Annotated in this window: 55 protein-coding genes (2 of these 55 cut by a window edge); 33 read left to right on the forward strand and 22 right to left on the reverse strand. The window is 64.8% G+C overall.

All coding sequences use genetic code 11. From position 1 onward, the window contains the following. Positions 1-925, reverse strand: partial view of an FGGY-family carbohydrate kinase gene (locus NKH59_RS06805; protein ID WP_353021385.1) — the 5' portion only. It extends 362 nt beyond the left edge of the window; 925 of the gene's 1,287 nt are visible here — the first part of the coding sequence; the start codon lies at positions 923-925; its stop codon lies beyond the left edge, outside the window. A 1-nt stretch (position 926) separates the two neighbouring features. After that, positions 927-1,970 (reverse strand): class II aldolase/adducin family protein, encoded by a 1,044-nt coding sequence (locus NKH59_RS06810; RefSeq protein WP_353021387.1) that lies wholly within the window; start codon positions 1,968-1,970, stop codon positions 927-929. 229 nt (positions 1,971-2,199) lie between these two features. On the opposite strand from NKH59_RS06810, the gene NKH59_RS06815 reads away from it, so the two are divergent. From NKH59_RS06815 to NKH59_RS06840, 6 genes are all read left to right on the forward strand, one after another. After that, positions 2,200-2,982: a DeoR/GlpR family DNA-binding transcription regulator gene (locus NKH59_RS06815; RefSeq protein WP_023680486.1), complete on the forward strand. Its 783-nt coding sequence runs from the start codon at positions 2,200-2,202 to the stop codon at positions 2,980-2,982. After that, positions 2,979-4,358: an FGGY-family carbohydrate kinase gene (locus NKH59_RS06820; RefSeq protein WP_353021389.1), complete on the forward strand. Its 1,380-nt coding sequence runs from the start codon at positions 2,979-2,981 to the stop codon at positions 4,356-4,358. The genes NKH59_RS06815 and NKH59_RS06820 overlap by 4 nt, the downstream gene beginning before the upstream one ends. Then, positions 4,355-5,899, forward strand: a complete 1,545-nt coding sequence (locus NKH59_RS06825; protein WP_352748469.1) for a sugar ABC transporter ATP-binding protein — start codon at positions 4,355-4,357, stop codon at positions 5,897-5,899. The genes NKH59_RS06820 and NKH59_RS06825 overlap by 4 nt, the downstream gene beginning before the upstream one ends. 20 nt (positions 5,900-5,919) lie before the next feature. Further along, positions 5,920-6,897 (forward strand): ABC transporter permease subunit, encoded by a 978-nt coding sequence (locus tag NKH59_RS06830; RefSeq protein WP_502894527.1) that lies wholly within the window; start codon positions 5,920-5,922, stop codon positions 6,895-6,897. Positions 6,898-6,983: 86 nt separating this feature from the next. Then, a complete protein-coding gene (locus tag NKH59_RS06835) occupies positions 6,984-7,922 on the forward strand; it encodes an ABC transporter substrate-binding protein (RefSeq protein WP_352470775.1) in 939 nt (312 codons plus the stop codon). Positions 7,923-8,032: 110 nt separating this feature from the next. Then, positions 8,033-8,926, forward strand: a complete 894-nt coding sequence (locus tag NKH59_RS06840) for a sugar phosphate isomerase/epimerase family protein (protein ID WP_353021390.1) — start codon at positions 8,033-8,035, stop codon at positions 8,924-8,926. 46 nt (positions 8,927-8,972) lie between these two features. Here NKH59_RS06840 and NKH59_RS06845 read toward each other — a convergent pair whose 3' ends face one another. Beyond that, entirely contained in the window at positions 8,973-9,428 is a 456-nt protein-coding gene (locus tag NKH59_RS06845) for a Crp/Fnr family transcriptional regulator (RefSeq protein WP_352470773.1), read from the reverse strand. Positions 9,429-9,553: 125 nt separating this feature from the next. Further along, on the reverse strand, positions 9,554-10,237 hold the full coding sequence (locus tag NKH59_RS06850; RefSeq protein WP_023680479.1) for a response regulator transcription factor: 684 nt from the start codon (positions 10,235-10,237) through the stop codon (positions 9,554-9,556). 144 nt (positions 10,238-10,381) lie between these two features. Between NKH59_RS06850 and NKH59_RS06855 the strand changes: the two genes are divergently transcribed. Next, on the forward strand, positions 10,382-10,918 hold the full coding sequence (locus NKH59_RS06855; RefSeq protein ID WP_245274862.1) for a L,D-transpeptidase family protein: 537 nt from the start codon (positions 10,382-10,384) through the stop codon (positions 10,916-10,918). A gap of 76 nt (positions 10,919-10,994) precedes the next feature. On the opposite strand, the gene NKH59_RS06860 is transcribed toward NKH59_RS06855, so the two are convergent. Beyond that, positions 10,995-11,240: a hypothetical protein gene (locus NKH59_RS06860; protein ID WP_352451326.1), complete on the reverse strand. Its 246-nt coding sequence runs from the start codon at positions 11,238-11,240 to the stop codon at positions 10,995-10,997. Positions 11,241-11,414: 174 nt separating this feature from the next. Here NKH59_RS06860 and gcvA point away from each other — a divergent pair, with 174 nt between their 5' ends. Further along, entirely contained in the window at positions 11,415-12,335 is a 921-nt protein-coding gene (gene gcvA, locus NKH59_RS06865) for a transcriptional regulator GcvA (protein WP_352767415.1), read from the forward strand. 3 nt (positions 12,336-12,338) lie between these two features. Here the strand turns inward: gcvA and NKH59_RS06870 are convergent, their stop codons facing one another. The 6 genes from NKH59_RS06870 to tsaD all read right to left on the reverse strand — a co-directional run bounded on the left by NKH59_RS06870 (position 12,339) and on the right by tsaD (position 16,479). After that, entirely contained in the window at positions 12,339-12,755 is a 417-nt protein-coding gene (locus NKH59_RS06870) for a DUF1761 domain-containing protein (protein ID WP_023680475.1), read from the reverse strand. 48 nt (positions 12,756-12,803) lie between these two features. Continuing rightward, positions 12,804-13,460 (reverse strand): class I SAM-dependent methyltransferase, encoded by a 657-nt coding sequence (locus tag NKH59_RS06875; RefSeq protein WP_352832432.1) that lies wholly within the window; start codon positions 13,458-13,460, stop codon positions 12,804-12,806. Beyond that, entirely contained in the window at positions 13,457-13,882 is a 426-nt protein-coding gene (locus NKH59_RS06880; RefSeq protein ID WP_023680473.1) for an EVE domain-containing protein, read from the reverse strand. The genes NKH59_RS06875 and NKH59_RS06880 overlap by 4 nt, the downstream gene beginning before the upstream one ends. A gap of 181 nt (positions 13,883-14,063) precedes the next feature. Continuing rightward, on the reverse strand, positions 14,064-14,360 hold the full coding sequence (locus tag NKH59_RS06885; RefSeq protein WP_352470768.1) for a YciI-like protein: 297 nt from the start codon (positions 14,358-14,360) through the stop codon (positions 14,064-14,066). A 26-nt stretch (positions 14,361-14,386) separates the two neighbouring features. Next, positions 14,387-15,397, reverse strand: coding sequence for an NAD(P)H-dependent glycerol-3-phosphate dehydrogenase (locus NKH59_RS06890; RefSeq protein ID WP_353021392.1), 1,011 nt, complete (start codon positions 15,395-15,397; stop codon positions 14,387-14,389). Next, the gene (gene tsaD, locus NKH59_RS06895) at positions 15,394-16,479 is read right to left on the reverse strand and encodes a tRNA (adenosine(37)-N6)-threonylcarbamoyltransferase complex transferase subunit TsaD (RefSeq protein WP_352540951.1); all 1,086 of its coding nucleotides are present in this window, start codon (positions 16,477-16,479) and stop codon (positions 15,394-15,396) included. The genes NKH59_RS06890 and tsaD overlap by 4 nt, the downstream gene beginning before the upstream one ends. A 94-nt stretch (positions 16,480-16,573) precedes the next feature. Between tsaD and hemC the strand changes: the two genes are divergently transcribed. The 6 genes from hemC to NKH59_RS06925 all read left to right on the forward strand — a co-directional run bounded on the left by hemC (position 16,574) and on the right by NKH59_RS06925 (position 22,900). Beyond that, the gene (gene hemC / locus NKH59_RS06900; RefSeq protein WP_352540855.1) at positions 16,574-17,500 is read left to right on the forward strand and encodes a hydroxymethylbilane synthase; all 927 of its coding nucleotides are present in this window, start codon (positions 16,574-16,576) and stop codon (positions 17,498-17,500) included. A gap of 1 nt (position 17,501) precedes the next feature. Then, positions 17,502-18,215 carry a uroporphyrinogen-III synthase gene (locus tag NKH59_RS06905; protein ID WP_352832414.1) on the forward strand — a complete coding sequence of 238 codons (714 nt, stop codon included), beginning with the start codon at positions 17,502-17,504 and terminating at the stop codon, positions 18,213-18,215. 324 nt (positions 18,216-18,539) lie between these two features. Further along, positions 18,540-20,030 carry a COG4223 family protein gene (locus tag NKH59_RS06910; RefSeq protein ID WP_352832417.1) on the forward strand — a complete coding sequence of 497 codons (1,491 nt, stop codon included), beginning with the start codon at positions 18,540-18,542 and terminating at the stop codon, positions 20,028-20,030. Positions 20,031-20,038: 8 nt separating this feature from the next. Next, positions 20,039-21,646, forward strand: a complete 1,608-nt coding sequence (locus tag NKH59_RS06915; protein WP_352683749.1) for a heme biosynthesis protein HemY — start codon at positions 20,039-20,041, stop codon at positions 21,644-21,646. A gap of 39 nt (positions 21,647-21,685) precedes the next feature. Continuing rightward, entirely contained in the window at positions 21,686-22,165 is a 480-nt protein-coding gene (locus NKH59_RS06920; RefSeq protein ID WP_352832420.1) for a tellurite resistance TerB family protein, read from the forward strand. A gap of 18 nt (positions 22,166-22,183) precedes the next feature. Further along, positions 22,184-22,900, forward strand: coding sequence for a glutamine amidotransferase (locus tag NKH59_RS06925; protein ID WP_352832422.1), 717 nt, complete (start codon positions 22,184-22,186; stop codon positions 22,898-22,900). Here NKH59_RS06925 and NKH59_RS06930 read toward each other — a convergent pair whose 3' ends face one another. The 6 genes from NKH59_RS06930 to NKH59_RS06955 form a co-directional block, all read right to left on the reverse strand. Further along, positions 22,901-24,142 carry an MFS transporter gene (locus tag NKH59_RS06930; protein WP_353021394.1) on the reverse strand — a complete coding sequence of 414 codons (1,242 nt, stop codon included), beginning with the start codon at positions 24,140-24,142 and terminating at the stop codon, positions 22,901-22,903. 457 nt (positions 24,143-24,599) lie between these two features. Continuing rightward, positions 24,600-25,067: a Ros/MucR family transcriptional regulator gene (locus NKH59_RS06935; protein ID WP_352613172.1), complete on the reverse strand. Its 468-nt coding sequence runs from the start codon at positions 25,065-25,067 to the stop codon at positions 24,600-24,602. Between the two features lie 164 nt (positions 25,068-25,231). Next, positions 25,232-25,936 carry an ROK family protein gene (locus tag NKH59_RS06940; RefSeq protein WP_352818354.1) on the reverse strand — a complete coding sequence of 235 codons (705 nt, stop codon included), beginning with the start codon at positions 25,934-25,936 and terminating at the stop codon, positions 25,232-25,234. Between the two features lie 19 nt (positions 25,937-25,955). Continuing rightward, entirely contained in the window at positions 25,956-27,332 is a 1,377-nt protein-coding gene (zwf, locus tag NKH59_RS06945; protein ID WP_353021395.1) for a glucose-6-phosphate dehydrogenase, read from the reverse strand. A 22-nt stretch (positions 27,333-27,354) separates the two neighbouring features. Continuing rightward, the gene (gene gnd, locus NKH59_RS06950; RefSeq protein WP_352767430.1) at positions 27,355-28,371 is read right to left on the reverse strand and encodes a phosphogluconate dehydrogenase (NAD(+)-dependent, decarboxylating); all 1,017 of its coding nucleotides are present in this window, start codon (positions 28,369-28,371) and stop codon (positions 27,355-27,357) included. Positions 28,372-28,471: 100 nt separating this feature from the next. Then, entirely contained in the window at positions 28,472-30,883 is a 2,412-nt protein-coding gene (locus NKH59_RS06955) for a glucan 1,4-alpha-glucosidase (protein ID WP_353021397.1), read from the reverse strand. Between the two features lie 217 nt (positions 30,884-31,100). Here NKH59_RS06955 and NKH59_RS06960 point away from each other — a divergent pair, with 217 nt between their 5' ends. The 5 genes from NKH59_RS06960 (at position 31,101) to NKH59_RS06980 (ending at position 37,799) form a co-directional block, all read left to right on the forward strand. Then, complete coding sequence (locus NKH59_RS06960; RefSeq protein WP_352481006.1) at positions 31,101-32,114, forward strand: ABC transporter substrate-binding protein; 1,014 nt, start codon at positions 31,101-31,103, stop codon at positions 32,112-32,114. A 47-nt stretch (positions 32,115-32,161) separates the two neighbouring features. Continuing rightward, positions 32,162-33,682, forward strand: coding sequence for a sugar ABC transporter ATP-binding protein (locus NKH59_RS06965; protein WP_353021398.1), 1,521 nt, complete (start codon positions 32,162-32,164; stop codon positions 33,680-33,682). A gap of 1 nt (position 33,683) precedes the next feature. Then, the gene (locus tag NKH59_RS06970) at positions 33,684-34,658 is read left to right on the forward strand and encodes an ABC transporter permease (protein WP_023678190.1); all 975 of its coding nucleotides are present in this window, start codon (positions 33,684-33,686) and stop codon (positions 34,656-34,658) included. Between the two features lie 2 nt (positions 34,659-34,660). Further along, positions 34,661-35,608: an ABC transporter permease gene (locus NKH59_RS06975; RefSeq protein WP_352540864.1), complete on the forward strand. Its 948-nt coding sequence runs from the start codon at positions 34,661-34,663 to the stop codon at positions 35,606-35,608. Positions 35,609-35,729: 121 nt separating this feature from the next. Next, the gene (locus NKH59_RS06980) at positions 35,730-37,799 is read left to right on the forward strand and encodes a 3-hydroxyacyl-CoA dehydrogenase NAD-binding domain-containing protein (RefSeq protein WP_353013879.1); all 2,070 of its coding nucleotides are present in this window, start codon (positions 35,730-35,732) and stop codon (positions 37,797-37,799) included. An 8-nt stretch (positions 37,800-37,807) separates the two neighbouring features. Here the strand turns inward: NKH59_RS06980 and NKH59_RS06985 are convergent, their stop codons facing one another. Next, positions 37,808-38,620 (reverse strand): response regulator transcription factor, encoded by an 813-nt coding sequence (locus NKH59_RS06985; protein WP_352470752.1) that lies wholly within the window; start codon positions 38,618-38,620, stop codon positions 37,808-37,810. A gap of 114 nt (positions 38,621-38,734) precedes the next feature. On the opposite strand from NKH59_RS06985, the gene NKH59_RS06990 reads away from it, so the two are divergent. From NKH59_RS06990 to NKH59_RS07035, 10 genes are all read left to right on the forward strand, one after another. Continuing rightward, a complete protein-coding gene (locus tag NKH59_RS06990; protein WP_352540866.1) occupies positions 38,735-39,865 on the forward strand; it encodes an ABC transporter ATP-binding protein in 1,131 nt (376 codons plus the stop codon). Next, positions 39,846-41,009, forward strand: coding sequence for an ABC transporter substrate-binding protein (locus NKH59_RS06995; protein ID WP_352470751.1), 1,164 nt, complete (start codon positions 39,846-39,848; stop codon positions 41,007-41,009). The genes NKH59_RS06990 and NKH59_RS06995 overlap by 20 nt, the downstream gene beginning before the upstream one ends. A 76-nt stretch (positions 41,010-41,085) precedes the next feature. Continuing rightward, positions 41,086-41,949 carry an ABC transporter permease gene (locus NKH59_RS07000; RefSeq protein ID WP_353021400.1) on the forward strand — a complete coding sequence of 288 codons (864 nt, stop codon included), beginning with the start codon at positions 41,086-41,088 and terminating at the stop codon, positions 41,947-41,949. Continuing rightward, the gene (locus tag NKH59_RS07005) at positions 41,949-42,761 is read left to right on the forward strand and encodes an ABC transporter permease (RefSeq protein ID WP_353013882.1); all 813 of its coding nucleotides are present in this window, start codon (positions 41,949-41,951) and stop codon (positions 42,759-42,761) included. The genes NKH59_RS07000 and NKH59_RS07005 overlap by 1 nt, the downstream gene beginning before the upstream one ends. 12 nt (positions 42,762-42,773) lie before the next feature. Further along, on the forward strand, positions 42,774-43,535 hold the full coding sequence (locus NKH59_RS07010) for an SDR family NAD(P)-dependent oxidoreductase (RefSeq protein ID WP_352540870.1): 762 nt from the start codon (positions 42,774-42,776) through the stop codon (positions 43,533-43,535). 142 nt (positions 43,536-43,677) lie between these two features. Next, positions 43,678-44,883: a 3-oxoadipyl-CoA thiolase gene (gene pcaF, locus NKH59_RS07015; RefSeq protein WP_353013884.1), complete on the forward strand. Its 1,206-nt coding sequence runs from the start codon at positions 43,678-43,680 to the stop codon at positions 44,881-44,883. Between the two features lie 152 nt (positions 44,884-45,035). After that, positions 45,036-46,067 carry a BMP family protein gene (locus tag NKH59_RS07020; RefSeq protein WP_353013887.1) on the forward strand — a complete coding sequence of 344 codons (1,032 nt, stop codon included), beginning with the start codon at positions 45,036-45,038 and terminating at the stop codon, positions 46,065-46,067. A gap of 273 nt (positions 46,068-46,340) precedes the next feature. Then, positions 46,341-47,831: an ABC transporter ATP-binding protein gene (locus NKH59_RS07025; RefSeq protein ID WP_502900019.1), complete on the forward strand. Its 1,491-nt coding sequence runs from the start codon at positions 46,341-46,343 to the stop codon at positions 47,829-47,831. After that, on the forward strand, positions 47,831-48,886 hold the full coding sequence (locus NKH59_RS07030; protein ID WP_352540873.1) for an ABC transporter permease: 1,056 nt from the start codon (positions 47,831-47,833) through the stop codon (positions 48,884-48,886). The genes NKH59_RS07025 and NKH59_RS07030 overlap by 1 nt, the downstream gene beginning before the upstream one ends. Further along, positions 48,883-49,827 carry an ABC transporter permease gene (locus tag NKH59_RS07035; protein WP_023678177.1) on the forward strand — a complete coding sequence of 315 codons (945 nt, stop codon included), beginning with the start codon at positions 48,883-48,885 and terminating at the stop codon, positions 49,825-49,827. The genes NKH59_RS07030 and NKH59_RS07035 overlap by 4 nt, the downstream gene beginning before the upstream one ends. A 14-nt stretch (positions 49,828-49,841) precedes the next feature. On the opposite strand, the gene NKH59_RS07040 is transcribed toward NKH59_RS07035, so the two are convergent. Continuing rightward, positions 49,842-50,609 carry an SDR family NAD(P)-dependent oxidoreductase gene (locus NKH59_RS07040; protein WP_353013889.1) on the reverse strand — a complete coding sequence of 256 codons (768 nt, stop codon included), beginning with the start codon at positions 50,607-50,609 and terminating at the stop codon, positions 49,842-49,844. A gap of 264 nt (positions 50,610-50,873) precedes the next feature. Between NKH59_RS07040 and NKH59_RS07045 the strand changes: the two genes are divergently transcribed. Next, positions 50,874-51,029, forward strand: coding sequence for a hypothetical protein (locus NKH59_RS07045; RefSeq protein ID WP_023678176.1), 156 nt, complete (start codon positions 50,874-50,876; stop codon positions 51,027-51,029). A 130-nt stretch (positions 51,030-51,159) separates the two neighbouring features. Further along, positions 51,160-52,107, forward strand: a complete 948-nt coding sequence (locus NKH59_RS07050; RefSeq protein WP_352681878.1) for an LLM class flavin-dependent oxidoreductase — start codon at positions 51,160-51,162, stop codon at positions 52,105-52,107. A gap of 28 nt (positions 52,108-52,135) precedes the next feature. Here NKH59_RS07050 and NKH59_RS07055 read toward each other — a convergent pair whose 3' ends face one another. From NKH59_RS07055 to NKH59_RS07065, 3 genes are read right to left on the reverse strand one after another with little or no spacing between them, the layout of a single operon-like run. Continuing rightward, complete coding sequence (locus NKH59_RS07055) at positions 52,136-53,086, reverse strand: dihydrodipicolinate synthase family protein (RefSeq protein ID WP_353013891.1); 951 nt, start codon at positions 53,084-53,086, stop codon at positions 52,136-52,138. After that, a complete protein-coding gene (locus NKH59_RS07060; protein WP_353013893.1) occupies positions 53,076-54,071 on the reverse strand; it encodes a Gfo/Idh/MocA family protein in 996 nt (331 codons plus the stop codon). The genes NKH59_RS07055 and NKH59_RS07060 overlap by 11 nt, the downstream gene beginning before the upstream one ends. Further along, positions 54,068-55,039 carry a Gfo/Idh/MocA family protein gene (locus NKH59_RS07065; RefSeq protein WP_352818321.1) on the reverse strand — a complete coding sequence of 324 codons (972 nt, stop codon included), beginning with the start codon at positions 55,037-55,039 and terminating at the stop codon, positions 54,068-54,070. Before NKH59_RS07065 ends, NKH59_RS07060 begins: the two co-directional genes overlap by 4 nt. Before the next feature lie 97 nt (positions 55,040-55,136). Between NKH59_RS07065 and NKH59_RS07070 the strand changes: the two genes are divergently transcribed. Next, a complete protein-coding gene (locus tag NKH59_RS07070) occupies positions 55,137-55,850 on the forward strand; it encodes a FadR/GntR family transcriptional regulator (protein ID WP_352470738.1) in 714 nt (237 codons plus the stop codon). A 32-nt stretch (positions 55,851-55,882) separates the two neighbouring features. Further along, positions 55,883-56,055: the 5' end (the start) of an ABC transporter substrate-binding protein gene (locus NKH59_RS07075; protein ID WP_023678170.1), read on the forward strand. It continues 1,408 nt past the right edge of the window; the window shows 173 of its 1,581 coding nt (coding positions 1-173); its start codon is at positions 55,883-55,885; its stop codon lies beyond the right edge, outside the window.

The following is a 56,055-nucleotide window of genomic DNA, read 5'->3' on the forward strand; positions in this document are numbered from 1 at the left end:
GGTCGATTTTTTTGCTGAGTTCGACAATGCGGGCGACGGGGAAATGCTGGGCCAGCACCTTGCCGCCGGAGTTCGAGGCGCCGCCCGCCAGGTAGGTGTCACCCAGCCGATGGCTGTAGATGCCGAATTGCGGCGCCGAGATCGGCCGGTCGGAGAGGATCTTGATGGTCAGCGACGAGCCGAGCGCGGTAACGCCGTCGCCCGCCGCCGTCGCGCCGGTTGCCAGGCACGACGCACAGCCATCGGTGGTGCCGGCGACCACGGCCACGTCACGCGGCAGGCCGAACATTTTCGCGGCGCTGGCGGTGAGCGTGCCCGTGACACCGCCCGGCCGCACGACGCAGGGCAGGAATTCCATGCGCATGCCGGTCGCCGCGATCCAGTCCGGCCAGCGCCGGGCCTCGACGTCGTAGCCGGTCTTCAGGGCGTTGTTCTCGTCGCTGACATCGAAGCGGCCGGAAAACTGTCCGGCGATCCAGTCTGCCTGGTGCAGCACAGTGGCGACGCCGGGCAGGTGCTGGAAAGACAGCGCCTTGGCGAGACCGGAGGTCGCCCCGAGTGCAGCGCTCGTTGCCGGTGCCGCGCCGGCTATTGCTGTCAGGAGAGTGTCGTCAGCGACCTTGTCGTTGTACATCAGCGGTTCGGCCAGCGGCCGCCCGGCGCCGTCGACCGGCAGCAGCGTGCCCGACGTACCGTCGACGGCGATCGAGCGCACTGCCGCGCGATCGATACATTTGAGCAGTTCCGCCAACGTCGCGCCGACCGCCTCCCACCATATTGCGGGGTCACGGCCGTTCGGCCCAAATCGCTCGAGGGCAATAGCGGAATGCGCGGCAATGGAAAAATCCGGACGCATGGCGACGGCGCGCGCGCCGGATGTGCCGATGTCGATGCCGATGGCAAGCGGACCAGACGAACGCGGCATGTCAGCTGCCTCCGGCATTGAGCTTCTGGCGATATTTTTCGGCGTCCCAGTTGATCAGTTCGTCATTCTCCGCCGCTGTCAGATAATTCAGCTTCGCCGCGACATCGATCCGCGCCGTCACGTCGGAAAGGCAGCGCTGCATGGCGTCGGCACCGGCGCCGGCGTCGCCGCGCATCAGCACGCCGAGTCCAGGAAACAGGATCGCCACGGGTGCGGCGCCGCAGCGCTCGATGACGCGCTTCACACCCTCGTCCGGTCTCGCCACGACCGAGCCTTCGCCGAGAAAGATGACGTGGTCGGGGTAGAGGCTGCCACCCGAAGCCATGCGGCAGCTTTCGGGGTCGATCGCCACCGCATGCGCCTCAACGTCCGCCGGCAATCTGTAGTCGCTGTCGCCGGCGCGCGCCGTCAATGCCGCGATGTCCGGTTCCGCCACCTGGCGCGGCGGCCGCGCCAACAGTCGTGTCACGCGCCGCAGCAGCATGTCGGCCGCGGCGACGGTCTCGGCTGCAACGACCAGGCCGTGATTGCCGAGGATCAGGATATCCACGCCTGGCCGAAGGCGCTCGGCGATACCCTGCGCGAGCGGCAGTCCCGGCCGGCGATAGGGAATATACGCCCATTGATGGCCGTTGAGCCGCCTGGCCGCCTCGGCCTCGCAGTCGGCCTGCACGGCCAGCGAAATGGTCTCGACGCAGTGAACATGCAGAACGATGCGCTGCGGCATCAGCGCATGCACGGTGGTCTCGATCGACGGGCGCAAGCCGCGCGCGTTGAGGGCGTCGACAGTGAAGGCCTGCGGCTGTTCGGCGGCCGGGTCGCGCCGTTTGATGGCGTCGAGCAATGGCGGGATGCCGACCGGCACCATGATGTCGGCGATGAGCGCGTCCTTCAGCCAGGTGCCGGAGGCCTTGATCCAGAGCGTGTCGCCGGCTTTCAGCGAGGTGTTGCCGCCGGCGGCCTGGGTCAGATGCGGGTCGCTGCCGATGGCGGCCGAAAGCGACCGCAGCGCTGCCAGTTCCTGCGCATCCGCACTGATCGTCATCGAAATTCCTCTACAATCCGGCCGCGTGGCCCACGGCTTTGGACGTCCCGGTGCCGGGACGAAGACCCATGCTGGTATCGCAGATGCGAGTAAGTTACGTCAACAGTGATGTTATCGCGTCAAATCAGGCTTGCAATCCGAGGGCCGTTGAGTAAGTTGCACCAATTGCCATGCAAAACGGCAATGCCGTGCAAAATGCTTGGGAGGCAAGCGCATTGGGAGGTAAGGGTTGAGCGACTCCGGCCGCCAGCGTCAGATTGTCGAGCTTTTGCGGGACCGGCCTTTCGCATCGGTGCGCGAGCTGCAGGAGCGGCTTGGCGTATCGGCGGCGACGGTGCGGCGCGACATCGACAAGATCGACGAGGCTGGCGAAGCGCGCAAGGTCTATGGCGGCATCTCGGCGCTCGATGGCGCTTCGCAAGCCGGCGTCGCCTATGCCAGGCCCTATGACGAGAACCGCGACCTCGCCGTCGAGGCCAAGCGGCAGATCGCCGCTCTCGCCGCCACCATGGTGCGCGACGGCGACGCGGTCATCGTGCATGGCGGTTCGACCTGCTTCCATCTCGGCGTCAAGCTCGCCGACCGCAACATCCGGCTCTACACCAACTCGATGCCGCTCGCGGCCTATCTCAGCGACCACGGCCATTGCAGCCTCACCGTCGCCGGCGGCGAACTGCACCGCGAGCCGGGCATCATCCATTCGCTGACGCAGACGGTGCCGTTCTACGCCTCGAAGTTCTTTCTCGGCGCGCAAGGCATCGGCCAGGAAGGCCTTCTGGAATCGCACCCGCTGCTGGTCCGCTCGATCGTCGAGCTCAGCCTCTGCGCCGACCAGATCGTCGTGCTGGCCGACAGCCGAAAACTGTCGATCCACGCGCGCAATGTGGCACTGCCGCTGTCGCGGATCGGCACGCTAGTCACCGATGACGGCCTGTCCGAGACAGATGCCCGCATGCTCGAAGATGCCGGCGTCATGGTGCGGATCGCGGCTTCCTCGGGAGGCGCCCAGTGAACATCGCCGTCCTCGATTTCGGCAAGACCAATTCGAAGCTGTTCGTCTTCGGCCAGGACGGACAGATCCTCGACGAGCGCCGCAGCCAGCCGAGCTGGATCCGCAAAGGCGGCTTCAGCGTGCTCGACGAGCCAGCGCTGCATGACTGGGCGGCTCGCGCCATCGATGATGCAGTCGACACGCATGGCCTGGAAGGGCTGATGGTATCCGGCCATGGCTGCACCTTCGCGTTGGTCGACGAAGCCGCGCTGACGCATCCGATCCTCGATTACGAGCAGGAACCGCCAGCTGAAATCGCCGCGCAGATCGACCGCCGCATTCCGGATTTTGCCGAGACCTTTTCGCCGCGCCTCCCGCTTGGCTTCAACTACGGCCGCCACATGTTGTGGCTGAACGAGGTGGAGCCCGGTGCCTTCGCCGCAGCGAAATCGATCCTCGGCTACCCCCAATATTGGAGCTGGCGGTTTGGCGGCCGGCCGGTATCGGAAGTGTCGTATCTTGGCTGCCACTCGCATTTATGGGCACCGCGCAAACGCGATTTCAGCTCGCTGGTCGATGCCGAGGGCTGGCGCGGCCAGATGCCCGCCTTCGAGCGTGCCGGCGCGGTGATCGGTGAGCAGCGCTTCGGCCAGGCCGCGAAGCCAGTCGCCATCCATAATGGCGTCCACGACAGCAATGCCGCGCTCCATGCCTACCGCCAGCAGCAGCTCGGGCCGGTGACCGTGGTCTCGACCGGCACCTGGGTGGTCGTGCTCAATCCCGACTGCCCGCTCGACGCACTCGACTGCGAGCGCGACATGCTGGTCAATGTCGATGTCGATGGCGGCCCGGTGCCAACCGTCCGCTTCATGGGCGGGCGCGAATTCGCCACGATCAGCGCTGGCTGGCAGGGCGCAATCGCGCCTTCATCGATACAACGGGTGATCGACGCCGGCATTATGGCGCTGCCGAGCTTCGCGCCCGGGGGCCCGATGCCGCACCGCCGCGGCGAACTGGTCGGGCGTACGCCCAATGCCGAGGAACGCGCGGCCATGGCGCTGCTCTATGTCGCGCTGATGGTCGATCTGTGCCTCGAGTTGATCCATTCGGACAACACAGTGATCGTCGACGGCGGCCTGAACAATGGCGGGCTGCTTGCCGCGTTGCTGGCGCAGTTGCGGCCCGGGCAGGCTTTCCTGCAGGGCGCAACGCTGGAGGGCAGCGCCACCGGTGCTGCCGCACTTGCCTTCGAAAGCGTCGGACGCGAGTTTGCCACCGAAGCGCCGGAGGCGGTGCATGCGGCAAGTTTCAGCGGCCTTGCTGGCTATCGCAACGACTGGCGCGGCCTTGCCGCCGACCGGGCTGTGGCCAGCGCAGCTGCAGGAGGTGCGCGATGAGCGCCGCCGCGCGGATCGAGACGGTGCGCCAGCCGGTGCTGGAGATGCGCCACATCTCCAAGACGTTCGCTGCGATCCGCGCCTTGCACGATGTGTCGCTGACCGTTCACGCCGGCGAGCTGCACGCGCTGATGGGCGAAAACGGTGCCGGCAAGTCGACGCTGATGAAGGTGCTGTCCGGCGCCTACCGGCCGGACCCCGGCGGCGAAATCCTGATCGACGGCGTGCCGGCCGCGACGGGCGACCCGATCAAGGCGCGCGCCGCCGGCATTGCGGTCATATATCAGGAGCTGTCGCTGGCGCCTAATCTGTCGGTAGCGCAGAACATTTTTCTCGGCAACGAGCCGCGACGGTTCGGCGTTGTCGACCGCGAGCAGTGCAATCGGCGCGCCAGCGAGATCATCGCGCGGCTCGGCGTGACCTTCTCGGCGCGCACTCCGGTCGCAAGCCTGTCGCTCGGCGAGCGACAGCTGGTGGAAATCGCCCGCGCGCTGTCGACCAATGCGCGCATCATCGTCATGGACGAGCCGACCACGTCGCTGACCTCGCGTGAGACCGACCGGCTGTTCGACGTGATCGCGACGCTGAAGTCGCAAGGCATCGCCATTATCTACATCAGCCACCGCATGGAAGAGGTCTACCAGCTCGCCGACCGCGTCAGCGTGCTACGCGACAGCGGCTATGTCGGCACGCTCGACCGCGCCGACCTGAACGCCTCGCGCCTGGTATCGATGATGGTCGGGCGCGATCTGTCGACGTTCTACAAGAAGGATCACCGTCCGCCGGACAGCAAGCGCGCCATCGCGCTGTCGGTGCGCGGCATGTCGGACGGCAATCTCATAAAGAATTGTTCCTTCGACCTCCACAAGGGCGAGGTGCTGGCACTGGCCGGCCTGGTCGGCTCGGGCCGCACCGAACTGGCACGGCTGATCTTCGGCGCCGACAGGCACACATCAGGCATGCTGGAGCTCGGCGGCAAACCGATATCCATCGGTTCGCCGAGCGAGGCGCTCGATGCCGGCATCGCCTACCTGACCGAGGACCGCAAGCAACTTGGCCTGTTTCTCGACATGTCGATCTCCGACAATATCAGCATGGGCGTGCTGGCAAAGGACGCGAAGGCCGGCGGTTTGCGCGACTTCACGGCTGCCGAAAAGCGCGCCGCCAAGGCGGTGTCAGACCTCTCCATCCGCACCAGCTCGGTGCAGGCCAATGCCGGCTCGCTGTCGGGCGGCAACCAGCAGAAGGTGCTGCTCGCCCGCCTGCTGGAAACCGAGCCGCAGGTCGTCATCCTCGATGAGCCGACCCGCGGCGTCGATGTCGGGGCCAAGTCGGAAATCTATCGGCTGATCGACAACCTGGCCAAGAAAGGCATCGCCATCCTGATGATCTCCAGCGAACTGCCGGAGGTGATCGGCATCGCCGACCGCGTGCTGGTGATGCGCGACGGCACCATTGCCGGCGAGGTGACGGCGTCGGAGGGCGAGCCGCTGCGGCAGGAAGCGATCATGGAACTTGCAACGGGAGCGGCTCAGCGATGACCGACAAGGTGGCCGACACGATGAAAGCGGACGACCGGGCGGTCGGCAGGAGCACGAGGTGGCGTACCGCCATTGCCGCACTCGGCATGCTGCCGATCCTGATCCTGCTGGCGGTCGGCTTCCAGTTCATCAATCCGCGCTTTTTCACCCAGACCAATCTGCTGATCGTCATGCAGCAATCGTCGATCAACATCGTGCTGGCCGCCGGCATGACCTTCGTCATCCTGACCGGCGGCATCGACCTGTCCGTCGGCTCGATCCTTGCCGCCTCGGCGATGGTGGCGGTGATGGTGTCGCTGGTGCCCGATTGGGGACTGCTGGGCGTGCCAGCGGCCATTCTCGTCGGGCTCGGTTTCGGCGTCATCAACGGTCTGCTGATCGCCTATATCAAGCTGCCGCCCTTCATCGTCACGCTGGGATCGCTGACCGCCGTGCGCGGCGTCGCCCGCCTGCTCGGCCAGGACACGACGGTGTTCAACGCGGACCTGCCGTTCGACTTCATCGGCAACGGTTCGCTGTTCGGCATTCCGTGGCTGGTAATCATCGCGCTGGCGGTCGTCGTCCTGTCCTGGCTGGTGCTCAAGCGCACCGTGCTCGGCACCTGGATCTACGCCGTCGGCGGCAACGCCGAGGCCGCCAGGCTGACCGGCATCAAGGTGCCGCTGGTGCTGCTCTTCGTCTACGGCGTTTCCGGCCTTCTGGCCGGCCTTGGCGGCGCCATGTCGGCGGCCCGGCTCTATGCCGCCAACGGGCTTCAGCTCGGCCAGTCCTACGAACTCGACGCCATTGCCGCAGTCATCCTCGGCGGCACCAGTTTCGTCGGCGGTGTCGGCTCGATCTGGGGCACGCTGATCGGCGGCCTGATCATCGCCGTGCTGTCCAACGGGCTCATCCTCGCCGGTGTTTCGGACATCTGGCAGTACATCATCAAGGGATTGGTCATCATCGTGGCGGTCGCCCTCGACCGCTACCGGCTCCAGGCAGGAGCAAGAACGTGATGGCCCTTAGTCGCCGGCATCCAACGAGCCGGTTTCATGTGTAACGCACCGTGAGAGGCGCGGGGCATCAGGAGGAAAATAAAACAATGAAGACCATCGCTAAACTGCTCTGCGGCGTCGCCCTTGCGGCCGCCGTCATCGCGCCGGCATCGGCAAAGGATCTGAACAAGGTCGGCATCTCGGTCGGACTGCTCGGCAACCCGTTCTTCGTCGCCACCATCAAGGGCATCGAGGACGCGGCCAAGAAGATCAACCCGAATGTGCAGGTGACCTCGGTATCGGCCGACTACGATCTCAACAAGCAGGTATCGCAGGTCGATTCCTTCATCGCTGCCGGTGTCGACGTCATCATGCTCAACGCAGTCGATGCCAAGGCGATCGCGCCGGCGGTGAAGAAGGCGCAGGCGGCCGGCATCGTCGTTGCCGCTTTCGACGTTTCGGCGCCGGGCGCCGACGTCACCGTGATGACCAACAACGTCAAGGCCGGCGAAGAGGCGTGCCAGTATCTGGTCGATAATACCGGCGGCAAGGGCGACTATGTCATCCTCAATGGCCCGGCCTCGTCGTCGATCCTGGAGCGGGTCAAGGGCTGCAAGGACGTGCTGGCAAAGCACCCCGACATCAAGATCCTTTCCGACGACCAGAACGCCGAAGGCTCGCGTGACGGCGGCCTGAAAGTGTTCCAGTCGCTGCTGACGCGTTTCGACAAGATCGACGCGGTCTTCGCCATCAACGATCCGACGGCGATCGGCGCCCAGCTTGCGGCCAAGCAGCTCAACCGCTCGGAGTTCATCTTCACCGCGGTCGACGGTGCACCCGATATCGAGAAGGAACTCGCCTCCGGCACGTCGATGATCAAGGCCTCGGCCTCGCAGGATCCCTATGTGATGGCCGGCCAGTCGCTGACGATGGCGGCTGACCTGCTTGCCGGCAAGAAGCCGGCCGAGCCGACTGTGCTGCTCGACCCGAAGCTGATCACGGCCGACAATTTGAAGGATTACAAGGGCTGGACCGCGGCTCGCTAAGCCCCCCACCCGTGGGGGGGCGGGTAGGCCCGGCCCCACCTTTTTGTCCGAGCATCGGATTGCCAAAACCGCTTTGGACTTGGGTCAGCTGGAAATAACCGGAGACGATCATGTCGCGCATCGGAATCCACTCATTCGTCTGGTCGGCGAGCTCGGCGCAGGGCGACCTCGAGCGGACGCTGGCCAACACCAGGGAAGCCGGCTTCGACCTGATCGAATTCTCCTATCTCGACCCCGCCAATGTCGACATTGACGGCTTGGCCAAGCGGATCGCCGATCTCGGCCTCGGCGTTGCGATCAGCATTGGATTGCCGGCCGACGGCGATATTTCGAGCGCCGACAAAACGATTGCCGCGCACGGCGTCGAAATCCTGGAACGTACGATCGCGCTGACCCGCGATCTCGGCGGCCAGAAGGTTGCCGGCATCCTCAGCACCAGCCACGGCTTGCAGAGCGAGGCGCCGACGCATGACCAGTGGAACCGCAGCGCCGGCACGCTGGCCGAGGTGGCGGACACGGCAAAATCAGCCGGCGTCACCCTCAACCTCGAAATCGTCAACCGCTTCGAAAGCAATCTGCTCAACACCGCCGCGCAAGGCATGGCCTTCATCGCGGACAGCGGCTCCGACAATATCTTCCTGCATCTCGACAGCTTCCACATGAACATCGAGGAGGCCGATGTCGGCTTGGCCATTCGCAATGCGGTCGGGAAGATCGGCTATGTCCATATCGGCGAGAGCCATCGCGGTTTCCTCGGCACCGGCAATATCGATTTTGCCGCGATATTCGATGCGCTGACCGCCATCGGTTACAGCGACGACCTCAGCTTCGAATCCTTCTCCTCGGAAATCGTCGACGCGAACCTGTCGCGGAAAACCGCGATCTGGCGCAATCTGTGGACCGACAACATCGAGCTGGCCAAACATGCGCGCCGCTTCATTGCGCTCGGACTGGAGACGGCACGGCGCAAGGCCGAGCTTGTTTCCGCAACGCACCGGCCCTGAGCCCTCGCAGTTCCGAAGTCGATCTGGTTAGGCCAGAGGCGCTATATTAGCCGGCAAAACGCGGCCCAAGTTCCTCGATGCGGCGAATCATCGCCTGGAAATCCTCCAAAATGCGCTGGTGCAGGTGAACCGCCAGTTCCGGGTATTCCTCGAGGATGCGGCGGAACATCTTGCGGCTGAGCCGCAGCACTTCCGAATCGATTTCGGCGGAGGCGCTGGTCAGCCGGTTGGTGTCGGCGATCAGCGCCAGTTCGCTGAGCATGGTGCCGGGGCCGACGGTGCCGATCGGGATGCGCTCGCCGTCGTGCTCGCGGTAGAGGACGATGCGGCCGCTGACCACGATGTAGGCCGAATCAGCCTCGTCGTCCTCGCGGTAAAGCTTGTGGTCGGCTTTCAACATGGTGGTTTCGGCGCCGAAGGCGAGCAGACGCAGCTGTTCCTGCGTAAAGCCCTCGAAGAGCCTCACGGTGGACAGGATGCGGATGTCGTCATCCAGCGCCATCTAGCTATGTCCCCGAACCGTCAGTCCGACTCCTCCCCTACGAGGCCGATCCAAAACCACCTCCAGCCTCAGGACCGTACCCGAAAAGCGCCCCGCCCGGATCGCTTATTTGAATAATGAAATGTTTAAGGAACCAGCTTGTAGCCGCCGCTTTCTGTCACGAGAATTTCCGCGTTGGAAGGATCGCGCTCGATCTTCTGGCGCAGCCGGTAGACGTGAGTTTCGAGCGTATGCGTGGTGACGCCGGAATTGTAGCCCCAGACTTCCTCCAGCAGCACGTCGCGGGTCACCACCTTCTGGTCGGCACGGTAGAGATATTTGATGATCGAGGCTTCCTTTTCGGTCAATCGCACCTTGGCGCCGCGCGGGTCGATCAGAAGCTTCTGGCTGGGCTTGAACGTGTAGGGGCCGACCGAGAAAGTGGCGTCCTCGCTCTGTTCGTGCTGGCGCAACTGCGCGCGGATGCGGGCCAGCAGCACGGCAAAACGGAACGGCTTCGTCACATAGTCGTTGGCGCCGGCCTCGAGGCCAAGGATGGTGTCGGAATCGGTATCATGGCCGGTCAGCATGATGATCGGCGCCTTGTAGCCGCCCTTGCGCAATATCTTTACCGCCTCGCGGCCATCCATGTCGGGCAGGCCGACATCCATGATGAGCAGGTCGATGAGCCCGCCACGCGCCGTGGCGACGCCTTTGGCGGCGGTCGCTTCCTGCAGGACATCGAATTCCTCATAAAGCGACAATTGCTCGACAAGGGTGCCGCGCAGGTCGTCATCGTCGTCGACGATCAGAATGGTGCGTGAAGTCATGGATCAATCCGTTGTTTTGAAAAGAGATTTCAGTTGACCGCTGCCTGTTTATGCGGAAGCTGACCGGCACAACAGCCGTTCACAGTGATTTGTTCCGTGGCACGATCATACAAGAAAAAACACGATCGCAATGCAGTCGGTGCAATTTTGCCGAAAGGGCTCACCGTGCTCACCGTGCGCGCGCGCCCCGGCCAACCCAGCCAGGGCTTTCTGCAGGCCGGCAAACTGGTGTTTCCATGTGCGCTGGGGCATGGCGGCATCTCGGCCGGCAAGCGCGAGGGCGACGGCGCCACGCCGCTTGCCTCGATGCGGATATTGTCGGGATATTTTCGCGGCGACCGTTTTGCCGGCGGCCGCCGGACGCGGCTGGCGATGACGCCGATCGGCCGCGACCTCGGCTGGTGCGAAGTGCCTGGGGACCGCAACTACAACCGCCCGGTCAAAATCCCCTATGGCGCCAGCCATGAGCGGATGCTGCGCACCGACGATCTCTATGACGCCTGCCTGGTGCTGGACTGGAACATTGTGCCGCGCCGGCGCGGGCGCGGCAGCGCCATCTTCTTCCACCTGGCGCGCCCCGGCTTCACGCCGACGCAAGGCTGCGTCGCGGTAACCGCCCGCACCATGGCGCGGCTGCTGCCGCTGCTGTCAGAGCGGACGGTGGTAAGGGTGGTGAGGTGAGGGAATAGGGGAATAGGGGAGTAGGGCAGTAAGAGTAGAGACAGGGGCGGGCGCGCCGCTTAGCTTTCCTACTCCCCTACTCCCCTACTCCCCTACTCCTTTGCCACCCGATGTCGAGAAGGCCGAGCCGGCCGAGTTCGCGGTCCATGGCGCGTGCGATGTCCTTGCGTTCGCCGCCGATGTCGCGAAGCTGGCGATCGGAGAGATCCTCGACATTTTGGTAGGGAAGATTGACCGCGATTTTTGCGTGCCGAAGCCAGTCAAGCACGGCGCGCAGCCAGGCCGGGCGGAGGGTTACCGAGCGCAAGGCGATGTCAGACATGGTGCAATCCGCTTCTCCGGACATCAAATCCGGTTTGATGTTTCTTCGATGCTCAGATCATGGCGGATTGAAATTCAAACGGGAAACGAGTAGTTTTTTCTGCATCTTCAAGTTCTGTTTGATGATTGGAATGCTCGACCGAACCCTCGACCGAACCCTCCTCGTCTGGCACTGATGGCGCGCCTGCTGCCTGGAACCCGTGCGCTGCGGACGCTGGAGGCAGCGGCGCGGCACCTCAATTTCACCCGCGCCGCCGACGAGCTCGGCCTGACGCCGGCAGCGGTCAGCCATCAGATCAAGGAAATCGAGGATCAGCTCGGCATCGTGCTGTTCACACGCACCAGCCGCACGATCCGGCTGACCGAGGCGGGCGCGGTGCTGTTCGAAGCTTCGACCGATGCGCTCGACCTGCTTGGCCGGGCCGTCTCACGGGCGCAGAAGACGGCGCGCGGATCGGCGCTGCTGAAGGTCACCCTCGATGCGCAATTCGCGACGAAGTGGCTGATGCGGCGCGTCGACGATTTTCGCAAGCAGCATCCGGCAATCGAGCTGCGTTTCGACATCAGTTACGAGGTGCGCGACTTCGATCGCGACGACGTCGATCTCGGCATCCGTTTCGGCACCGGCAAATATCCGGGGCTTCGCTCGCACCGGCTGTTCGAAAACGTCATCATCCCCGTCTGCAGCCCGGCCTTGCTGCGGTCAGGGCCGCCGCTCAAGGAGCCGCGCGACCTGTTCCATCATACGCTGGCCCATATCGAGTGGTCACGCCAGGGCGTCACCTGGCCGAATTGGAGCATGTGGATGGCGGCGGCGGGCGTCGACGATTTCGACGACAGCCGGACCATCGTGTTCGGCAATTCGACGGATGCCGTCCAGGCCGCGCTCGACGGCAACGCGGTCGCGCTCGCCGATTTCGCCATGGTGGCAAACGACCTTTCGGAAGGTAGGCTGATCCGGCCGTTCGAACTCGGCATCAAGGTCGCGCCCGAATTCGCCTATTTCCTGGTCTATCCGGAGACCGCGGCGAATGATCCGCGCATCGTCGCCTTTCGCGATTGGCTTCTCGAGGAAATCGCCAGGACCCCGAGCTGACGGTCAGCCCGCCGCCGCGCCGAACCAGCCGATCACCGCGCCGATGAGAAGCAGCACGCCGAGCCAGTGACCAACATCGATGAGCGTCAGATCCCAGCCGAAACCTTCGTAACGATGGTTGACCGAAAGCGTGGTGGCGACGAACCCCAGCCAGAGAACGAAGCCGAAGATCACCCCGGCAAGCAGGCTCGGCTCGCCGCCGGTTACGGCGCCGATGATCAGCGACATGACCAGCGCCATGACGAGCTCCGCGATGAAGGAGACGACGAAGGGCAGCATCGATTTGCTCATCGTCGCCGGATCAAGCTTGGCGGCCTTCAGCCACGGCTTGCTCAAGCCCATGTACCAGGCCGCGCCGAACAACCACGCCACGACGGCGGCGACGATTACCGCCAGCCAATTGATTGCTGAAAAATCCATGGTTCCCTCCGGTCGATTGCGCGATGGAACGCCTGTTCGGCGATGCCGTCAAGCAAGGCGCCAGACGGTGGTGCGCTTGACCTCGGCGGCCTCCAGCGCCCGGGTCACCGCCACTTCGTAGACGGCAAGCGGCTCCAGCCCGGTCTTCGGCAGATAGGAGCGGCCGGGATCGCCGACGAGAATGTCGGCACCGCGCGCCTTCAGCGCGACGAACCACGGCATCAGCCTGTCGGCGAAAGTTTTGTCGTAGAAGACGTCGCCGGCCAGCACCACGTCCCAGCCGGCATCGCTGCCGATGCAGTCACCGATGAGGAATTTTATCTCGGTCCCATTTGCCTCGGCATTGAGGCGGATCGCGGTCGCGCAGAATGGGTCGATATCGGCGGCGATCACCTCGGCAGCTCCGGCCTTCACCGCGGCAATGGCGACAAGGCCGGAGCCGGAGGCGAAGTCCAGCACGCGCTTGCCGCGCACCGCCGCCGGATTGTCGAGGATGTAGCGGGCAAGGCCTTGGCCGCCGGCCCAGGCAAAAGCCCAGAAGGGTGGCGGCAGGCCGATTTCGGTCAGCTCGTCCTCGGTCCGCTGCCACAGTTCGTGCGCCTCGTCGGCCAGGTGCAGGCGGATCTCCGGCACATGCGGCGGCGCCATCAGCGCCGTGTTGTCGAGGATGAATTTCCTGGCGCTGTCCGGCGTCAGCGCCGTCATGGCGCCGGCGTCAGGCCGCCCATGCGGCAAACCTCTTGCCATTCGGCCGGCGTCACCGGCTGCACAGACAGCCGCCCGAGCCGCACCAGCGCCATGTCGGCCAGCTTTGGATTGGCCTTGGCCTGCTCCAGCGTCACCGGCTTCGGCATGGCCTTGAAGGCGCGGATGTCGACGCACTCCCAGCGGGGATCGTCGGTGGTGCTGTCCTGATGGGCCAGAGCGCAGACTTCGGCGATGCCGACGATGTCCAGCCCGTCATTGGAATGGTAGAAGAAGCCGAGATCGCCGATCTGCATCGCCTTCATGTTGTTGCGCGCCGCATAATTGCGCACGCCGTCCCACTGCGTGCCGGCCTTGCCCTTGGCCTTGAGGTCCTCGAAGGAGAAGACCGAAGGTTCGGATTTGAACAGCCAGTAGTTCATCTCAGTTGTCCCGTTGCCGTTGTCGGTTTGTCGCTATCCAGCGTTGGCGCTGCCCCTCACCCTTACCCGCTCCCCGTAAGGACGGGGAGAGGGGTCGCCAGCGCTGGAGCTTCTCCCTTCTCCCCGTTCTTCACGGGGAGAAGGTGCCGGCAGGCGGATGAGGGGCAGGGCGAACGAACGATCATTCACTCACAGGTTTGTTGAAGCTCCAGTTCCATTGCCGGATTTCGACGCTTTCGAACAGCCCCGCCTTGGTATAGGGATCCGCCGCCGACAGCGCTTTTGCCGCCGCCAGATCGGGCGCCTCGACAACGACGAGGCTGCCGTCCGGCTTGCCGTCGGCGTCGAGGAAAGGGCCGGCGAAACCCAGTTTCTTGTCGCCGTTCAGCCCTTCCAGAAAGGCAATGTGCTCGGGCCGCGTGTCGAGCCGCACCTGCAGGCTTCCTGGCTTGTCCTTGCAAATCAACGCAAACAGCATCTTTCCATCTCCGCAATCGTTCGCGATTACATGTCGGTTTCGGTCTTGAGTGGCCTTGTCATCAACGCCGACACAGCCTGGTCTATAGTTATGGTGCCGTCCAGTATGGCGGCGACGGCGGCGATGATCGGCGCGTCGATCTGGCGCTCGCCGGCGATGCGGGCGGCGATTGCCGCCGTCGGCACGCCTTCGGCCAAAGGCAAGCCGACAAGCGGCTTGCCTTGCCCCAGCGCCAGCCCATAGGCGAAATTGCGCGACTGCGCGGACGAGCAGGTGAGCAGCAGGTCGCCGAGGCCGGAAAGCCCCATCAACGTCTCCGGCCTGGCGCCAAAGGCGGCGCCGATGCGGCGCAATTCGACGAAGCCGCGCGTCACCATCGCCGCCTGGGCGCTGGCACCGAGCCCGGCGCCGGTGACGGCACCCGCGGCAATTGCAAAGACGTTCTTCAGCGCGCCGCCGATCTCGACGCCGATCAGGTCGTCGCTCGAATAACAGCGCAGATTTTCCGCCGAAAAGCGGGCGGCAAGGTCGGTGGCCAGAGCCTCGTCGCGGGCGGCGACCACGACGGCCGTCGGCAGGCCCCTGGCGACGTCGGTGGCAAAGCTTGGGCCGGACAAAGCGGCGACCGGATTTGCCGGCAGTATTTCCTCGGTGATGGACGACAGCAGCGCGCCGGTGTCGCGCTCGATGCCCTTGGCGCAGAGGACCAGCGGGACGCCTTTCGGCATATGGCTGGACGCGGCCGTCAGCATAGTCCGCAACGATTGCGCCGGCGCTACCGCCAGAACGCAGTCGGCACCGTCGAGCGCCGCCTCGATGTCGCTCGTCGCCACGATGCCGGGATCGAGCGCAATGCCCGGCAGATAGCGCGGATTTTCGCCACGGTCGACCGCCGCGACGGTCTCCGGGTCGCGCGCATAGAGGCGGACGAAATGACCGGCGCGCAGCGTGGCCAGCGCCAGCGCCGTGCCCCAGGCGCCGCCGCCGAGCACGGCGACGCGCCAGCCGCTTGGCGCCTTGTGCTCGCTGCCGGTCATGCCTTGGCCCCACGCCGGCCCGAGCCGACCATCGGGGCCGAGACGCTGTCCAGCGGCCAGCGCGAGCGCGGCACGAAATCGGCGGCGTTTTCACCTGATATGCCGGCGCGCAAGCGCTCGATGCCGGCCCAGGCGATCATCGCCGCATTGTCGGTGCAGAGGTTGAGCGGCGGCGCGACGAAGCTGAACCCGGCCTGCTCGCACAGGCCCTGCAATGTCGCCTTGATGGTCCGATTGGCGGCGACGCCGCCGGCGACAACCAATGCAGGCTCGGCCTTGTCCGGGAATTGCTGACGGAACCGGGTCAGCGCCCGCGCAACACGGTCGCCCAGCGCATCCGCGACCGCCGCCTGGAACGAGGCGCAGATATCGGCGACATCCTGGTCGCTCAGCGGGGCAATCGCGGTTGCCGCCTGGCGCACCGCGGTCTTGAGGCCGGAGAAGGAAAAATCGGGCTGCACGGAGCCCTTCATCGGGCGCGGAAAGGCGAAACGCGTCGCGTCACCGGTTGCCGCCGCCTTCTCGACATTCGGTCCGCCCGGATAGGGCAGGCCGAGCATCTTGGCCGTCTTGTCGAAGGCTTCGCCAAGCGCGTCGTCGATCGTCGTCGCCCAGCGCTGGTAGTCGCCGACGCCGCGCACGGCGACGATCTGGGTATGGCCGCCGGAGACCAGCAGCAAGAGGTAGGGAAAGTCGAGCCCGTCGGTCAGCCTGGCCGTCAGCGCGTGGCCTTCGAGATGGTTGATGGCGATCAGCGGTTTTTTTGCTGCCGCGGCGATTGCTTTGGCCGTCATCAGGCCGACGATCAGCCCGCCGACAAGACCGGGGCCGGCGGTGGCGGCAATCGCATCGATGTCGGCGAGCTCGACGCCGGAATCGGCCAGCGCTGCCTCGATGATGCCGTCGAGCGCCTCGACATGGGCGCGCGCGGCGATCTCCGGCACGACGCCGCCGAAAGCAGCATGCTCCTCGATCTGGCTGAGCACGATGTTCGACAGGATTTGCGGCGTGCTGCGACCGTCCAGCGCCACCACGCTGGCGGCGGTCTCGTCGCAACTCGTCTCGATGCCCAGAACGCGGATCAATTCGTCGCTGTCCTCGATGATTGTGCAACCGGCCTTTCCCCGATAGGAGAAAGCCCGAAAACCTGCCGGGGGTTATCACGGACGACGCGTCATGCAAACAACCTTGAGAATCGGAACACGCGGCAGCCCGCTGGCGCTGGCGCAGGCGCATGAAACGCAGGCGCGGCTGATGGCGGCGCACGGCATGCCGGCGGAAGCTTTCGAGGTGGTCGTCATCTCGACCACCGGCGACCGCATCCAGGACCGGCCGCTGTCGGAAGCCGGCGGCAAGGGCCTGTTCACCAAGGAGATCGAGGAGGCGCTGCTGGCGCGCCGCATCGACATCGCCGTGCATTCGTCGAAGGACATGCCGACGCTGTTGCCCGAGGGGCTCGAACTGTCCGCGTTCCTGCCGCGCGAGGACGCGCGCGATGCCTTCATCGGCAAGGCGGCGCGAACGATTGCCGGCCTGCCGCAAGGCGCCAGGGTCGGTTCGTCGTCGCTGCGGCGCCAGGCGCTGATCCGGCGGATGCGGCCGGACATCGAGGTGGTGATGTTTCGCGGCAATGTGCAGACGCGGCTGCGCAAGCTCGACGACGGCATCGCCGATGGCACAATCCTCGCCTATGCCGGGCTGAAGCGGCTCGGGCTCGAAGACGTCGTCACCGACCTGATGCCGCTCGAGGTCTTTCCGCCGGCGCCGGGGCAAGGCGCGATCTGCATCGAAAGCCGCATCGGAGACCGCGACGTGGAACAGATGCTGGCAGCGATCCACGACGGGCCGACCGGCGAGGCGCTGGCCTGCGAGCGCGCCTTCCTGGCGGCGCTCGACGGGTCCTGCCGCACGCCGATCGCCGGACATGCGACGATATCGGGCGGAACGGTTTCCTTTGCCGGGCTGATCATCTCGCCCGATGGCACGCAGTCGCATGAAGTCAGGCTGCAAGGGCCGGCGCAGGAGGCGGCGCGCATTGGCGCGGACGCCGCGGCGACCGTTCGGGCCAAGGCCGGCGAAACATTCTTCGATGGCTGGACCTGACATGCTCCGCGTCCTTGTGACGAGGCCCGAACCGGGCGCGTCGCGCACGGGGCGCCGGCTTGCGGATGCCGGCTTTCAGCCGATCCTGCTGCCATTGACCGGAACCGTGACGCTGCCGGTCGATGCCGGCGCGCTCGCTGACGCCGCGGCGGTCGCGGTCACCAGCGCCAATGCCGTTCGCCATGCGCCGAAAGAGGTCATCGCGGCGTTCGCCGGCTTGCCGTGCCACGCCGTCGGCAGGAAGACGGCGGAAGCCGCCCGCGCTGCCGGGTTTCTGTCGGTCAGCGAAGGCCCGGGCAATGCCGAGGCGCTGGCCGATGCGCTTGCTGGCGCTTACGCGGGGCAGACGATCGTCTATCTCTGCGGGCGGGTGCGATTTCCCGGCTTCGAGGAAGGGCTGTTGGCGTCGGGCGTTCAGGTCCGCGCCGTCGAGACCTACGACACCGTTGTCCTGGATTACTCCGACGAGGCCGTTCTTGCGCGCCTGTCCGCCCGGCCGGTCGAGGCGGTGCTGCTCTATTCGGCCAAGGCGGCAAAAGCGATGCAGGCCCTGGCTAGCCGGCCGGCGCTGCGTAGCCTTTTTCAGGACACGCGCTGTTTCGCGCTGTCGGGACGCATTGCCGCGGCCTTGGGCGATGTCGCTGGCGAAAGGATACGGATTGCGCTCGAGCCCAGCGAAGATGCCTTGCTGGGACTTTTGCAGGCGCCGCGCTGATGGCATTAGCGGCGGCTCTGTGCCGTGCTTGAAGGGCGGCGCCAAACGCAGGCGATTGCCCTCGGGCACATTTTGTTCTTGCTTTGTGCCGGCAGCTATGCTAGTAATTTGGTTATGGTGCCAATTGGCTCCAACGACCCGCCCGCCGAGGCGGGTTTTTTGTGTGCCGAGCATGGGCCTTGGCTTGAAACGCGGATTCGGCCCTGCGGCGTTTTGCCAAAACTGAACTCCAAGCCGTGGCGTCATCACGCCGCCCCTTTTCACCGCTTGGTGATGTGCTAGACCCTTTCAACCATCCCGAAGCGAATTTTGCGGAGCCCGAGCATGGTCAAGACGCCGAAGATGCGGCATTCCAAGAGCCGCCGTGAGCCGGTGACCATCGAGCTTGAGCCTGGCGCCGTCTCGCGAGTCGCCGACAAACAGGATGCCGTGACCTCGCAGACCGACGAGGCGCGGGCCGAGGAAGCGGCGAACGCCTCGCAGCCGGAGCCACCTGAAGAGCCGGTGCATGCGGACCAGACCGATCTCGAGCCATGGGAACATGCCGACGCAGCCGCGCCGGCCGGCACGCAAGAGCCGGCGGACGCCGGCGTCGATTCTGCCACGGAAGCGGAAACCCCTTATCCCGCCGGTTCGGATGCGCCGGCCGGGCGCTCCGCGGTTTCCGATTACAGTTTCGAAGATGCATCCAGCGGAACCGGGGCCAACGAACCGAGGATCCCAGGTTCCGGTGAGAAGACAGCTGAGACGAGGGACGACCATATGGCAGCGCAGTCGAAGCGAAGCGGCATCAACGGCATCGCCGCCGGTATTATCGGCGGCGTCATCGCCCTCGCCGCGGCCGGCGGGCTGCAATTTGCCGGCCTGCTCGGTGCGCCGGGGTCGGGCGGCGTGTCGCTCGACGCGGTCAATGGTGAGATCGTTTCGCTGAAACGCGAGGTCGCGGACCTCAGACAGGCCGGCGCCAACAATGACGCATCGGCCAAGGTGGACGGGCTGTCGTCGGCGCTGGATCAGGTCAGGGCGGACGTCGCGGCGTTGAAGTCGGCGGTCGAGCAAGGCGGTGCCGGCGACAATGCCGGCCTGGCAGCACTTGGCGACAAGGTAAGGGAGATCGAGACGGCGGTTGCGGCCCTCGGCAAAGCCGGCGGTACGGCGCCGGTCGATCTCGGCCCGCTCAACGACAGGCTGGCCGCGCTCGATGCGCTGGTGAAATCGGCCGGCGAGACGACAAAGGCGCAGGACAGCCGGCTTGCGGCCCTGGAACAGTCGGTTTCACAGATCTCGAGCAAGGTCGATGCACAGGCTTCGCAGCCGAAGATCGCACTGGCCATTGCCGCTTCGGCGCTCAAGGCAGCGCTCGACCGTGGTGCACCGTTCGCCGCCGAGCTCGAAACCTTTGCCGCGATCTCACCCGATGCACCCGAGATTGCGACGTTGCGCACCTATGCCGAAAAGGGCGTCCCGATGCGCTCCGAGATCGCCGCCGAAGCGGACGGCGCCGCCAACGCGATGGTCGCTGCCGCAACTCCCATCGACCAGAATGCCGGCATCCTGCAGAAGCTGCTGTCCAGCGCCGAATCGCTCGTCAAGGTCAGGCCGATCGGCGCCGTCGAAGGCACCGGCGTCCCGGAAACCGTCGCTCGCATGGAGGTCGCGGTCAACCAGGGCGACTACGCCAAGGCGCTCAGCGAATATGAAACCCTGCCTGAGGCGGCCAAGGCCGCCGGCGCCGACTTTGCCGGCAAGTTGAAAGCGCGGATGGAGGTCGAGACGCAGATCGATTCGCTCATCGCCGGCGCGATGAAGGCGTGAGGAACCCGATGATCCGCATCCTCGCCTTCCTTGCCGTCGTCTTTGCGCTCGGGCTCGGCTTCGCCTGGCTGGCCGACCGGCCGGGCGAAATGCTCGTCACCTTCAATGGCTATCAATACCAGGTCAGCCTGATGGTCGCGGCGGTGGCGGTCGTTGCCGTGGTTGCCGCGGTGATGATCGTCTGGTGGCTGATCAAGGCGCTGTGGAACAGCCCCTATACGATCTCGCGCTATTTCCGCGTGCGTCGCCGCGACCGCGGCTACCAGGCGCTGTCGACCGGGATGATCGCCGCCGGCGCCGGTGACGGCGCGCTCGCCCGCAAGAAGACCAAGGAAGCGGCAAAGCTGATCCGCTCCGATCAGGAGCCACTGATCCAGCTGCTCGACGCGCAGGCCTCGCTGCTCGAAGGCGACCATGAAGGCGCCCGCGAAAAGTTCGAGACCATGCTCGATGATCCCGAAATGCGGCTGCTCGGCCTGCGCGGGCTTTATCTCGAGGCCGAGCGGCTCGGCGACCGCAACGCAGCCCGCCACTATGCCGGCCGTGCCGCGGCGGTAGCGCCGCAACTGGCCTGGGCGGCCGAATCGACGCTGGAAGACCTGACCGGACGCGGCGACTGGGATGGCGCGCTGAAACTGGTCGATGCCCAGAAGTCGACCCGGCAGATCGAGCGTGACGCCGCCAACCGCCGCCGCGCCGTGCTGCTGACCGCCAAGGCGCAGGCGCTGATCGACAGCGATGCCAATGCCGCAAGGGCGGCGGCGCTCGAAGCCAACCGGCTGCGGCCGGATTTTGCACCGGCGGCGGTCGTCGCGGCGAAATTGCTGTTTAGGCAGAACGACGTGCGCAAAGGCTCGAAAATCCTCGAGGCGGGGTGGAAGGCCGAGCCGCATCCGGAGATCGCCGAGCTCTACACCCATGCCAGGCCGGGCGATGCCGTGCTCGACCGGCTGAACCGGGCAAAGAAGCTGCAGGAGCTGAAGAAGAACCATGCCGAGTCCTCGCTTGCCGTGGCGCGCGCCGCGCTGGATGCGCAGGATTTTTCAACCGCCCGCCGGGAGGCGGAAGCCGCGATCCGCATGGATCGCCGCGAAGGCGCCTATCTGCTGCTGGCCGATATCGAGGAGGCCGAGACCGGCGACCAGGGCAAGGTGCGGCAGTTGCTGTCGAAGGCGGTGAGAGCGCCGCGCGACCCGGCCTGGGTTGCCGATGGTGTCGTCTCCGAACGCTGGGCTCCGGTATCGCCGATCACCGGCAGGCTCGATGCATTCGAATGGCGGGCGCCGATGGAGCGGCTCGGGCAGTTGATCGACGGTCATGAGGATACGCCGGAGGCGCCGGTGCCGGCCATCGCGGCTCCAGCCGGGCCGGTACAGGAAAGAGCCGGGACGATCGAGCACACGGCGGAGACACCGGGCACAGCGACCGAGGAAAAGACGGACGACCGTGCCGGCGAGGATCATGTGACACCAATCACCGCGGCGGCGTTTGCCCAAGTGCCGGAAGATGCCGAGGCAGTCGAGCCGGCGCAGGAGCTGACGCGGCTGCCCGACGACCCCGGCGTCGATCCAGACGACGCAGCGGATAAATCGACGCGCCGGTTTCGTTTATTCTGATCAGGGTCGAGTGGACCCGGGCTTATTGGGAATGATTTGATGTTCGAACGCGTTTTGTCGTTTCTAAGGGATCTGCCGTCCGGTGGTGGCGCCAGCCCCAGCGCCGACGATCCGCGCATTGCCGCGTCCGCCCTGCTTTTCCACGTGATGAACGCCGACGGGGTGCGCCAGGATAGCGAATGGGAACGGTTCAAGAAGGTGCTGGCGGAAAGCTACTCGATCAGCGGCGACGAACTCGACGCGTTGGCGGCTGCCGGCGAGCGGGCCGACAATGAGGCGATCGACCTCTACGCTTTCACCAGCGTGCTCAAGCGCCATCTCGACGCCGAGGCGCGAAAGGCCTTCATCGGCCTGATGTGGGAGATCGTCTATGCCGATGGCGAGCTGCACGAGCTCGAGGACAATACCGTGTGGCGGGTCGCCGAGCTGATCGGCGTCGAACGTCGCGACCGTGTCGAGGCGCGCCTCAAGGCGGCCGCCGCGGTTCCTGGTGCTGCCGGAACCTCAAGCGACGAATAGACAGGATCCCGCCTTCCAATGCCGCCCAAGCCAAGTCCGAGACCAAAGATCCTGATCGTGCTGCATCAGGAGCATTCGAGCCCCGGACGGGTCGGCCATATGCTTATCGAGGAAGGCTTCGATCTCGACATCCGCCGACCGCCGCTCGGCGAGGCCTTGCCGCAGACGCTGGATGGCCATGCCGGCGCCGTGGTGTTCGGCGGGCCGATGAGCGCCAATGACGGCGACGAGTTCGTCCGCCGCGAGACCGACTGGCTCAAAATTCCGCTCAACGAGAACCGGCCGCTGCTTGGCATCTGCCTCGGCGCGCAAATGCTGGTCAAGCATCTCGGCGGCAGGGTCGAGGGCCATGGCGAGGGCCTCGTCGAAATCGGCTGGTATCCGCTGAAGGCGACCGAAGCGGGCAGCAGGCTGATGTATTGGCCGGAGATGGTCTATCAGTTCCATCGCGAAGGGTTTTCGCTGCCGAAGGACGCGACGCTATTAGCGACGGCCGAAACCTATCCCAACCAGGCCTTCCGCTATGGCGACAATGCCTGGGGCATCCAGTTCCATGGCGAATTGACCCGGGCGATGATGCAGCGCTGGGTGGTGCGCGGCGCGCACCGCTTCGAACTGCCCGGCGCGCAGCCCGGCCGCGACCATCTCGGCGGCCGGCTGATCTGGGACATGCACCTCAAGCGCTGGCTCGGCGAGTTCCTGCCGATGATTTTCGGCAAGCCGGCGCTGCGGTAATCAGTTTCGCCCCCTGAGATGACGCACCTTGCGCAGCTGCGGGAACAGCACCGCCCATAGGCCGGCAACAGCGATCGCCCCGACACCCCCGACCACCACGGCCGGAACCGTGCCGATCAACGCCGCCATCGTACCGGCGCGGAATTCGCCGAGCTCATTGGAAGCGCCGACAAAAACCTGGTTGACAGCGTTGACGCGGCCGCGAACGTCGTCCGGCGTCCACAGCTGGATCAGCGTCTCGCGGATATAGACGCTGAACATGTCGGTGGCGCCGAGCAGCGCAAGGGCCGCAATCGACAGCCAGGCGATGGTCGAGAGGCCGAACAGAACCGTGAACGCGCCGAACAGCGCGACGAAGCCGAGCATGACAAGGCCGGCATGGTTGCGGATCGGGTGTCCGGCCAGCCAGATGGCGACGCAGATGGCGCCGACGCCGGGCGCCGAGCGCAACAGGCCGAGCCCCCATGGGCCGAGTTCGAGGATATCGCGCGCGTAGACCGGCAGCAGCGCCGAGGCGCCGGACAGGAGCACCGCAAACAGATCGAGCGAAATCGCACCGAGCACGATCTTTTCGCTCCAGATATAGCCGAAGCCGGCGAACAGGGTCTGTACCGTCGGCCTGTCGGTCCGGCTGCGCTGGGCAGGCTTCGGGATGGTGAAGATCAGCACGGCGGCAACCAGCAACAGCACGGCGGCGGTGGTGTAGGCGGCTTCGGCTGAAAGCCCGTAGAGCAGGCCGCCGGCGACCGGCCCGACGATGGTTGCCGTCTGCCAGGCGGACGAGTTCCAGGCGATGGCGTTGGCGAAATCCTCGGGCGGCACCAGATTGGCGAACAGCGATGAGGAGGCCGGCCCGAAGAAGGCGCGCGCGATGCCGAACATGGCGAGCACGATGAAGACCGGCATCGGCCCGGAGAGGCCGCGTAGCGTCAGCAGCAGCAGGGCCAAGGCGCAGCCCGCCTCGACCAGCACCGCCAGCGCCATGATCAGACGGCGCCCGAAACGATCGGCAACGTCGCCGGTGACCAGCACCAGCAGCAGCGAAGGCAGGAACTGGACGATGCCGACAAGGCCGAGGTCGAACGGGTCGCGGGTCAGATCGTAGATCTGCCAGCCGACGGCGACCGACACGATCTGGGTGGAGAATGTCGAAAGGAAGCGCGCCGCCCAGTAGCTCAGGAACGGCCGATGGCGAAAGGCGGCATAGCGCTGGTCGGATGGTACTTGGGATTCTGTGGTCATGGAATAAGGCCCCGTGGCGGCTATGTCGGCCGGCGGGGCACTTCCACGATGGGCGCTGGTCCGGCCAACAAAGCCTTTAGCGCAGTTCGGCGCAGGGCGCGCGCAAAAATCCGGCGTGGCTCCAGCTTTTTTCAGGCTGCCATACCAATTGCAGGCGGCAACCACGCTCGGCGGAGATGGAGAGGGTTATTTGGCGCGCAGGTCGAGTTCCTTCGCGCCCCCCTCTGTCCTGCCGGACATCTCCCCCTCAAGGGGGGAGATTGGACGTCGCGACGTCCTTCGCCAGTCTCCGGCTTCGAAGGCAATTTGTACGTTCAAAGATTTGTACGTTTAAAGCGTAGCGCCATCGGCGAGGCAGCTGATCTCCCCCCTTGAGGGGGAGATGTCCGGCAGGACAGAGGGGGGCGCTGTCCCGCCAATCTTCGAGGCTTGCGTTTGCAGGGCTTCGAACGATGCTTTAGGCCGTCGCCTTGGCCTTCCTGCCCCTACCCTTGACGGGCGTGGGCGCGGGCGGGGCTTTGCGGCCGAGACCGATCGCCTTGGCCAGCTGCGAACGCGAGGCCGCGTAGTTGGGGGCGACCATCGGGTAGTCCGACGGCAGGCCCCATTTGGCGCGATAGGCGTCGGGCGTCAGCCCGAAATGAACGCCGATATGGCGCTTCAAGGATTTGAACTTCTTGCCGTCCTCGAGACAGATGATGTAGTCCGGCGTCACCGATTTCTTGGGATTGACGGCAGGCGTCAGCGGCGCGGCGACCGGCACTGCCGGTTGCCCGAGCCCGCCTATGGAAGCGCTGACGCTGGCGATGAGATCGCCGAGGCCGGAAGCCGGCAAGCGGTTCTTCTCGACATAGGCGGACACGATATGGGCGGTCAGCTCGAGCAGGTCGATATTTTTGCGAGCGTTGTTGTTGTCGTCGGTCAATCTATCTCTCCGTCCATGGGGGTCGCAGAAATTCCTAGTCGGCAAATCTGCGCAATGCAATGACGCCGCACCACGTCACACATTATTTTGAATAATAATACTAACGGCAGCGCGGGATTAACAACCCTGAGCCGGTGCTCGATAATATCAGACAATCAGCAATATCAAATAATCAGGGATTTGTCGCGCCATAGTCGAAATCCGCCCTCGAAGGCGCGTGTGTTGTCGCCGCGTCTGCAATCGGCGGGCAAGTCGGTGAGTTCGTCGACATTGCCGCCGCCGATGACCACGTAGTCCGGCTGCATGGCGGCGCGAAGCCGGTCGACCACGTCGAAGACGTGTTTGCGCCATTTCTTCTTGCCGCGCTTTTGCAGGCCGCGTTCGCCGACATAGTCTTCGAAACTGCCGCGCTTCTTGTAGGGAAGATGGGCAAGCTCCATCGGCTGGGCAACGTTATCGACGATCATCGCGGCCCCAAGGCCGGTGCCGAGGCCAAGGAACAGCATGCGGCCGCCCTCATAACTGCCGATGGCCTGCATGAGCGCATCGTTAACGACCTTGACCGGTTTGCCGAACTCGGCGGCGAAATCGCAGCCGACCCAGCCCTTGCCGAGATTGGCGGGTTCGGTCAGCGGCCGGTTGTGGTGCACCGGGCCCGGATAGCCCATCGAGACGACATCGTAGTGCAGCCCTTCGGCGAGCGTCTTCACCGCCGCGACCATCTGCTGCGGCGTAAGCTCCGGTCCGGAAGCGGTCTTGCGCTCGTCGCCGCCGGCACTGGTGCGGATCTTGACGTGCGAGCCGCCGATATCGATCGCAAGCACGATCTTTTCTTCCTCCGATGCCGGGTGCCTCACCGCCTTGGCCATCGCCTTCGCCTCCCAGAAATCATTTCGCCGGATTGATCCAGCCGTTCGGCGGCCCGAATCCAGCCATGGCTTCGGCCGGCCCCCATGTCTTTGGCGCGTAGACAGGGGGCGGCGTGGTGTCGCCGAGCACCGGGCCGACGATGCGCCAGGCGAGCTCGCTGGCGTCCTGGCGGGTGAACAGCTGGCCGTTGCCGTTCATGGCGTCGCCGATCAACCGCTCGTAAGGCGGCATGTCGCCCTTCGAATCGTCGAGCGCGGTGAGCTCGACCTGCTCACCGACCATGTCATCGCCGGGCGCCTTGCGCCGGGCTCCGATCGAGATCGCCACCTGAGGATCGATGCGGAAGCGCACGTGATTGCAGTCGCCGGGCTTGATCGGATCGAAGACGTCGAGCGGCGGCCGCTTCAGTTGCACGATGACCTCGGTGGCGTGCACCGGCAGGGATTTGCCGGCGCGAATGAAGAACGGCACATCCTGCCAGCGCCAGGTATCGACGAAAAAGCGCACCGCCGCGAAGGTCTCGACCGGCGAGTTCGGCGCCACGCCCGGCTCGTTGAGATAGCCGTCGAACTGCCCGCGCACCACATCGTCCCTGGTCAGCGTCCGGATCGCCCGCAGGACCTGCACCTTCTCGTCGATGAGATCGTCGGCCGAGCGGCCGACCGGCGGTTCCATGGCGAGCAGCAAGAGGATATTGAGCAGATGGTTTTCGATGACGTCGCGAATGCAGCCGACCTCGTCATAGAAGCGGCCGCGGCCCTCGACGCCGAAATCCTCGGCCATGGTGATCTGCACGCTCTCGACGTAATTGCGGTTCCAGATCGGCTCGAGGAAGGAATTGGCGAAGCGGAAACAGAGCAGGTTCTGGATCGCCTCCTTGCCGAGATAATGGTCGATGCGGAAGATCGACTTTTCATCGAAGACCAGATGCAGCACCCGGTTCAGCCAGCGCGCCGATTGCAGATCGTGGCCGAACGGCTTTTCCACCATCAGGCGCGCGCCCTGGGCGGCGCCCGACTGCTCCAGCCCCTGGACGACCACCTCGAACATCGCCGGCGGCACCGCCAGATAGTGCAGCGGCCGCTCAGCGCTGCCGAGCGCGGTCTTCAGCTTCTCGAAGGTCGCAGGCGCCCGATAGTCGCCACTGACATAGCGCAGCAACGATGCAAGCCTGGCAAAGATCTTGTCGTCGATGCTGCCCAAGGCGTTGACGATGCCGTCGCGGGCGCGCGCCTGCAGCTTGGCCAGGTCCCAGGGATCGAAGGCGACGCCGATCACCGGCTCGTTCAGCGTCCCTTTGGCCACCATGGCGTAAAGGGCGGGGAAGATCTTCTTGTGGGCGAGATCGCCGGTGGCGCCGAAAAGCACCAGCGTGTCCGATCGTTCCTGGCTCATGGGCGTGCCTCCCTGTCGCCCGTCACGAGCCGGCCTTGGGTTTTTCGACATGGCCGCCAAAGGCATAGCGCATGGCGGACAGAAGCTTGTCGGCGAATTCGGATTCGCCTTGCGAGGAGAACCTGTCGAACAGCGCCGAGGACAGCACCGGCGCCGGCACGCCGGTGTCGATCGCCGCCTTCAGCGTCCAGCGGCCTTCGCCGGAATCCGAGACCCGCCCGCCGAACTGCGTCAACGACGAATCGGCCTTCAGTACGCCGGCCGTCAGGTCGAGCAGCCACGAGCCGATGACGCTGCCGTGCCGCCAGACCTCGGCCACTTCAGCGATGTCGATGTCGAACTGGTAATATTGCGGGTTTTCCAGCGGGCTGGTTTCGGCATCGGCGGTGCGCTGCCGTTTGCCGACATTCGCCGACTTCAGGATGTTCATGCCTTCGGCATAGGCGGCCATAACGCCATATTCGATACCGTTATGGACCATCTTGACGAAATGGCCGGCGCCGCTTGGTCCGCAGTGAAGATAGCCGAAGGGCGAGGTTCCGGCATCCTTGGCAGGAGCGGGCGAAGCGGCGTCGGCGCCCGGCGCCAGCGTTGCGAAGACCGGATCGAGATGCTGGACCGCGCTGTCGGGGCCGCCGATCATCAGGCAGTAGCCGCGCTCGAGGCCCCAGACGCCGCCGCTGGTGCCGACATCGACATAGCTCAAGCCTTTCAAGGCGAGGCGCGCGGCGTGGTCGACGGCCTCGTGATAATAGGAATTGCCGCCGTCTATGATGATGTCGCCCGGCTCCATCAGGGCAGCCACCTGGTCGACGATCTTGCCGGTGATCGCCGCAGGCAGCATCAGCCAGGCGCTGCGCGGCTTCGCCAGCTTGCCGACGAACTCCTCCATCGACGCCGCTCCGACCGCGCCGGCGCTCACAAGCGCGGCGACGCTCGCCGGGTTAATATCGTAGACGACGCATTCGTGGCCATCGCGCAGCAGGCGCCGAACCATGTTGGCGCCCATCCGGCCCAGTCCCATCATTCCTATCTGCATGGTCTCGTCCTGCCTTACTTGAGGGATCGATGATCTAGTGGCGCCGTGATTGAAGCATGATCTTGTCCGAAAACCGGTCTCCACTTTGCGGGGTCATGCTCTATCCTGTATCGCCGATGCCGACAGAAAAGTCAGCATTCTCCCAATGGCCGCTATCGGGCCAGAAGAAAGTGAAGACAATGCTATTGCCCGGGCTATTGCCTGGAGCAATCTCGGCAACCTTCAATTCCGCAAAATGGATGCCGAAAGCATTCGCGGTGGTCTCGGTGTCATGGACGGTTGCCCAATTGTCGCTGCTCCAATGAACCACCGCCCGGGCCAGAAGTTCGATGCGCAGCGCCTTGCCTGCCGGGATGGTACGGATCTTGTGGTTGAAGCGCCATGCCCTGAAGCGCGACACCGTCCTGCCCTCGATATAGCGCTTGACGCCTTGCGGCGGCATGTCGAACACCGTGCCGTCGCGCAGCGACCGCAGCAGCTTGATGTGCTCGGAATGCGCCCAGACCAGCGGCTTGGCGCTGCCGGAGGGCCCGCCATGCCGCAATTCGCGCTCCGGCATGTCGGGACCGTCCCAGACCTGCTCCGGCAGCAGGCCGCCCGGTCCGGCAGAGTTCTCGAACGTCCTGAGCAGGCTTGCCGCACTATCCCTGCGGCCTGCCGCCAGCTCGTAATGAGCACGCTCGCCGACCAGCAGCGGCCAGGGCCGGCCCCGGCCGGTTCCATCGAAGGGCGCGCCGTCGGCATGCTCGCCATAGCCATCGCCATTGTAGCGGTACCAGAGCGGGCCCTGCGGCAGTTCGCAGCGCAATTGCGCGTCGATGACCTTGACCGTGTCGAGGATGCGCGGATCGTCGGCCGCCCTGAGGCCGAAGCGGACCAGCGCCAGCGCATCCGGGCTGACGATCGCCTTGGCCGGCCGGTCCGTATCGGCCGGCGGGCGGTTCTTGATCGGGACGTAGCCGTCTTTCGGCGATGCCGCGCCGGCTTTGTCGGGCGGCGCGATGCGGACATAGTAGCCTTCGACGCTGGCTTGCTCGCATGCGGCGGTGCCGGCCACGTAGGTCCAGCGCTCGATCTGATCGTTCCAGACATCGGCGGTTTCGCGCAGATAGTTTGCCGGCTCTGTTTTGCCGGCGGCATCGAAGATGTCCGCAGCCGCAAGCAATGCGGCGATCTCGACCGCAAGTGTGAACGGGCTGTAGCCGGCGTCTTCTTCCCAGCGGTCCTCGCCGGTGACCGGGCCGTTGCGCACGACATAGGCGGCAGCGCGCTCGATCATCGGCATGAAGGAGGAGAGTGCGGCAGGCGGCAAATGGCCGGCGCGGCGCAGTGCGTCGGCAAGCAGCAGCGGGAAGGCGCATTCGTCCATCTGGATGCCCGGCCAATAGGCCGATCCGTCGAGCCAGGCGTTCTGCGGCCAATGGCCGTCCGGCTGCTGGATCGAGCGCAGATAGCCAAGGATGCGCAAGGCTTCCGCCGGGTCGCCGGCAGCGAGGAAGCCGCCGGCGGTTTCGACCAGATCGCGCGGCCAGACCAGGTGATAGCCGCCGAGATCGTCGTCGCCCTTGTTGAAGCCCCACGGGATCGACAGGCTGGCAACGGCTGCTCCGGCGGACGACCGGTGTGTCGCCAGCACCGCCGTGCTGAGGCGGTAGCTGTTGAGGCCGGACGCCGCATGCCGGTCCAGCGGCAGCAATCCGGCCTGCCATTTGCGCCATTTGTCGACGTAGGATCCGGCTGCGGGCTCAAAACCTTGCCTCAGGCTGGCGAAAGCGGTTTCCGCCGCCTGTTGCGGCGTCGTGCCGAAGCCCAGCGCCAGCAATATTTTTGGGTTCGCAGCCGAAAAGGCGATCTCGCCGGTCAGCGCGACATTGCCGTCCTCGGCCCTGCGGCAGGCCGGATCGAGCCGGCCGCCTTGACCAAGCTGCTGCCAGCCGTCGGAGACGCCGACATAGCCGGCCGAGCACGCCTTCCACGGCACCGACGAGGCGAGCGCCAGGCAGGTGCCGCGTCCCGATGCAAACAGGACAGGCTGTCCTTCATGGTCGTCGATCCAGGCGGTGTTGCCCATGCCGGCGTTGACGAGGTGCGGTGCCAGCAGCGCGTAGACGCGGTAGTCGGCGGCCGCGCCTTTGAGCGGCGTGAACATGATCTCCTGCAGCAAGACGGGACGTTCCGGATCCGTCAGGATGCGCTTTTCGATCCTGTAGGTTCCATCGCTCGCGGTGTTGACCAGCCGGTAGGCAGGCACCCCGTCCGCCAGGGGTTCGATACTGTGTTCGGCGTCGCGTTTTTCTTCCGAGAAATAGCCGTCGGGTCCGGTGACGATCAGCCCCAGATCGCGGGTGCATGCGCTATCGAGGCGCGGGTAGTAGATCTCGTTGAGGATACCGTGGCTGATGGTGAACCAGATCGGGCAGGCCGGCGAGAGCGCGGTGCCGACGCCGCTCTTGGCGCTCGAGGTCCAGCGTGCCGGAATGCCGGGTGCACCCGGGGCAAGGTTCGTCGCCATTCAATCGGTCTCCAGTGCCATCCCTAGACCAGGAGTCGAACCGGTTTCAATGATTGCACCGCAAGTTGATCGCCGGCCATGGTTTGATGTTGACAGCTTGCCGCCTATCTGCATTTGTCTGATAATAGATAAAAAACAAGATTGTGAGCGTATCAGCCAATACCACCAGCCAGCCATTAACCACCAGTAAGACAGCAACTCACGGGAGGAGTATGACATGAGGAAAATATTCGCTTTGGGGGCTCTTGCGGCGATGCTCGCCGCAGGTACCGCGCTTGCCGATACCAGCGGCAAGAAAATCGCCTTCTCCAACAATTACGCCGGCAATTCCTGGCGGCAGGCGATGCTGGACAGCTACGCCATCGTTACCAAGAAGGCGGTTGCCGACAAGGTGGTCGGCGCCGCGGACGTCTTCACGACGGCCGACAAGGAAGTGCCGACGCAAGCAGCCCAGGTGCAGAACCTGATCCTGCAGGGCTATGACGCGATCGTCATCAACGCGGCGTCTCCGGATGCGCTCAACGGCGCCATCAAGCAGGCCTGCGACGCCGGCATCGTCGTCGTCTCCTTCGACGGTATCGTCACCGAACCCTGCGCCTACCGCGTCGTCGTCGACTTCAAGGACATGGGCAAGCAGGAAGTCGAGCAGATGGCCAAGTTCCAGCCCAAGGGCGGCAACCTGCTGGAAATCCGCGGCCTCGCCGGCACCTCGATCGACGATGCCATCCATGCCGGCATCCTCGAAGGCGTCGCTGCCCATCCCGAGTTCAAGATCGTCGGCTCGGTGACCGGCGACTGGGACCAGACCACGGCACAGAAAGCCGTAGCGACGATCCTGCCTTCGCTGCCGGATGTTGTCGGGGTCGTCGACCAGGGCGGTGACGGCTACGGCGCGGCGCAGGCTTTCGCCGCCGCCGGCAAGCCACGCCCGACCATCATCATGGGCAATCGCCAGGACGAGTTGCAGTGGTGGAAGGAGCAGAAGGAAAAGGACGGTTACAAGACCTGGTCGGCATCGATCGCACCGGGCGTATCGACGCTTGCCTTCTGGGTGGCGCAGCAGGTGCTCGACGGCCGCACCGACGTGCCGCACGACCTGCTGGTGCCCTATCTTGCCTTCACCCAGGACGATTTCGAGGCCGCGCTGCCGAAGATTCCGAAGGGCGGCGTCGCCAGCCACGAATACACGCAGGAAGACGCCATCGCGGCGATCAAGGCCAACATCAAGTGAGCATGGCACTATTGTTGCCGCCACGGATAACCGGGTATCGTTGAGGGATGCCGGAGGCCAATGCAGACATCATCAGGCCGGACGGCGCCGAAAAGCTTTTCGGCGCCGTCAGTTTGGACATCATAAGACTGGTCGGAGCCGAAAAACATTTCGGCGCCGTCAGGGCGCTCGCCGGTGTCGATTTCAGCGTTCGTGCCGGAGAATGCGTCGGTCTCGTCGGCCATAACGGCGCCGGAAAATCGACGCTCATGCATATGGTGGCGGGCACGCTTGCCCCCGACAGCGGGCAGATCGCGGTCCGCGGCGGTGTCGAGGCAAGTTATTCGGTGCCGCGCGCGCAGCAGCTCGGCATACGCTGTGTGTTCCAGGAGCTGTCGCTCTGCCCGAACCTCAGCGTCGCCGAGAACACGCGGATCAACCACGCGTCGCTGCATGGCTTCGGCTGGCGGCGCAAGGCGGCCGATCTGATCGCCGCCAAGCTCGACGAGATCTTCCCCGGCCACAGCATCTCGGCATCCGACATCGTCGGTGATCTTTCCATCACCAGCCGGCAGATGGTGGAGGTGGCGCGCGCCTTCACGGTCACGCAGGAGCCGCTCGAGCTGGTTATCCTCGACGAGCCGACATCCTCGCTCGACGCGCATACCGCCGGCCAGCTGCTGGCGTTCGTGCGCCGCTTCATCGCCGCCGGCAAGAGCTGCATCCTGATCTCGCATGTGTTGGGCGAAGTGCTCGGAAATGCCGACCGCATCGTGGTGATGCGCGACGGCAAGGTGGTCGCCGCCGGGCAGGCCGACGCCTTCGACCGCGACAGGCTGATGACGGCGATGGGCGGAGCGGAGGCGCGCGAGAAGACCGCCGCAGAGATTGCGAGCGGCAAGCCGGAGCCCAGCCCGCTGCGGGTCCGGGCGCGTCCGGCGCGACAGCAGGACGGCAACGAGCTTGTCGCCCGTGCAGGTGAAATCATCGGCCTTGCCGGACTTGCCGGGCATGGGCAGACCGATCTTTTGCTGGCTATCTTTGCTGCAGCTTCCCGTGCCAAGACCGGCATCGAGGTCACCGCGCCGGTGGCGCTGGTTGCCGGCGACCGCCAGTCGGACGGGATTTTTCCGCAATGGTCGATTGCCGAGAACATTGGCATCCGTTCGCTGGCGCGATTGCGCAACGGCCTCTTGATCTCGCCGCAGCGCGAAGCCGAGCTCGCCGAGTTGTGGCAGCGGAAAATCGGCATCCGTACGCCCGACATGAACAACAACATCTTCTCGCTGTCCGGCGGCAACCAGCAGAAGGCGCTGTTCGCGCGGGCGCTCGGCTCCGACGCCAAGATCGTGCTGATGGACGATCCGATGCGCGGCGTCGACATTGGCACCAAGCTTGAAGTCTACGACCTGGTGCGCGAGGAGGCTCGCCATGGCCGCACTTTCCTATGGTACACCACCGAAACCGAAGAGCTCGACAATTGCGACCACATCTATGTGTTCAAGAACGGCCGGATCGTCGCCAACCTTCGTCGCGACGAACTGACGGAGGAAAAGATCATCCAGTCGTCGTTCGGCGATGCGGCCTGAGATGACAGCGGTATCCGTCGAGAATGGGCTAAAATCTTCGGCTCGCGCCACCAGGCGGGCGCGCATGCTGCGCAGCCTGCTGCCGGCACTGTCGCTGGCGCTGGTGCTCATCGCCATCGCCTGGCTCAACCCGCGCGCCATCAGCTATTTCGGTTTCAGCCTGATGCTCAATCTGGCGATCCCGATCGCTCTGGCGACGATCGCGCAGATGTTCGTCATCGCCGGCAACGAGCTCGATCTGTCGATCGGCACCTTTGTCGGCTTCGTCGGCTGCGTGACGGCGACATGGCTGAAGGACGCGCCGCTGCTCGGCGTCGTGATCCTGCTCGGGTCGATCGGCGTCTACGCGCTGCTCGGCGCGCTGATCCATCTGCGCAACCTGCCCTCTATCGTGGTGACGCTCGGCATGAGTTTTGTCTGGCAGGGCATGGCCATCCTCATCCTGCCCAAGCCCGGCGGCAAGGCGCCGGACTGGCTGCTGGCGCTGATGGCCTTCAAGCCACCCTTCATTCCGTTCCCGATCATCGCGGCATTGCTGATCGCAGCCGTCGTCCACTTTGGCCTGATGCGTACCTCCTACGGCGTCATCCTGCGTGGATCGGGCGGCAACTCAGCCGCACTCAAGCGCGCCGGCTGGTCGCTGCTGCGCACCAAGATCGCGCTGTTTGCGCTGACCGGCCTGTTCGGCGTTTTGTCCGGCATGGCGCTGATCGGCATCACCACCTCGGCCGATGCCAATATCGGCAATGGCTACACGCTGCTTTCGATCGCCGGCGTCATCCTCGGCGGCGGCGAGTTCGTCGGCGGCCGGGTGTCGCCGATCGGCGCCGTCATCGGCGCGCTGACGCTGGCGCTGGCGGCATCGCCCCTCTTGACGTTCATGCACATTCCGCCCGACTGGCAGGTCGCCGCCAACGGCGCCATCCTGATCATCGTGCTGGCGGCGCGGGTGCTGATCAGCCGCAGGGAGAGGTGAGCATGGCATCGCTGCGGGCACTGCTCGCCAGACCCTGGATCTGGTCGTTCTTCGGGGCGCTGCTGGTGTGGCTGGCAACCATCGCCTTCACCGGCGGCTATGGCGGCGGCGGCATGATCACGGCGGCGCTGTCGCTCGCCGTCTTCACCGTCATCGTCGGCGTCGGGCAGATGTTCGTCATCACGCTCGGGCCGGGCAATGTCGACCTGTCGCTGCCGGCCAATATCGGCCTTGCCAGCGCCGTCGCCATGAAGGTCATGGACGGCAATGATGCGATGATCGCGGTCGGGCTGCTGGCCGCGCTGGCCTGCGGCATGGCGATCGGCGCCGTCAACTATCTGCTGATCTGGGCGCTGCGCATTCCGCCGATCATCGCGACGCTGTCGGCCAGCTTCGTCATCCAGTCGGTCGATATCAGCTATGGGCGGGGCCTGCAGATCAAGCCGCCGCCGGGCTTTGCCGACTTCACCAACTGGCAGGTGTTCGGCATCCCGGTGCTGGCGATCCTCACCGTGCTGTTCACCATCGGCGCCGGCATCGTTTTGCAGCGCATGATCTACGGACGCTCGGTGCTGGCGATCGGCCAGAACATCCGCGCTGCCTGGCTGGCCGGCGTCAATGTCGGCCGCACCCGCTTCCTCACCTACACGCTGTCGGGCGCGCTCGGCGGCCTCGACGGCGCACTGCTCGCCGGCTATTTCCGCGGCGCCAATGTCGATATCGGCAATGAGTATCTGCTGGCCTCGATCGCCGTCGTCGTCATCGGCGGCACGTCGGTGGCGGGCGGCAAGGCTAATGTGCCGGGGGTCTGGGGCGCGGCGCTGTTCCTGGTGCTGCTGTTGACCATGCTCAACACGTTCGGCGTCAGCGTCGGCGTCCGCCTGGTGCTGACCGGGCTGATCATCGTCGGCGTCATCACCGCCGCCGGTGGGCAGAAGGCGCTGCGCTAAGGCAAGGCCACCCGGCGGCGAGGGGATATCGATGCGGCCCGCAAAACACGTGGTTCCCATCCGCATGCCAGCGCTGTAAATCCCGTCGCGCTATTGGCCAACATCATTGCGTGAGGTTTGCGTGTCCGATTTCGTCAGCACTACAAGGCACGGCAACGTCGCGGTGGTGAGCATCGACAATCCGCCGGTCAACGCGCTGAGCTTCCATGTGCGCGAGCCGCTGATGCAGGCGCTCTTTTCCCTGCGCGACGAGCCGTCGGTCGGAGCAATCGTGATAGCATGCGCCGGGCGGACCTTCGTCGCCGGCGCCGACATCACCGAATTCGGCAAGCCGGCGCGGCAACCGGACCTGGGCGCCCTAGTCGCCATGCTGGAAACCATCGCCAAGCCGACGGTCGCGGCCATTCACGGCACTGCGCTCGGCGGCGGCCTGGAACTGGCGCTCGGCTGCCATTTCCGTGTTGCCGACCGAACGGCAAGGCTCGGCCTGCCGGAAGTCAAGCTCGGCCTGCTGCCGGGCGGCGGCGGCACGGTTCGCCTGCCGCGCCTGGTTGGTCCGCTGAAGGCACTCAACATGATCGTTTCGGGAACGCCTATCGGTGCGGCCGAGGCGCTCGCCGCCGGCCTGGTGGATGCCGTCTTCGATGGCGACCTGACCGCGCAAGCGGTGAGTTTCGCCAACGAAACGGCCGCGAAAGGCGGTCCGTTCACGCCGGTGCGCGACCGCAATGATCGCCTCGACCAGGCCGACTTGCCGGCGTTCGACAAGGAAGCGGCAGTGCTTGCCGGCAAAGCACGCGGCCTCGAGGCGCCGATCGCCTGTGCGCAGTCGGTTCGCAACGCCCTGACGCTGCCCTTCGACGAAGCGCTGGCGGCGGAGCGCGACCTGTTCGTCAAACTTGTCGCCGGGGACCAATCACGCGCGCAGCGGCATTTGTTCTTCGCTGAACGTGAGGCGGCAAAGATTGCCGGCAAGGACGTCGTCAGGCGCAAGATCGCCCGGGTCGGCGTCATCGGCGCCGGCACGATGGGCGGCGGCATCGCCATGGCGTTCGCCAACGGCGGCGTCGCCGTGACCTTGCTGGAAGCGACACACGAGGCCTTGCAGCGCGGGCTGGCGACGATCAACAAGAATTATGCCGTTTCCGTCATCCGCGGCTCGCTGAGCGAAGACGCCAAGCGCCAACGGCTTGGGTTGTTCAAGGGTTCCACCGACTATGCCGATCTTGCCGATTGCGACCTGATCGTCGAGGCCGTGTTCGAGGAGATGGCGGTCAAGAAGGATGTCTTCGGCAGGCTCGATGCCGTGGCCAAACCGGGCGCGATCCTCGCCACCAACACTTCCTATCTCGATGTCAACGAAATCGCCGCTTCGACGTCGCGGCCGCAAGATCTCCTCGGCATGCATTTCTTTTCGCCGGCTAACGTCATGAAGCTTTTGGAAATCGTCCGCGCCGACAAGACTTCGCCCGACGTGCTGGCGACCATCGTCGATCTGGCACGGCGGATCGGCAAGGTGCCGGTCGTCGTCGGCGTCTGCCACGGCTTCGTCGGCAACCGCATGCTGGCGGCGCGCGGTGCGGAACTGGAGACGCTTCTGCTGGAAGGCGCAATGCCGCGCCAGGTCGACCAGGTGTTCACCGATTTCGGCTGGCCGATGGGGCCGTTCGAGATGAGCGATCTCGCCGGCCTCGACATAGGCTGGCGCAACCGCAAGGCGAGTGGCCAGACGGCCGTGATCGCCGATGCGTTGTGCGAACAGGGACATTTCGGCCAGAAGACCGGCAGCGGCTTCTATCGCTACGAAGGCGGTTCGCGCACGCCGCTGCCCGATCCCGATGTCGAGGCGCTGATCCGCAACAAGGCTGCCGAGCGCGGTATTGCACCGCGCGCGATCGGCGCCGAGGAGATCATCGAGCGGACGCTCTATCCGATGATCAACGAGGGCGCCAAAATCCTCAAGGAAAAGATTGCCGCCCGCGCCTCCGATATCGACGTCGTCTGGGTCAACGGCTACGGCTTCCCGGTCGGCAAGGGCGGGCCGATGTTCTGGGCGAGCCTCGAAGGCGTGGACAAGATCATCCAGCGGCTGGATCACTGGCACCAGCAGACCGGCAAGGATGTCTTTCGAGTGGCACCCCGGCTCAGGCAAATGGCCGAAACCGGTTCCTGGGACGGCGCTGCCGGCTGAACTTGGGACTACCGAATCCGTGCGTCCATGATCTCGACAAAACGCGCGAACAGACCCGCCTGCGACTTTATCTTGAGCTTGCGGTAAATGTTGCGGCGATGAACTTTTACGGTTCCCGGCACGATGCGCATCGCCCTGGCAATCGATTCCGTGGAATGGCCCTGAAGCACCAGATCGACGACATGCTGTTCGCGCGGCGTGAGCGAAAGGCTCTTCCAGATGTGAGCACGTTCGAACTCACTGACCGGAGTAATCGCCTCGTCTTGCTTCGTCCCAACCGGTCCGTCAGCCGGAAGGGTAGGCCAGCGTAGCCTGACGAGGCTGATCACCGCAGGCGCCATGTCGCGCAGCAACCTGGCATCGGCGGTTCCGAACGGCCCCGAAGCGCGCAATCGCATTAGCGAGACCACCAGCGCGTCCTTTCCCGGCAGCGGCACGAAAAAGCCGACCTCCTCCGCAAGCCTGGTCTGGCTGTAATAGGAGCGGTAATATTCGCTGGCATAGAAGCGATCCGGCGCCAATTCGCGCATGCGCCAAAAGCCTTCCTTGCGCTCGACTGCCGCATGGTGGAACGGATCGAGCAGATAAGGCCCTTCCTGATAGAGCGCAACGAAGACGTGGCTTTCGGCCGGCGAGAATGTCTCGAACAGCAGCGGCGGGCGTGAGGCGCCGCGATAGCCGAAGATCACGCAATGATCGAAGCTGACATGCTGGCGGAGCCAGGCGACCATCGCCTTGCCGAAAAGCTCGCCGCTCGTCTCCCGCGTCGCTGCGATGAGCGCAGCGAGCCGGCTGTATTCATCGCTGCGTGAAACGCCCAATTCATACCCCTCCATACGAGAAAATAGACGAAATATACCACCTGGGAGGTATATACTAGCCGCCATTGGCTCTGATAGCGTTTCGAGACCAACTAGCCGCTGGAGCCCGCAGCTTTGACCGCAGTGCCCGACATCGAGTTTCGCGGGGTCACCAAACGCTACGGCAGCGTGATCGCGGTCAGCGGCATCGATCTTGCCATCCCGCCGTCTGCCTTTGTCGCGTTGCTCGGGCCGTCCGGCTGCGGCAAGACAACCTGTTTGCGCATGATCGGCGGTTTCGAACAGCCAAGCGAAGGTGTGGTATTCATCCGTGGCCGCGACATGGCCGGCACGCCGCCCTATCGGCGGCCGGTCAACATGGTGTTCCAGCAATATGCGTTGTTTCCGCATCTGGATGTGGCGGACAACGTCGCCTATGGCCTACGCCAGGCGCGGCCGCGCCTGTCGTCGCGGGAGATCAGCCTGAAGGCAGGCGAGGCGCTCGCCATGGTTCGGCTTGCGGGCTATGGACGCCGCAAGATCCATGAGCTTTCCGGCGGCCAGCAGCAGCGTGTCGCCCTGGCGCGGGCGCTGGTCAACAAGCCGGCGGTGCTGCTGCTCGACGAGCCCCTGGCGGCGCTCGACAAGAAGCTGCGCACCGACATGCAGATAGAGCTGCAGAACCTGCAGCGCGAGATCGGCATCACCTTCGTCCTGGTCACCCACGATCAGGAAGAGGCACTGTCGATGAGCGATTTCGTCTGCGTCATGAATGGCGGGCGCATCGTCCAGCTTGGGCAGCCGAGCGAAATCTACGACGAACCCGCCGACCTCTTCGTCGCCGATTTCGTCGGCAAGACCAATCTCTTGAGCGGCAAGGTCGTCGGGCTCTCGGGCAAGCTCGTCGAGATAGCGCTTGCCGACGGCACCGTCATCGCCGCGCGCAAGCGCACTTCGCTAGCCCAGGGCGAAGCCGTCTCGGTCAGCCTGCGTCCTGAATCCTTAAGTCTCGGCGCGCCCGGAAGCGGCCGGCTGAACGGGCTTGTCCGCAACCGGATCTTTCTCGGTTCCACCGCGGAATATGCAATCGAGGTCCAAGGCATCGGGACACTGCTCGCCAAGGCCGATCATCTGGTTGGCGGTGGAAATCTCTTCAAGCCGGGTGAACCCGTCGCCGTCGGCTTTACAGCCGGAACGCCGCTGGCGTTTCCGGAGAATAACGGGACCAACCAGAGGGAAAACAAAAATGTCGAAATCGTATCGTGACGGACTGCCGATAAGCCCTGAAAAATTCGTCGACCAGTTGATGCGCCTCAAGCGCGGTTCCATCGGCCGCCGCGAGTTCCTTGGCCTCACCGGCCTAGGCATCGCAACGGCAGTAATGGCCCGCGAACTCGGCATCATGCCGTCGCCAGCCTTCGCCCAGGAGGGGCTTGGCGACCGCATGTCGATTGCCACCTGGCCCAATTATCACGACCCGGCGACGTTCGAGAATTTCAAGGCCGAAACCGGCGTTGCCGTCGAGGTGAACGTGTTCGGGTCAAACGAGGAGATGCTGGCCAAGCTGCAGGCCGGCGCCTCGGGCTGGAGCCTTTTCGTTCCGACCAACTACACGATCTCGACTTACAAGAAGCTTGGCATCATCGAGGCGCTGGATATGGCCAAGCTTGCCAATTATGACGGCTCGCAAGAAGACCCGCGCTTCACTGGGGAAGGCACGATCGATGGCGTGACCTACGCGGTGCCGAAGAATTGGGGCACCACCGGCTTTGCCGTCAACACCAAGAAACTGACCAAGCCGATGACAAGCTGGAAGGAATTCTGGGACACGGCCATGGCGGAGGGCGACGGCCGGACCATGGTTCATGATTACCAGCTGACCACGATCGGCAACGCGCTGAAATATTTCGGCTTCTCGTTCAACTCGCTGAAGCCGGACGAACTCGCCAAGGCGGAGGAATTGCTGCTGAAGGTCAAGCCGCATCTGTTCGCGGTCTCCAGCGACTACCAGCCGTCGATGCGTGCCGGCGACGCCTGGATGACGATGTGCTGGACCAATGACGGGGCGCAGCTCCACCGCGACATCCCCGAAATCGCCTACGTGCTTGGCAAGGAAGGCGGCGAGATCTGGACCGACTTCTACGCAATACCCAAGGATGCGCCGAACAAGCCTGCCGGCTATGCCTTGCTCAACTATTTGATGAACCCGAAAGTCGCGGTCAAGGAGCACCTGGCCAACGGCGCGCCTTCCACCGATGCGCGGGTCAATGCGCTGCTGCCCAAGGAGGTGCTGGACAATCCGATCCTCTATCCGGCGGCGGATCTGCTGAAGCCGCTCGAATTCGGTGCGGCCGCAACGCTAACCGATCCGGGCCGGGCCGAATTGATGGCACGCTTCAAGTCGGCTTGAACCTGGCAGGCTACAGGCTCGATGCAGGCAACTCCCCGGCGGACAGATGTCCGCCGGCACCGGGGCGGTTTTTTCAATGCGCAGCAATGTCCTTCGTCACAATCTCCTGACCGCCCTGCTGCTCGGTCCAGCAACTGCGTGGCTGGTGGTGTTTTTAGTTTTGCCGTTCGTGGCGATTGCCGTTTTCAGCGTCGGCGGGCGCGCGCCGGAAGGCGGCTATCAGGCCGCTTTCACCTTGGCGCAGTTTGCCAATCTTCCGGCGCGGGCGACCGCCTTCTGGAACACCATGGTGCTGGCGCCGGCGGGCGCACTGGCCTGTCTTCTCGTTGCCTATCCGGTCGCCTATTACCTCGCTTTGCGCGCGCCGGAACGGTGGCGGCTGATCCTGCTGGCGCTTGTCGTCATCCCGTTCTGGACCAGCCTGCTGATGCGAACCTATGCCTGGATGTATGTGCTTGGCGGGCGCGGCATCCCAGCTCTCCTGGCCTATGTCGGGATGGAGGACGTGCGGCTGATCAACACGCCGGGAGCGGTTCTGCTCGGCATCGTCTATGGTTATCTGCCGCTGATGATCCTGCCGATCTATGTCAGCCTCGAGCGGCTCGACCGCCGGCTGCTGGAGGCCTCCGCCGATCTCGGCGCGACGCCGATCTCGACATTCCTCGGCGTGACGCTGCGGCTGTCGCTGCCAGGTGTGATGACCGGCTTCTCGCTGGTCATGATCCTGCTGCTCGGCGAATATCTGATCCCGACGCTACTCGGCGGCGGCAAGGTCTTCTTCATCGGCAACGCGCTGGTCGATCTGTTCCTGCAATCGCGCAATTGGCCATTCGGATCGGCAATCGCCATCACACTTGTGGCGGTTTCAGTGGTCGTGCTGCTTGCCGCGAACCGCATTTCGATCCGGCTTTCGGGTGCCCGCCGGGTGGACCTGATCTGATGCGTGCCTTCGTCGTTGCGGTCTTTGCCTTTCTCTACCTGCCGATCGCGCTGGTAGTGCTGTTTTCGTTCAACGCCGGCCACCACGCCAGCGAGTTCATTGGCTTCTCGGTGCAATGGTACGGCAAGGCACTAGCAAACCCGTTCCTGGTCGAAGCGCTGAAGAACAGCCTGTTCATCGCCACGACCAGCGCCTTGCTGGCGGCGCTGTGCGGCACGGCCGCCGCGGTTGGCCTGGCGCGTGTCGGGGCGCGGACGCGAGCCGTGTTCGATGCGCTTTTGGGTGCTGCGATCGTCGTTCCTGGTGTCGTCATCGGCATCTCGACGCTGGTCGCGCTGGTCCAGCTATTCGGGGTGGTCAACCCGTTTGTCGCTTCGCTGTGGCCGAACGACCAGCCACCGCGCCTGGCGCTCGGCTATGGCTCGATCATCGCCGCGCACGGGCTGTTTTCGATGGCGCTGGTGGCGATGATTGTCGGCACGCGCCTCGGCAGCCTCGACCGCAATCTGGTCGAGGCCTCGAGCGATCTTTACGCCACCCCGCTGACGACGTTCCGCAGCATCGTGTTGCCGCAGATCATGCCGGCGGTGATCGCCGGCTTCCTGCTCGCCTTCACATTCTCCTTCGACGATTTCATCGTCGCGTTCTTCGTCGCCGGCGCACAGACGACGTTGCCGATCTATGTCTTCGCCTCGATCCGGCGCGGGGTCACGCCGGAGATCAATGCCATCGCGACGATCGTGCTCGTCGCCTCCGTTCTGCTCGTGGTGCTTGCCCAATGGCAACTGCGGCAACGAAAACCATCACACTGAAAGATAAAAAACATGATTCTGAGAGATCGCATCGCCGTGGTGACGGGTGCCGGGTCGGGGATCGGGCGTGCCGGCGCCATGATGATGGCCAGGGAAGGTGCGCTCGTGGTGATCGCCGACAGGGACCAGGCGGCGGGGGAAGCAACCGCCTCCGACATTCGTGCGGCGGGCGGTCGGGCCGAGGCCGTCGCCACCGACGTCGGCGAGGATGCGGCGGTCGAGCAGCTCATTGCGAGAACGCTGGGCCGGCATCGGCGGATCGACATCCTGCACAATCATGCCGGGATCCAGGTCGGCGGCACGCTGACCGAAGTCGGCGCCGACGGCATGGATGCCTCCTGGCGGATCAATGTGCGGGCGCAGTTCCTGGCGGCCAGGCTGGTCATGCCGTCGATGATCGCGCAAGGCGGCGGGGTGATCCTGAATACCGCCTCAAATTCGGGTGTGTTCTACGACCGCGAAATGATCGCCTACGCAACGTCAAAACATGCAGTGGTGGCGATGACCCGGCAGATGTCGCTCGACTATGCCAAACACAATGTCCGCATCAACGCGCTGTGCCCCGGCTGGGTCGATACGCCCTTCAACGAGCCGTTCATCGCGCAGATGGGCGGGCGGGCGGCGATCGAGAACTATGTCCGCACCAAAATTCCCATGCAGCGCTGGGCCAGCGCGGAGGAAATCGCCGAAGCGATCCTGTTCCTCGTCTCCGACCGCTCGTCCTTCATGACCGGCCAGGCGCTGGTGATCGACGGTGGAGAAAGCATCGGCTGATCCGCCGCTCCCGGCGGGCGGCAGCTGAAATTCTCTTTGGCCTAACGGCCGGCGGCGAGATGTGCTTTCGTCTCAAGGAGAATGCGGCCAACATGGCTGGGTCGGGAGCAGAAATCATCAGCGCAACCGGGAAGGCTGTATAATGGCCGAGGCCTATATCTGCGACTACATCCGCACGCCGATCGGACGCTTCGGCGGTTCGTTGTCGGCGGTCCGTGCCGACGATCTCGGCGCTATACCTCTGAAGGCGCTGGTCGAGCGCAATCCAAACATCGACTGGGCTGCCATCGACGACATCGTCTATGGCTGCGCCAACCAGGCCGGCGAGGACAACCGCAATGTGGCGCGCATGGCGCTGCTGCTGGCCGGCCTGCCGAAGGAGGTTTCGGGCTCGACCGTCAACCGTCTCTGCGGTTCGGGCATGGATGCGGTGATGATTGCTGCCCGCGCCATCAAGGCCGGCGAGGCGGAGCTGATGATATCAGGCGGCGTCGAATCGATGAGCCGCGCTCCGTTCGTGCTGCCGAAGGCAGAGACCGCCTTTTCGCGCAATGCCGAGATTTACGACACCACGATCGGCTGGCGCTTCATCAATCCGCTGATGAAGAAGCAATACGGCGTCGATTCGATGCCGGAGACCGGCGAGAACGTGGCGGAAGAGTTCGCTGTCTCCCGCGCCGACCAGGACGCATTTGCCGTGCGCAGCCAGGACAAGGCTGTAGCCGCACAAGCCAATGGCCGGCTGGCAAAGGAAATCACGCCGGTGACGATCGCGCAGCGCAAGGGCGATCCGGTCGTTGTCGACAGAGATGAGCATCCCCGCGGGGGCACGTCGATCGAAGCGTTGGCCAAGTTGCCGACGCCGTTCCGGCAAGGCGGCACGGTTACGGCCGGCAATGCCTCGGGCGTCAATGACGGCGCCGCGGCGCTGATCGTCGCCTCGGAAGCAGCCGCGAAAAGATACGGGTTGACGCCGATCGCCCGTATCCTCGGCGGTGCCACCGCCGGCGTCGCTCCGCGCATCATGGGCATCGGTCCGGTGCCGGCCACGCAGAAGCTGTGTGCCCGGCTCGGCCTGAAGCCACAACAGTTCGATGTCGTCGAGCTCAACGAGGCCTTCGCCTCGCAAGGCATCGCCGTGCTGCGCCAGCTCGGCATTGCCGAGGATGCGGAGCACGTCAACCCGAATGGCGGTGCCATCGCGCTCGGTCATCCGCTCGGCATGTCCGGCGCGCGCATCACCGGCACGGCGGCGCTGGAGCTGCGCGAACGCAGCGCCCGCTATGCACTTGCCACCATGTGCATCGGCGTTGGCCAGGGCATCGCCGTGGCGCTGGAGCGATTGTGAGCAAGCGTCGATTTGCCGGGCCATTTAATGGCGCGTTCCGCCCACTCAAATTTGACCATGTGGACAAAAGCCGGGCACCGTTCCATAGTTCCTTCGCCGATATTCCAGAGAAGAGAGCCGGCTCGACACGGCGCCAATCAGAGGGGCATGCAATGGACAACGGGAAGAGCAGAATCCAATCGAAACGCGAAGAGCTTTCGCGCCGCAACGTGCTGGAGCTGGGCGCGCTCGGCCTGGCGGCGGCGATGCTGCCGGGCAGCGCCTTTGCCAAGACCAAGAAGCTGAAAGTGGCGGCGATCTTCGCCACGCCGATCGAGGAGCCGTGGGACAACCAGATCCATGTTGCCCTGCAGAAGGCCGAGAAGGAACTCGGCATCGAATACAAATGGTCGGAGAAGGTGCAGACGGCCGATTTCAGCCGCGTCATGCGCGAATATGCGCAGGGCGGCTATGAGCTGGTGCTGGGCGATGCCTTCGCCGCCGAGCGCGAATCGCGCAGGACCGCCAAGCAGTTCCCGAAGACCGCCTTCCTGTTCGGCTCCGGCGCCGGGCCGGCCGAGCCGAATTTCGGCGTCTTCGACAACTGGATTCACGAGCCGGCCTATCTGTCCGGGATGATCGCCGGAAAAATGTCGAAATCGGGCACGGTCGGCGCCGTCGCGGCGATGGGCATTCCGGAAGTGAACCGGCTGGTCAACGCCTTCTTTGCCGGCGCCAGGGAGGTCAATCCCGACATCAAGAAGAAGGTCGCCTTCATCGGCTCGTTCTTCGATCCGCCAAAAGCAAAGGAAGCGGCCGTCGCCCAGATCGACGCCGGCGTCGACGTCATCTATGCCGAGCGCTTCGGCGTCATCGAAGCGGCGGCGGAGAAGAAGATCCTCGCCATCTCCAACATGTCGGACCAGTCGAGCCTCGGCCCCGACACCGTGATCACCGGGCCGGTCTGGGACATGTATCCGACCGTCGAGCAGGCGATCAAGCTGGTCAAGGCCGGCGTCTTCACCGCGCAGGATTACGGCGATTTCTCGCGCATGGCCAAGGGCGGCTCGTACCTCGCGCCCTACCACAAGTTCGACAAGACGCTGCCGGCCGAGGTCAAGGAACTGGTCGAGAAGAAGAAGGCGGAGATCCTCGACGGCAATTTCCGCGTCGACGTCGATGAGAATACGCCGGTCTCGGACTGAGCGCTGTCTTTTGGGGGTCTGGCGCTTGTCGCACCCCCCTCTGGCCTGCCGGCCATCTCCCCCTCAAGGGGGGAGATTAGCAGCTTCGCCGACAGCACCTCTTCTTCAGCGCTGACGATTTGCGAAAGCCGAAGTGACATCCGATCTCCCCCTTGAGGGGGAGATGGCCGGCAGGCAAGAGGGGGGTGCAGCGCATTCCCGTCGATCAAAGCTGAACCGTAAAGCCAATTCCGATCGGGAGCACCCTTGTCAACGCCTGCCCCTCTTATTGAAATGCGCGGCATCTCCAAGAGCTTTGGCGCCGTCAAGGCGAACGAGGCCGTCGATCTCAGCGTCGCGCCGGGTGAAATCCTCGGGCTGCTCGGCGAAAACGGCGCCGGCAAGACGACGCTGATGAACGTGCTGTTCGGCGCCTATGCGCCCGATGCCGGCGAGATCCTGGTGCAGGGCCGGTCGGTGGCGATCAACAGTTCGGCCGATGCGCTGGCCGTCGGCATCGGCATGGTGCACCAGCATTTTCATCTCGCACCACGGCTTTCGGTGCTGGAGAACCTCTTGATCGGCATTCCCGGCAGATCGGGCCGGATCGACCGCGCCGGCGGGCTGGCGCGGCTCGCCGAGATCGGCCGCCAGCACGGGCTGACGCTCGACCCGGACCTCCCCGTCTCGGCGCTGTCGGTCGGCGAGCAACAGCGGCTCGAAATCGTCAAGGCGCTGTTTCGCGGCGCAAGGCTGCTGATCCTCGACGAGCCGACGGCGGTGTTGGCACCAACCGAGGTCGACGGGCTGTTTTCGGCGCTGCGCTCGATGGCGGCACAAGGGCTCGGCATCATTTTCATCTCGCATAAGCTCAACGAGGTGCGAGCGCTGACGCATCGCTGCGTCGTGCTCCGGCATGGGCGCGTTGCCGGCCGCGTCGATGCGCCGGCCAGCACCACGTCCTCGGAGATGGCGCGGCTGATGTGCGGCCACGAGATCGTGCCTCCGGCCAGAGGACCGTCGATGCCGGGTGCGGCCGTGCTGACCCTCGACGGTATCTCGACATCGCATCATTCCGGCATGGCGCTGCGCGATGTTTCGCTGTCGGTTCGTGGCGGCGAGATCCTCGGCATCGCCGGCGTCTCCGGCAATGGCCAGCGCGCGCTTGCCGAGGTCATCTCCGGCGTGCGTGCGCCCGATGCCGGGAAGATGACCATAGCCGGCAAAACGGTTTCGCGGTTCTCGCCGAGCACAGTGCAGGCGCTCGGCCTCGGCCGCATCCCGGAAGACCGTATGACGACAGGGCTGGTCACCAATCTGCCGCTCGCCGATTCGATGGTGCTGCCGCGCATCGGCACGGCGGCGTTCAGCCGCAACGGCCTGCTCAAGCCGGATGGGATCCGCGCCTTCGCCGAGGCACAGATCAAAGCCTACGATATACGTTGCCCCGGGCCGATGACGCGCGCCGGGGCGCTTTCCGGCGGCAATCTGCAGAAGGCGCTTTTGGCGCGCGAACTCGCCTTCGATCCGAAGGTGCTGATCGTTTCGCAGCCGACTCGCGGCCTCGACATCGGCGCCGCGCGCTTCATCCACGAAAAATTCCTCGACATGCGCGCCAAGGGCTGCGGCATCATCGTCATCGGCGAGGATCTGGAAGAGTTGCTGATGCTCTCGGATCGTATCGCGGTGATGTATGAAGGCCGCATCGTCGGCACGCTGAACAGCGCCGACGCCAGCATCGCCAGACTCGGGTTGATGATGACCGGAGCGGAGGGCCATGCCTGATGTTCCGTCTCGAGGCCCGCACCTCAACGCCCGCCTGGTTCAATCTGGCGCTGCCGCTGCTCGCTATCGGCGCGACGCTGATCCTGTGCAGCGGCCTCATCGCACTGGCCGGCGCCGGCGTCGTCGAGGCTTATGGCGTTATGTTTTCGGCGTCTTTGGGCGACAGCTACGCCATCACCGAAACGCTGGTGCGTGCCGCGCCGATGATCTTCACCGGGCTGGCCGTGGCAGTCGCCTTCCGCGCCAAATTCTGGAACATCGGCGCCGAAGGGCAATTGCTGGCTGGTGCGGCGGCGAGCTGTGCCGTCGGTGCAATCCCGATGCCGGGGCCGCTCGCCATGCTGCTGATGGCGCTGGCGGGCGCTGCCGCCGGCGCGGCCGTCGCCCTGATCCCCGCCACGCTGAGGGTAAAATTCAGGGTCGATGACGTGGTCAGCTCACTGCTGCTCAACTCGGTCATTTTCTATGCACTGATGGCGCTGATCGAGGGGCCATGGAAGGACAGTTTCAGCGGCTACCCGATCTCGCCGCCGATCGAGGATACGGCCAATTTTCCGGTGCTGCTCGAAGGCACACGGCTGCATCTCGGCGTCGTCGCGGCGCTGGTCGCGGCACCGGTCATCTGGTTCGTGGTCGCGCGCACCACGCTCGGCTTCCGCATCAGGGTCACCGGCGAAAACCCGGAAGCGGCGCGCTATGGCGGCATCAATGTCGAGCGGGTGCTGATTTCGACGGCGCTGCTGTCTGGCGCATTGGCCGGCCTTGCCGGCGTCGGCGAGGTCGGCGGCGTGCATTTCCAGGTGATGAGCGACATCTCGCCGGGCTATGGCTATTCCGGCATCGTCGTCGCCATGCTGGCGAGGCTCAATCCGCTCGGCGTGGTGCCGGCGGCGATCTTCCTTGCCGCCGTCATGACCGGCGCCGAGGCGATGTCGAGGGCCACCGGCGTTCCGGCCTTCCTCAGCGATGTTATTCAGGGAACCGCATTGCTTGCCATGCTGGTGGCGCTGCTGTTCACCGCCTATCGCCTCCGTCGCGTGGGAATAGCCAAATGAGCGTGGTGCTGGAGCAGATATTCCAGGTCGGCTTCCTGGCCGCCATCATCCGCATCGCCACGCCCCTGGCCTTCGCAACGCTGGGCGAAATGTTCTCCGAGCGCGCCGGGGTGCTCAATCTCGGCATCGAAGGCATCATGCTTTTGTCGGCGATGACCGGCTTCACCGCGGCGAGCCTCAGCGGCAGCCTTTGGCTTGGCGTGCTCGCGGCGGTGCTGACCGGGGCGCTGATGGGCGCCGTGCACGCGCTGTTCACTGTAGCGCTCGGCCTCAGCCAGCATGTCTGCGGCATCGGCGTGACGCTGTTCTCGTCGGGCCTTGCCTATTTCCTCTACCGGCTGATCTTCGGACAGCAATCGGTGCCACCGAACATCAAGGGGTTCGAGACGCTGCCGATCCCGATCCTGTCCGACATACCGGTGCTTGGGCCGGCGGTGTTCAACCAGTTTTCGCTGGTCTACATGGCGATGCTGGCCATACCGCTGGCCGCCTTCGTGCTCTACCGCACGCCTTGGGGCCTAGCGGTGCGCATGGTCGGCGAAAACCCGCGTGCCGCCGATTCTGCCGGCGTCAGCGTCATTGCAACACGCTTCCAGGCGGTGATCCTCGGCGGTGCCTTGATGGGACTGGCCGGTGCCTTCCTGTCGATGGCGCAATTCAACGCCTTCACCTTCGGCGTGGTTTCGGGGCGTGGCTGGGTGGCAATCGCGCTCGTCGTTTTCGGCCGCTGGGATCCGTGGCGATCGGCAGGCGCGGCACTGCTGTTTGCCTTCGTTGACGCCTTGCAGTTGCGTATGCAGGCGAGCGGGCTTGGCCATATCCCCTACGAGGCCTTCCTGATGCTGCCGTTCATCTTCACCATCGTCGCTATGGCGGTGATGTCGCGCAATGCGGTGGCCCCGTCGGCGCTGCTCAAGCCGTTCCGGCGCGAAGAGCGGTAGCGGCGCTTCGCCTTTCATATCGCGGTGAAGCCGTTATCGACGAACAGATGGGCGCCGTTGACGAAGCTGGCCTCGTCGCTGGCCAGGAACAGGGCTGCCTTCGCGACCTCTTCCGGCTCGCCGATCCGCCCTTGCTGCGCCGCCATTGCCGCGTCGGAGACATCGACGCCGAGTTTGTCGAGATCGGCGACCTCGCGCAGGCCATGCGGTGTCCTGATGAAGCCTGGACAGACCGCATTGCAGCGGATGTTGCGGTCGCGGAACTCGACGGCGATGGCACGCGCGAACATATGGCAGGCGCCCTTGGTGGTGTCGTAAAGCACCTCCATCGGCGTCGCCGCCACCGCCGAGATCGACGAGGTGCAGACGATGGACCCGCCGCCGGCGGCGATCATGCCGGGCAACACAGCACGCGTCATCAGGAACATCGAACGCACATTGACGGCATGCAGCCAGTCCCATTCCTGCAGCGTGGTCTCCAGGAAGGGTTTGATGACGAGGGTGCCGGCGTGGTTGAACAGAACCGTGACCGGGCCGAATTTTTCCGTCGCGCCCTTCACCGCCGCTTCGACCTGCGCCTCATCCGATACGTCGGCGACCCAGTGTTCGGCGACATGGCCGCGTTGCCTGATTGCCGCTGCGGTGGCCGCCGCCGCTTCGCCGTTGCGGTCGACGATCGCCACCTTGGCGCCCTCGGCCGCGAAAAGCTCCGAGGCCGCACCGCCCATTCCTGTCGCGCCACCCGAAATGATGGCGACCTTGCCGGCCAGTCTTGTCCCCATGGTTTGCTCCCTGCTGCCTTGCCGTGACGTCGCGGCTTTCCGCTGAAGCGATGCTATCCCTCATCCATTGGATGGCCAAGGAGCCACAGACACATGGACCTGACGTTTCCTGCCGTCACCCCGGCATGCCGCAAAAGGCAGCGCTAAGCAGTAAAAGCACTAACTTGTCCGCCGTTTGGAGAAAATTGTTCTAAGGATCGCGCGAAAATAGCACTCGACAAAGTCTACTGATTTTATAGATTAAGCGCCGAGACGGAGGTCGATATGTCCTATAGCCAGAACGCTCAGACTGCCCGCAAAGGCCAAAGGCTGGGTTCCGACCAGGTGTGGCGGCCGGCCTATGCCGGTGCTTTCGCCTATCTCGTCTTTGCCCTTGCGTTTGTATTCACCGGGGCAGTGGTACTGGGGCTGATCCCCTGATTGTCAAGGCTCTGATCATCGAGGCTTCCTCGGGATAGCGGCCTGCCGTTTGCAGAAATTCCGGAGTTGATGAACCGAATGCCGGTGTGCATTTGCGCGCCCTGATTCCAACGTGATGGAGGAGATGGCAATGCCGATCGAGTTCACGCATGTTCCCGGTAAGATCCACGCTGCCGACGCCAGCTTTTTCTATGACTTTGTCGAGACCGCGACGAAGCTGTCACTGATCGAGGATGCTGGATTCCAGAGGATCGTCATCGACGACCAGGCCGGGCTGCTGACCAATATGGACCTTGCCGCCCAGACGCTGGACCGGACCTCGTCCCTGGAGGTCGTGCTCACGCATTGGGCAGGCGTGATCGAACCAACCGTGGCGGCGCGACAACTCGCTGCCCTCGACGCGAGAAGCGGTGGCCGGCTGTCGCTCAGGATGCTCAGCGAGCCGCTGAGCGACGACGATGCCGAGGCACGTCCGGCCGGCCACACAGTGGTCTGGCAACGCATTGATGAATATCTGGTGCTGCTGAAGCGGTTGTGGTCGAACGACAGGCCGTTCGACCATGAAGGCACCTTTTACAGCATCAAAGGCGGCTATGTGCCGCGCAAGGGGCCGCATGGTGCCGATGTGACCATCCGCATGGGCGGGCAGTCGGGCACTGCGCTCAGGGTCGCGGGCAGGCATGCGGACGTGTTCGAGCTGGCGCCTGGCTCGCTTGCAGAAATTCACCAGTCAATGGAGCGCGTACGCGGCGCTGCTGCCGAACACGGCCGGGCCGGCAAGCTGCGTTTCGCGCTTCCCGTCCGAATCCGTTCGGAAGACAAATCGGCCGCTTCCTGCCAGAAGGCGCTCGAACTTGCCGGGCCGCCGGCGCAGGTCGCGCTGTCGCTGCTTTCCTACGCCGCTTTGGGGATCAAGGAGTTCATGATCGTCGGCGTCGACAGGCCACGCGAGATTGCGACCGCCGGCCGCGAGGCGATCGCGCTCTTGCGCAATTCACTGGCACGGCGCGAGGCCGATGTCCCTCAGCCGGGGGCGTTTGTGTCACGCGCGACACAGGGCGCGCGAGCCGGCTGCTGAACCGTCGTCCCGCGCCTTGGTGACGGGTCTACCACCATTCCTGGAAAGCCGCGTGAGCCGCCCTGGCCAGCGTCGGTATTTCCTGATCGGGAACGGAGCTGTAGGGCCAGAGCAATCGCGGCCCGAGCGGCGCCCAGCCGCCAGCCGCCGCCATCGCCTTATCGAGTGCTGCATCACCGACATTGTAACGGGTGCGAAACGGTAGGACATGTACGGCCAGGAAGGCCTGTATGCGGGCCTCGAGTTCGGCAGCTGTGGCCATGTCGGTGCGGATCATCTGCCACCACTGCACCGCGCCCTTCGGGTTGAGGCAGGCAACGTTGGAGTAGCTGCCATGGGCTCCCCCGGCATAGCCTGTTGCCAGCGTGTGGCCGGGGACGAAGACGGAAAATCCGTCCAGTCTGCGGCGCGTGTCGGCATACCAGCCGGCGTCGCCGCCCGGCAGCTTGGCGCCGACCAGCGATGGCACGGCCGCACGCAGACTGGCGATGCCGTCGAGCGTCAGGCGGCGCTTGGCGTGCGGCGGGTTGTAGAGCACCAGCGGCGTTTCGGGCGCGGCCTCGCAGAGGCCGCCGGCAAAACGCATGATCTCGTCGTCACTGGGCGGCCACCAGTCGGGCAAGGTGAATTGAGCCGCCGTCGGGCGAAGTCCGGCGACCCGCGTCAGTCGCTCCAGCGCGACGCGCGGATTGGACTGGCTGATGCCGATCTGGAAAGGAAGGCGCGCGCGGCCGGCTATGGTTGCGACCAACTCACAAAGCCGGTCGAATTCGGGCTCGGTCTGGCAATGGAATTCGCAGGCCGTGCCATTGGAATAGACGCCGTCGACGCCTGAGGCGCAGAGCCGGGCGATCGTCTCTTCCGTCGCCTGCCAGTCGATCGCTCCGCGATCGTCGATGGCCAGCATCACCGCGCCCCAGATGCCGCGCGGTGCGTGTGCGGGCAAGCGGGCCAGATGGTCGTCGAGGTCAGCGTCCACCGGCGATCTCGTGTTCGCGGCGGGTTTCGTTCGACGCGAAGCCAGCCTCGATAATGGCGATGATCTTGCGCGCATAGATGCCGTCGACCGGCACCGGCGTGTCATCGGCAATGGCATCGCGCATTGCGCTCCATTCGCGCACCAGCGCGTTATGCATCCAGTTCGGCTCAAAGGACCCGGGCAGCTCGGTCCAGACCGTCTCGCGGCCAAGCATGGTGCCGCGGTCCATGTCGATGCGCAGCGTTCCCCGCTCGCAGACCAGATCCATGGCATAGGTGGTGGCGCCGGTGCGATAGCCGACGCTCTGCACCTGGCCGATGCCGCCGCCGGCGAAGCGCAATCCGAGCAGAGCGCTGTCGTCTGCTTCCTGGTCATGGAACTTGGCGCCGAGCATGCCGCTCACCGACACGACATCGTCATCCATCAGCCAGACCAGGCGATCGACCGCGTGGATGCCGGCCGTCAACAGCATGCCGCCGCCGGTCGCCTTGCGCAGATGCCAGTCGCGGCGATTGTGCTCCATCCACAGCTTGATGATCCAGCTCGATCCGGCGAGCGGCCGGCCGAGCTCGCCTTCCTCCAGAATTTGCCTGGCCGCCATGCAGGGCGGGGCGAAATGCATGAGGTGGGCGACCATCAGCTTGACGCCACCCTTGGCCACGGCGGCGTTGATCGCATCGCAGGCAGCCACCGTCGGCGCCATCGGTTTTTCGAGCAGGATATGCTTGCCGGCCTTTGCCGCGCCGATGGCCATTTCGGCATGGAGATGGTGCGGGCTGGCAATGAGGACCGCATCGACCTCCTTGTCGTCCAGCAGCCTTCGCCAGTCCGCGTAGCCGCGGCCGCCATGTTCAGCGGTGAATTGCTGCAGTGCGTCGGCATTTCCTCGAGAGGCGGCGGCGAGGCGAATACCGCCAACCTCACGGATTGCCCGCGCATGGGCTGCGCCGAAATCGCCGGCGCCGATAATTCCTATTCCAATCATGGTCCTGCCTTTTGATAAGCGGCGTCGATCAGCGACATCGCCGCAACATAATCCTCGATGGACACCGGCGGAGGCGCCTTTCTGGCCAGCCGGTCAAGCGTATCGCGCATGAACAGACGATAGCGCGTTGCCGGCAGTTCGACCGGCAAGTCGACGATTGCCGCGTCGTCGAGCGTTGCGCAGATAACATGGTCGCCATGATCGATGAGGGTGGCATTGGCACTGACGATGCGCCACTCGAAGTCACCGCCGGGGCGCATCGAAGCAAAGGTGTAACCGGCCTCGACGATGAACAGCGCGCCGGCCTCGTCTTCCAGCACCAGAAGTGCGTGATCCTCGACCGGGCCGGGATGGATGCGGTTCGCGATCGAAACGCCTTTCAGGCCGAGCTTGCCGGTTGCGAGGCTGAGTGCCGCGTCGACGCCGTGTATGCCGAGATTCCTCAACGCACCCCCGCCACCAACCGCCGGGTCGAGCACCCAGGCGACACCGTCGGCGATGTAGCGTTGCGGCGGGCCGTTGATCAGCCGGAACTGGCAATGCGCCACGGGGCCGGCGCGACCTTGCCGGCGCAGCCGTTCAAGGCCGGCAACGGCCGGCCCGAAACGGTTGGGCAGGGGAACAGCGACAAAAGCCTGGTACTGCCTGGCGAGGTCGCGCAGCGCCATCAGTTCCCTCGTATGGCTGGCCGCCGGCTTCTCCAGGATCAGCGGTATCCTTGCCGCGATGATCGCACGTGCCCGCGCCGGCACCATCGAAGGCTGCCCCATCAACAGGATCACATCCGGCCGGCTGGAGAGTATCTCCTTGAAATCTTCGATAAACGGCAGGTCGTGGTGCGCGGCGAACGCATGCGCTTGGCCAGGATTCTCGTCCCAGATACCGGCGATCTCCGCACCGTGAAAGCGTGCGGCGTCGAGGTGCATTTCGGCGTGCCAGTGGCTCGAGCCGGCGAGGATTATCTTCATTCGGAGGCAGCACGTTTGCTATGGGCTTGCAGGATATCCTACAAGTGGCTATACGACAAGCGGCGGGCAAGCTTCAGCGGATGATGAAAGCAGTGGGATGGCGGAACTGAAGTCGATCGAACCGTTGAGCAGACCACCGCTGCTGCACGTCACCGTGCAGGAAAGCCTCCGGGCCTATATCGAAAGCAACCAGCTCAAGGCCGGCGATCCCTTGCCGCCGGAGACGTTCCTGGCGCAGCGGCTCGGCGTCGGCCGCAACTCCGTGCGGGAGGCCATCAAGGCGCTGGAATCGATCGGCATCCTGGAGACGCGGCGCGGCATCGGCGTGTTCGTCAAGGAGTTCTCGTTCAAGCCGCTGCTGGATAATCTTGCCTACGGCTTGCAAGATTCGCTGCGCGATGTCGAAGAGCTGCGCGAAATCCGCCGCGTGCTGGAAACCGGCCTCATCGCCAAGACGATCGAGATGATCAGCGCCGAAGATATCGAAGCGCTGCGCCAGTTGACCGAGCGCATGCGGCAACGTGCCGAGCGCCATGAGAGCTTCGCCGAAGAGGACCAGCAATTCCATCAGCTGCTGTTCCGCTGCCAGAACAATCGCATGCTGAGCGCGCTGATCGACATCTTCTGGATGGCGTTCAACAAGGCCTCGAATTTCACCAATCTCGACAATCCGACGCCGCTGGCGACATGGCGCGACCATCACGAGATCGTCGAGGCTGTCGCCGCCAAGGATGTCGACCAGGCGCGTCGGCGGCTCGATGACCATTACCGGGGGATCCAGCAGGTTATCGCCAAAAACCGAGCAAGCTGAAGAACAACCTGACTATGCCAAGGGAGGAAACCATGCGCATCAGGACCATCGCATTCTCAGTCGCCGGGCTGCTGCTCGCCAGCATTGCCCCATTGACCAGTGTCCAGGCACAAAGCGCCAAGACCATTGCGGGCGGCTTCGACGTCGGTCCCGGCGGTTTTCCCAAGAACTTCAACCCGCTGGTGGCGACCGGCGGCTACACCTG

Source organism: Mesorhizobium sp. M0998 (assembly GCF_040318885.1).
In the GTDB taxonomy this organism is placed as follows: domain Bacteria; phylum Pseudomonadota; class Alphaproteobacteria; order Rhizobiales; family Rhizobiaceae; genus Mesorhizobium.

What these genes read in the sequence shown, in the direction of transcription:
- NKH59_RS06810 (WP_353021387.1), bottom strand. Translation starts at nt 1,970, where the DNA reads ATGACGATCAGTGCGGATGCGCAGGAACTGGCAGCGCTGCGGTCGCTT.
- NKH59_RS06825 (WP_352748469.1), top strand. Translation starts at nt 4,355, where the DNA reads ATGAGCGCCGCCGCGCGGATCGAGACGGTGCGCCAGCCGGTGCTGGAG.
- NKH59_RS06830 (WP_502894527.1), top strand. Translation starts at nt 5,920, where the DNA reads ATGAAAGCGGACGACCGGGCGGTCGGCAGGAGCACGAGGTGGCGTACC.
- NKH59_RS06835 (WP_352470775.1), top strand. Translation starts at nt 6,984, where the DNA reads ATGAAGACCATCGCTAAACTGCTCTGCGGCGTCGCCCTTGCGGCCGCC.
- NKH59_RS06840 (WP_353021390.1), top strand. Translation starts at nt 8,033, where the DNA reads ATGTCGCGCATCGGAATCCACTCATTCGTCTGGTCGGCGAGCTCGGCG.
- NKH59_RS06845 (WP_352470773.1), bottom strand. Translation starts at nt 9,428, where the DNA reads ATGGCGCTGGATGACGACATCCGCATCCTGTCCACCGTGAGGCTCTTC.
- NKH59_RS06850 (WP_023680479.1), bottom strand. Translation starts at nt 10,237, where the DNA reads ATGACTTCACGCACCATTCTGATCGTCGACGACGATGACGACCTGCGC.
- NKH59_RS06860 (WP_352451326.1), bottom strand. Translation starts at nt 11,240, where the DNA reads ATGTCTGACATCGCCTTGCGCTCGGTAACCCTCCGCCCGGCCTGGCTG.
- gcvA (WP_352767415.1), top strand. Translation starts at nt 11,415, where the DNA reads ATGGCGCGCCTGCTGCCTGGAACCCGTGCGCTGCGGACGCTGGAGGCA.
- NKH59_RS06870 (WP_023680475.1), bottom strand. Translation starts at nt 12,755, where the DNA reads ATGGATTTTTCAGCAATCAATTGGCTGGCGGTAATCGTCGCCGCCGTC.
- NKH59_RS06875 (WP_352832432.1), bottom strand. Translation starts at nt 13,460, where the DNA reads ATGACGGCGCTGACGCCGGACAGCGCCAGGAAATTCATCCTCGACAAC.
- NKH59_RS06880 (WP_023680473.1), bottom strand. Translation starts at nt 13,882, where the DNA reads ATGAACTACTGGCTGTTCAAATCCGAACCTTCGGTCTTCTCCTTCGAG.
- NKH59_RS06885 (WP_352470768.1), bottom strand. Translation starts at nt 14,360, where the DNA reads ATGCTGTTTGCGTTGATTTGCAAGGACAAGCCAGGAAGCCTGCAGGTG.
- NKH59_RS06890 (WP_353021392.1), bottom strand. Translation starts at nt 15,397, where the DNA reads ATGACCGGCAGCGAGCACAAGGCGCCAAGCGGCTGGCGCGTCGCCGTG.
- hemC (WP_352540855.1), top strand. Translation starts at nt 16,574, where the DNA reads ATGCAAACAACCTTGAGAATCGGAACACGCGGCAGCCCGCTGGCGCTG.
- NKH59_RS06905 (WP_352832414.1), top strand. Translation starts at nt 17,502, where the DNA reads ATGCTCCGCGTCCTTGTGACGAGGCCCGAACCGGGCGCGTCGCGCACG.
- NKH59_RS06910 (WP_352832417.1), top strand. Translation starts at nt 18,540, where the DNA reads ATGGTCAAGACGCCGAAGATGCGGCATTCCAAGAGCCGCCGTGAGCCG.
- NKH59_RS06915 (WP_352683749.1), top strand. Translation starts at nt 20,039, where the DNA reads ATGATCCGCATCCTCGCCTTCCTTGCCGTCGTCTTTGCGCTCGGGCTC.
- NKH59_RS06920 (WP_352832420.1), top strand. Translation starts at nt 21,686, where the DNA reads ATGTTCGAACGCGTTTTGTCGTTTCTAAGGGATCTGCCGTCCGGTGGT.
- NKH59_RS06925 (WP_352832422.1), top strand. Translation starts at nt 22,184, where the DNA reads ATGCCGCCCAAGCCAAGTCCGAGACCAAAGATCCTGATCGTGCTGCAT.
- NKH59_RS06930 (WP_353021394.1), bottom strand. Translation starts at nt 24,142, where the DNA reads ATGACCACAGAATCCCAAGTACCATCCGACCAGCGCTATGCCGCCTTT.
- NKH59_RS06940 (WP_352818354.1), bottom strand. Translation starts at nt 25,936, where the DNA reads ATGGCCAAGGCGGTGAGGCACCCGGCATCGGAGGAAGAAAAGATCGTG.
- zwf (WP_353021395.1), bottom strand. Translation starts at nt 27,332, where the DNA reads ATGAGCCAGGAACGATCGGACACGCTGGTGCTTTTCGGCGCCACCGGC.
- gnd (WP_352767430.1), bottom strand. Translation starts at nt 28,371, where the DNA reads ATGCAGATAGGAATGATGGGACTGGGCCGGATGGGCGCCAACATGGTT.
- NKH59_RS06955 (WP_353021397.1), bottom strand. Translation starts at nt 30,883, where the DNA reads ATGGCGACGAACCTTGCCCCGGGTGCACCCGGCATTCCGGCACGCTGG.
- NKH59_RS06960 (WP_352481006.1), top strand. Translation starts at nt 31,101, where the DNA reads ATGAGGAAAATATTCGCTTTGGGGGCTCTTGCGGCGATGCTCGCCGCA.
- NKH59_RS06965 (WP_353021398.1), top strand. Translation starts at nt 32,162, where the DNA reads ATGCCGGAGGCCAATGCAGACATCATCAGGCCGGACGGCGCCGAAAAG.
- NKH59_RS06970 (WP_023678190.1), top strand. Translation starts at nt 33,684, where the DNA reads ATGACAGCGGTATCCGTCGAGAATGGGCTAAAATCTTCGGCTCGCGCC.
- NKH59_RS06975 (WP_352540864.1), top strand. Translation starts at nt 34,661, where the DNA reads ATGGCATCGCTGCGGGCACTGCTCGCCAGACCCTGGATCTGGTCGTTC.
- NKH59_RS06995 (WP_352470751.1), top strand. Translation starts at nt 39,846, where the DNA reads ATGTCGAAATCGTATCGTGACGGACTGCCGATAAGCCCTGAAAAATTC.
- NKH59_RS07000 (WP_353021400.1), top strand. Translation starts at nt 41,086, where the DNA reads ATGCGCAGCAATGTCCTTCGTCACAATCTCCTGACCGCCCTGCTGCTC.
- NKH59_RS07005 (WP_353013882.1), top strand. Translation starts at nt 41,949, where the DNA reads ATGCGTGCCTTCGTCGTTGCGGTCTTTGCCTTTCTCTACCTGCCGATC.
- NKH59_RS07010 (WP_352540870.1), top strand. Translation starts at nt 42,774, where the DNA reads ATGATTCTGAGAGATCGCATCGCCGTGGTGACGGGTGCCGGGTCGGGG.
- pcaF (WP_353013884.1), top strand. Translation starts at nt 43,678, where the DNA reads ATGGCCGAGGCCTATATCTGCGACTACATCCGCACGCCGATCGGACGC.
- NKH59_RS07020 (WP_353013887.1), top strand. Translation starts at nt 45,036, where the DNA reads ATGGACAACGGGAAGAGCAGAATCCAATCGAAACGCGAAGAGCTTTCG.
- NKH59_RS07025 (WP_502900019.1), top strand. Translation starts at nt 46,341, where the DNA reads ATGCGCGGCATCTCCAAGAGCTTTGGCGCCGTCAAGGCGAACGAGGCC.
- NKH59_RS07030 (WP_352540873.1), top strand. Translation starts at nt 47,831, where the DNA reads ATGTTCCGTCTCGAGGCCCGCACCTCAACGCCCGCCTGGTTCAATCTG.
- NKH59_RS07035 (WP_023678177.1), top strand. Translation starts at nt 48,883, where the DNA reads ATGAGCGTGGTGCTGGAGCAGATATTCCAGGTCGGCTTCCTGGCCGCC.
- NKH59_RS07040 (WP_353013889.1), bottom strand. Translation starts at nt 50,609, where the DNA reads ATGGGGACAAGACTGGCCGGCAAGGTCGCCATCATTTCGGGTGGCGCG.
- NKH59_RS07045 (WP_023678176.1), top strand. Translation starts at nt 50,874, where the DNA reads ATGTCCTATAGCCAGAACGCTCAGACTGCCCGCAAAGGCCAAAGGCTG.
- NKH59_RS07050 (WP_352681878.1), top strand. Translation starts at nt 51,160, where the DNA reads ATGCCGATCGAGTTCACGCATGTTCCCGGTAAGATCCACGCTGCCGAC.
- NKH59_RS07060 (WP_353013893.1), bottom strand. Translation starts at nt 54,071, where the DNA reads ATGATTGGAATAGGAATTATCGGCGCCGGCGATTTCGGCGCAGCCCAT.
- NKH59_RS07065 (WP_352818321.1), bottom strand. Translation starts at nt 55,039, where the DNA reads ATGAAGATAATCCTCGCCGGCTCGAGCCACTGGCACGCCGAAATGCAC.
- NKH59_RS07070 (WP_352470738.1), top strand. Translation starts at nt 55,137, where the DNA reads ATGGCGGAACTGAAGTCGATCGAACCGTTGAGCAGACCACCGCTGCTG.